At 62.4% G+C, this 51,138-nt stretch carries 49 protein-coding genes and 2 pseudogenes; 27 read left to right on the top strand and 24 right to left on the bottom strand.

Features of this window, described 5'->3' with window-relative positions; translation table 11 throughout:
- The 9 genes from KBY77_RS11820 to KBY77_RS11780 all read left to right on the top strand — a co-directional run.
- On the top strand, positions 1 to 1,354 hold a 1,354-nt coding region (locus tag KBY77_RS11820), incomplete at its 5' end, for a hypothetical protein (protein ID WP_255104638.1).
- A gap of 2 nt (positions 1,355 to 1,356) precedes the next feature.
- Positions 1,357 to 1,959: a hypothetical protein gene (locus KBY77_RS11815; RefSeq protein WP_255104636.1), complete on the top strand. Its 603-nt coding sequence runs from the start codon at positions 1,357 to 1,359 to the stop codon at positions 1,957 to 1,959.
- Between the two features lies 1 nt (position 1,960).
- The gene (locus KBY77_RS11810) at positions 1,961 to 2,629 is read left to right on the top strand and encodes a hypothetical protein (RefSeq protein WP_255104634.1); all 669 of its coding nucleotides are present in this window, start codon (positions 1,961 to 1,963) and stop codon (positions 2,627 to 2,629) included.
- A gap of 245 nt (positions 2,630 to 2,874) precedes the next feature.
- Complete coding sequence (locus KBY77_RS11805) at positions 2,875 to 3,420, top strand: hypothetical protein (protein WP_255104632.1); 546 nt, start codon at positions 2,875 to 2,877, stop codon at positions 3,418 to 3,420.
- A gap of 155 nt (positions 3,421 to 3,575) precedes the next feature.
- Positions 3,576 to 4,043, top strand: a complete 468-nt coding sequence (locus KBY77_RS11800; RefSeq protein WP_255104629.1) for a thermonuclease family protein — start codon at positions 3,576 to 3,578, stop codon at positions 4,041 to 4,043.
- A 76-nt stretch (positions 4,044 to 4,119) separates the two neighbouring features.
- Positions 4,120 to 4,491 (top strand): AbrB family transcriptional regulator, encoded by a 372-nt coding sequence (locus tag KBY77_RS11795; protein WP_255104627.1) that lies wholly within the window; start codon positions 4,120 to 4,122, stop codon positions 4,489 to 4,491.
- A 217-nt stretch (positions 4,492 to 4,708) separates the two neighbouring features.
- A complete protein-coding gene (locus KBY77_RS11790) occupies positions 4,709 to 5,338 on the top strand; it encodes a flavin reductase family protein (RefSeq protein ID WP_255104626.1) in 630 nt (209 codons plus the stop codon).
- Between the two features lie 370 nt (positions 5,339 to 5,708).
- Positions 5,709 to 6,053, top strand: coding sequence for a hypothetical protein (locus KBY77_RS11785; protein WP_255104624.1), 345 nt, complete (start codon positions 5,709 to 5,711; stop codon positions 6,051 to 6,053).
- Positions 6,054 to 6,073: 20 nt separating this feature from the next.
- Positions 6,074 to 6,757, top strand: coding sequence for an HD domain-containing protein (locus KBY77_RS11780; RefSeq protein WP_255104615.1), 684 nt, complete (start codon positions 6,074 to 6,076; stop codon positions 6,755 to 6,757).
- 33 nt (positions 6,758 to 6,790) lie between these two features.
- On the opposite strand, the gene KBY77_RS11775 is transcribed toward KBY77_RS11780, so the two are convergent.
- Both KBY77_RS11775 and KBY77_RS11770 read right to left on the bottom strand, forming a co-directional pair.
- Positions 6,791 to 7,069 (bottom strand): hypothetical protein, encoded by a 279-nt coding sequence (locus KBY77_RS11775; protein ID WP_255104613.1) that lies wholly within the window; start codon positions 7,067 to 7,069, stop codon positions 6,791 to 6,793.
- A 186-nt stretch (positions 7,070 to 7,255) separates the two neighbouring features.
- Positions 7,256 to 7,825 (bottom strand): DUF4236 domain-containing protein, encoded by a 570-nt coding sequence (locus KBY77_RS11770; protein ID WP_255104611.1) that lies wholly within the window; start codon positions 7,823 to 7,825, stop codon positions 7,256 to 7,258.
- Between the two features lie 315 nt (positions 7,826 to 8,140).
- Between KBY77_RS11770 and KBY77_RS11765 the strand changes: the two genes are divergently transcribed.
- The 4 genes from KBY77_RS11765 (at position 8,141) to KBY77_RS11750 (ending at position 18,153) form a co-directional block, all read left to right on the top strand.
- Complete coding sequence (locus tag KBY77_RS11765; protein ID WP_255104609.1) at positions 8,141 to 11,068, top strand: DEAD/DEAH box helicase; 2,928 nt, start codon at positions 8,141 to 8,143, stop codon at positions 11,066 to 11,068.
- A 3-nt stretch (positions 11,069 to 11,071) separates the two neighbouring features.
- Positions 11,072 to 15,973, top strand: coding sequence for an Eco57I restriction-modification methylase domain-containing protein (locus tag KBY77_RS11760; RefSeq protein WP_255104607.1), 4,902 nt, complete (start codon positions 11,072 to 11,074; stop codon positions 15,971 to 15,973).
- On the top strand, positions 15,970 to 17,658 hold the full coding sequence (locus KBY77_RS11755; RefSeq protein ID WP_255104605.1) for a DUF262 domain-containing protein: 1,689 nt from the start codon (positions 15,970 to 15,972) through the stop codon (positions 17,656 to 17,658). The genes KBY77_RS11760 and KBY77_RS11755 overlap by 4 nt, the downstream gene beginning before the upstream one ends.
- Before the next feature lie 150 nt (positions 17,659 to 17,808).
- Positions 17,809 to 18,153 carry a hypothetical protein gene (locus KBY77_RS11750; RefSeq protein ID WP_255104602.1) on the top strand — a complete coding sequence of 115 codons (345 nt, stop codon included), beginning with the start codon at positions 17,809 to 17,811 and terminating at the stop codon, positions 18,151 to 18,153.
- On the opposite strand, the gene KBY77_RS11745 is transcribed toward KBY77_RS11750, so the two are convergent.
- The 3 genes from KBY77_RS11745 to KBY77_RS16645 form a co-directional block, all read right to left on the bottom strand.
- Entirely contained in the window at positions 18,117 to 18,587 is a 471-nt protein-coding gene (locus KBY77_RS11745; protein WP_255104600.1) for a hypothetical protein, read from the bottom strand. The genes KBY77_RS11750 and KBY77_RS11745 overlap by 37 nt on opposite strands.
- Positions 18,588 to 18,801: 214 nt before the next feature.
- A complete protein-coding gene (locus KBY77_RS11740; protein ID WP_255104598.1) occupies positions 18,802 to 19,677 on the bottom strand; it encodes a hypothetical protein in 876 nt (291 codons plus the stop codon).
- A complete protein-coding gene (locus tag KBY77_RS16645; RefSeq protein WP_255104597.1) occupies positions 19,674 to 21,146 on the bottom strand; it encodes a TerB family tellurite resistance protein in 1,473 nt (490 codons plus the stop codon). The genes KBY77_RS11740 and KBY77_RS16645 overlap by 4 nt, the downstream gene beginning before the upstream one ends.
- Positions 21,147 to 21,262: 116 nt before the next feature.
- Here KBY77_RS16645 and KBY77_RS11730 point away from each other — a divergent pair, with 116 nt between their 5' ends.
- From KBY77_RS11730 to KBY77_RS11715, 4 genes are all read left to right on the top strand, one after another.
- Positions 21,263 to 21,490: a type II toxin-antitoxin system Phd/YefM family antitoxin gene (locus KBY77_RS11730; RefSeq protein WP_255104595.1), complete on the top strand. Its 228-nt coding sequence runs from the start codon at positions 21,263 to 21,265 to the stop codon at positions 21,488 to 21,490.
- A 10-nt stretch (positions 21,491 to 21,500) separates the two neighbouring features.
- Positions 21,501 to 21,908, top strand: a complete 408-nt coding sequence (locus KBY77_RS11725) for a type II toxin-antitoxin system VapC family toxin (RefSeq protein ID WP_255104593.1) — start codon at positions 21,501 to 21,503, stop codon at positions 21,906 to 21,908.
- A 93-nt stretch (positions 21,909 to 22,001) separates the two neighbouring features.
- Positions 22,002 to 28,556 (top strand): DEAD/DEAH box helicase, encoded by a 6,555-nt coding sequence (locus tag KBY77_RS11720; RefSeq protein WP_255104591.1) that lies wholly within the window; start codon positions 22,002 to 22,004, stop codon positions 28,554 to 28,556.
- Complete coding sequence (locus KBY77_RS11715) at positions 28,553 to 30,748, top strand: UvrD-helicase domain-containing protein (RefSeq protein WP_255104589.1); 2,196 nt, start codon at positions 28,553 to 28,555, stop codon at positions 30,746 to 30,748. The genes KBY77_RS11720 and KBY77_RS11715 overlap by 4 nt, the downstream gene beginning before the upstream one ends.
- A gap of 24 nt (positions 30,749 to 30,772) precedes the next feature.
- On the opposite strand, the pseudogene KBY77_RS11710 reads toward KBY77_RS11715, so the two are convergent.
- The 4 genes and pseudogenes from KBY77_RS11710 to KBY77_RS11695 form a co-directional block, all read right to left on the bottom strand.
- Positions 30,773 to 31,342, bottom strand: a pseudogene (locus tag KBY77_RS11710) (zincin-like metallopeptidase domain-containing protein).
- Between the two features lie 123 nt (positions 31,343 to 31,465).
- A complete protein-coding gene (locus KBY77_RS11705; protein WP_255104587.1) occupies positions 31,466 to 31,849 on the bottom strand; it encodes a hypothetical protein in 384 nt (127 codons plus the stop codon).
- A gap of 1,075 nt (positions 31,850 to 32,924) precedes the next feature.
- Positions 32,925 to 34,085 carry an HNH endonuclease gene (locus KBY77_RS11700; protein ID WP_255104584.1) on the bottom strand — a complete coding sequence of 387 codons (1,161 nt, stop codon included), beginning with the start codon at positions 34,083 to 34,085 and terminating at the stop codon, positions 32,925 to 32,927.
- 185 nt (positions 34,086 to 34,270) lie between these two features.
- A pseudogene (locus KBY77_RS11695) lies at positions 34,271 to 34,448 on the bottom strand (tyrosine-type recombinase/integrase); the annotation flags it as partial.
- 79 nt (positions 34,449 to 34,527) lie between these two features.
- Here KBY77_RS11695 and KBY77_RS11690 point away from each other — a divergent pair.
- The gene (locus KBY77_RS11690; protein WP_255104646.1) at positions 34,528 to 35,715 is read left to right on the top strand and encodes a hypothetical protein; all 1,188 of its coding nucleotides are present in this window, start codon (positions 34,528 to 34,530) and stop codon (positions 35,713 to 35,715) included.
- Positions 35,716 to 35,776: 61 nt separating this feature from the next.
- Here KBY77_RS11690 and KBY77_RS11685 read toward each other — a convergent pair whose 3' ends face one another.
- The 5 genes from KBY77_RS11685 to KBY77_RS11665 form a co-directional block, all read right to left on the bottom strand.
- On the bottom strand, positions 35,777 to 36,088 hold the full coding sequence (locus KBY77_RS11685; protein WP_255104582.1) for a hypothetical protein: 312 nt from the start codon (positions 36,086 to 36,088) through the stop codon (positions 35,777 to 35,779).
- Positions 36,089 to 36,219: 131 nt separating this feature from the next.
- On the bottom strand, positions 36,220 to 36,492 hold the full coding sequence (locus KBY77_RS11680; RefSeq protein WP_255104580.1) for a hypothetical protein: 273 nt from the start codon (positions 36,490 to 36,492) through the stop codon (positions 36,220 to 36,222).
- A 65-nt stretch (positions 36,493 to 36,557) separates the two neighbouring features.
- Positions 36,558 to 36,683, bottom strand: coding sequence for a DUF4326 domain-containing protein (locus KBY77_RS11675; protein WP_255104577.1), 126 nt, complete (start codon positions 36,681 to 36,683; stop codon positions 36,558 to 36,560).
- 18 nt (positions 36,684 to 36,701) lie between these two features.
- Positions 36,702 to 36,887, bottom strand: a complete 186-nt coding sequence (locus tag KBY77_RS11670) for a DUF4326 domain-containing protein (protein WP_255104575.1) — start codon at positions 36,885 to 36,887, stop codon at positions 36,702 to 36,704.
- A 313-nt stretch (positions 36,888 to 37,200) separates the two neighbouring features.
- Entirely contained in the window at positions 37,201 to 37,761 is a 561-nt protein-coding gene (locus tag KBY77_RS11665) for a sigma-70 family RNA polymerase sigma factor (RefSeq protein ID WP_255104573.1), read from the bottom strand.
- A 311-nt stretch (positions 37,762 to 38,072) separates the two neighbouring features.
- Here KBY77_RS11665 and KBY77_RS11660 point away from each other — a divergent pair, with 311 nt between their 5' ends.
- Both KBY77_RS11660 and KBY77_RS11655 read left to right on the top strand, forming a co-directional pair.
- Positions 38,073 to 38,456 (top strand): hypothetical protein, encoded by a 384-nt coding sequence (locus KBY77_RS11660; RefSeq protein ID WP_255104570.1) that lies wholly within the window; start codon positions 38,073 to 38,075, stop codon positions 38,454 to 38,456.
- On the top strand, positions 38,456 to 38,794 hold the full coding sequence (locus KBY77_RS11655; RefSeq protein ID WP_255104568.1) for a hypothetical protein: 339 nt from the start codon (positions 38,456 to 38,458) through the stop codon (positions 38,792 to 38,794). Before KBY77_RS11660 ends, KBY77_RS11655 begins: the two co-directional genes overlap by 1 nt.
- Before the next feature lie 10 nt (positions 38,795 to 38,804).
- On the opposite strand, the gene KBY77_RS11650 is transcribed toward KBY77_RS11655, so the two are convergent.
- The 8 genes from KBY77_RS11650 to KBY77_RS11615 form a co-directional block, all read right to left on the bottom strand.
- Positions 38,805 to 39,188 carry a hypothetical protein gene (locus tag KBY77_RS11650; RefSeq protein WP_255104566.1) on the bottom strand — a complete coding sequence of 128 codons (384 nt, stop codon included), beginning with the start codon at positions 39,186 to 39,188 and terminating at the stop codon, positions 38,805 to 38,807.
- 3 nt (positions 39,189 to 39,191) lie between these two features.
- Entirely contained in the window at positions 39,192 to 39,770 is a 579-nt protein-coding gene (locus KBY77_RS11645) for a phage tail tip lysozyme (RefSeq protein ID WP_255104564.1), read from the bottom strand.
- On the bottom strand, positions 39,770 to 40,510 hold the full coding sequence (locus tag KBY77_RS11640; protein WP_255104562.1) for a L,D-transpeptidase: 741 nt from the start codon (positions 40,508 to 40,510) through the stop codon (positions 39,770 to 39,772). Before KBY77_RS11640 ends, KBY77_RS11645 begins: the two co-directional genes overlap by 1 nt.
- Positions 40,511 to 40,612: 102 nt before the next feature.
- Complete coding sequence (locus KBY77_RS11635; RefSeq protein WP_255104560.1) at positions 40,613 to 40,816, bottom strand: hypothetical protein; 204 nt, start codon at positions 40,814 to 40,816, stop codon at positions 40,613 to 40,615.
- A gap of 201 nt (positions 40,817 to 41,017) precedes the next feature.
- Entirely contained in the window at positions 41,018 to 41,431 is a 414-nt protein-coding gene (locus KBY77_RS11630) for a type II toxin-antitoxin system VapC family toxin (protein ID WP_255104558.1), read from the bottom strand.
- On the bottom strand, positions 41,428 to 41,676 hold the full coding sequence (locus tag KBY77_RS11625; RefSeq protein WP_255104556.1) for a FitA-like ribbon-helix-helix domain-containing protein: 249 nt from the start codon (positions 41,674 to 41,676) through the stop codon (positions 41,428 to 41,430). The genes KBY77_RS11630 and KBY77_RS11625 overlap by 4 nt, the downstream gene beginning before the upstream one ends.
- A gap of 97 nt (positions 41,677 to 41,773) precedes the next feature.
- On the bottom strand, positions 41,774 to 42,301 hold the full coding sequence (locus tag KBY77_RS11620) for a hypothetical protein (RefSeq protein WP_255104554.1): 528 nt from the start codon (positions 42,299 to 42,301) through the stop codon (positions 41,774 to 41,776).
- A 176-nt stretch (positions 42,302 to 42,477) separates the two neighbouring features.
- Positions 42,478 to 43,572, bottom strand: a complete 1,095-nt coding sequence (locus tag KBY77_RS11615) for a Fic/DOC family N-terminal domain-containing protein (RefSeq protein WP_255104552.1) — start codon at positions 43,570 to 43,572, stop codon at positions 42,478 to 42,480.
- A 171-nt stretch (positions 43,573 to 43,743) separates the two neighbouring features.
- On the opposite strand from KBY77_RS11615, the gene KBY77_RS11610 reads away from it, so the two are divergent.
- The 7 genes from KBY77_RS11610 to KBY77_RS11580 are packed head-to-tail and all read left to right on the top strand — an operon-like array spanning position 43,744 to position 47,973.
- A complete protein-coding gene (locus tag KBY77_RS11610; protein WP_255104550.1) occupies positions 43,744 to 44,643 on the top strand; it encodes a major capsid protein in 900 nt (299 codons plus the stop codon).
- 60 nt (positions 44,644 to 44,703) lie between these two features.
- Positions 44,704 to 45,138 carry a hypothetical protein gene (locus KBY77_RS11605; RefSeq protein ID WP_255104548.1) on the top strand — a complete coding sequence of 145 codons (435 nt, stop codon included), beginning with the start codon at positions 44,704 to 44,706 and terminating at the stop codon, positions 45,136 to 45,138.
- A gap of 8 nt (positions 45,139 to 45,146) precedes the next feature.
- A complete protein-coding gene (locus KBY77_RS11600; RefSeq protein ID WP_255104546.1) occupies positions 45,147 to 45,851 on the top strand; it encodes a hypothetical protein in 705 nt (234 codons plus the stop codon).
- 15 nt (positions 45,852 to 45,866) lie between these two features.
- Positions 45,867 to 46,655 (top strand): hypothetical protein, encoded by a 789-nt coding sequence (locus tag KBY77_RS11595; protein ID WP_255104544.1) that lies wholly within the window; start codon positions 45,867 to 45,869, stop codon positions 46,653 to 46,655.
- Positions 46,656 to 46,702: 47 nt separating this feature from the next.
- Entirely contained in the window at positions 46,703 to 46,903 is a 201-nt protein-coding gene (locus KBY77_RS11590) for a hypothetical protein (protein ID WP_255104542.1), read from the top strand.
- A 2-nt stretch (positions 46,904 to 46,905) separates the two neighbouring features.
- A complete protein-coding gene (locus KBY77_RS11585) occupies positions 46,906 to 47,718 on the top strand; it encodes a hypothetical protein (RefSeq protein ID WP_255104540.1) in 813 nt (270 codons plus the stop codon).
- A gap of 3 nt (positions 47,719 to 47,721) precedes the next feature.
- Positions 47,722 to 47,973, top strand: a complete 252-nt coding sequence (locus tag KBY77_RS11580; protein ID WP_255104538.1) for a hypothetical protein — start codon at positions 47,722 to 47,724, stop codon at positions 47,971 to 47,973.
- Between the two features lie 24 nt (positions 47,974 to 47,997).
- Here the strand turns inward: KBY77_RS11580 and KBY77_RS11575 are convergent, their stop codons facing one another.
- Together KBY77_RS11575 and KBY77_RS11570 are read right to left on the bottom strand one after the other, a co-directional pair.
- Positions 47,998 to 48,330 (bottom strand): hypothetical protein, encoded by a 333-nt coding sequence (locus KBY77_RS11575; protein WP_255104536.1) that lies wholly within the window; start codon positions 48,328 to 48,330, stop codon positions 47,998 to 48,000.
- Between the two features lie 188 nt (positions 48,331 to 48,518).
- Positions 48,519 to 50,402 carry a hypothetical protein gene (locus KBY77_RS11570; RefSeq protein WP_255104534.1) on the bottom strand — a complete coding sequence of 628 codons (1,884 nt, stop codon included), beginning with the start codon at positions 50,400 to 50,402 and terminating at the stop codon, positions 48,519 to 48,521.
- Between the last annotated feature and the right edge of the window lie 736 nt (positions 50,403 to 51,138).

The raw sequence follows: 51,138 nt of genomic DNA, 5'->3' as shown, positions 1-51,138 counted from the left end.
AAGACGAGGCGATACGACTGATTTCGGGAGTTCTGAATCGCTGAATCAGCGAAATACAGCACGAACAGAGCGGGATCAGCTCTCGGGAGGGAAAACACGACTGTTCAGCCGGTTTTTCCGCAAACTCCTAGGGAAGAATGCAAGTACGGAAGAAACTATGACAGCCCTCTCGGGCATTGTGGCTCCAATGGGAGCCGCGTTTGAGACGAGCCTGCTGGGTCTATTTCTGAGTTTGTTGGTGCTGATCTGGACGCAGATCTTCGGTACTAGGAATTGCCTGGAGCGCTGCGAAGCCTTGTTGAGCAGCTGGCTGGAAACCGTGCTTCCCCAGCAGCTCGGCAGCAAGGTAATGGCTCCCTTGCGCCAATCGATTCAGGATCTGAACGCGTCCACCCGTGAACTCCCTGTGGCCGTCTATGCGGCGGTCGAATCGGCTATGAAGGAGGCCTTTTCTGCCAAGCTGAAGGACATCTTCGATGTGAATACCACCCTTACATCACAGGCCCAGATTGCCGTTCGTCAGCTGGGAAGCGTGGCCAATGCATTCAACGAAAGCGGGCAGGATTTCGTGCAGGCCGCCCAAGCCTTTCGCGACACCGACTTCGCCTCGACCCTGCAGCAATCAGTGCAGAGCCTGCAGGAGTCCCAGGAACAGATCACAGCCAGCTCCGATGGCCTCAGTGCCCGTCTTGTAGATGTGCGTGATGCGCTGATGGCGACTCAGTCGGACTGGAAGCTGCTCGCCAAGACGGCGGAGACGGAACTGCAGACCTGTCGACTTGCCAGCCAACAGATCCAGCAGGAGATTCAGTCGCTGCAGCAGGCGACCATGTCCCTGGACCAGAGCAACCAATCGGCTACTGAATCCAGCAAGCAGCTCCGAGAAGCCCGCCTGGAGGTCATGCGCGATCGCAAGCTGGCGCTGGAGGTTGCCGAATCGGTTCGCGCTCGCCTGGCCACCGATGCCTCCGTGGCCGAAAGCTGCCAGGTGTTTGCGGCTGCCCTCGAGGCTGCGCTCAGCAACTGGAACCGCAATGTGGTGCGTCTCGATGACCTCACCAGCGCCTACGTGTCCACTGTGCAGAACGCCAAACTCGAGGATGACGCTGTGCTGGCCGAGCGCAGTAAGCAAGCCCGCGAGACCATCGAGCAACTGCGAAACCAGTTACAGCGTGATCTTGGTACCGCCATCGACACCCAGCGAACCGCGTTGGCTCAACTTGATCAGCCGACCCGTAACGCCCGGGACCTTAGCCATGGTCTTATCCAGTTACTGAATGATCTGGAGTCTCGCCTACTTAATCTCCGTTCCCTGAAAGAATCCGATGGCCGAGATGTTGTCGGAGGCCTCTGAAGATGGCTCGCTCCAGCCGGCGCTCCCAGGACAGCGACACTAATTACTGGATCGGCTACACCGATCTGCTCAGCAACAGCCTTCTGATCCTGCTGCTCACCGTGGCCATCGCAGCCCTGGCCAGAGCCAGCAACGAAAAACCACCACTGGTCCCTCTGACGGAGCGGGAGTCCTTTCGCTTCACCACAGGCAGCTATGTGCTCGGTCCCGACTTCAGAAAAGCCCTGGATCGCCGCTTGCCGGAAATCCGGGCGATCATCAAGAGGTACCGCATCGACAGTGTAGAAGTCATTGGCCACACAGATGGCCAGCCCTCGCCAGGGATGAGCAACCTCGATCTGCTGATGCCGAAGGCCAGTCGCTCCTCCGCTATGAGCGGTTTTCTGGCCGGCTCGAACACGGATCTGGGGCTGCTCCGCGCTTTGGCAGTGGCTCAGGAGCTCAGGGCCAGGCTTGATCCCGATGGCAAGCAGGGCTTGATCATCCGCCCCTATTCCGCCGGTAGCCTGATTGCGGCGGATGGTCGTTATGCCCCCGCCGACACGAAGGATCGAGCCGAGCGGCGTCGCATCGAGTTGCGCTTCACTCGTCAGGAGGACCGTTGAGATGGAGGCCACACCCTCACCGCTTGACCGTTTGCTGCAACTTGAGCGAGACATCGAGCAGCTTCAGGCCCAGACGGCGAGACCCTCTTCACCGCCAGAGCCTCCCGGCCAATCTCCGGCCCGCAGGCCATGGCCCGTTGATGAACTCCTTCTCACCCGCCTGTTACGCCGTTCTCCCGAGGCCGTGGCGGCTTACCAGGCTCCGGCAGAGCTCACCCTCACGGCCCAGCACGGTCTTCGCCTCACCGAGGCCAAGACCGACTCAGTCTTTCAACTCTGCGAGCTCATCGGTGGTGACGCCGTCGTTTGGGTTCAGGCTGATCCACCCTCCTGGGTGTGGCAAAGCGAGACCTTCCAGCAGATCTTTCCCAGGCCCGAAGGCCTGGAAGGTTCCCAGGATCTGGTGTTGCAGTCACTTCCAGTCTTCAAGCCAGTGGTGCGCGGCCAACGGTGGACCCTATTCAGCCCAGGCCAGATGGTGCCCCGTCATCGCCCCTTCCCTGAGCAGAAGAAGCAGATGATGCTCTTGCGCCGGCTGGAAAATCTGGAGCGTCGGGTGAGCCAGCAGATGACCCGGCATGAGAGCGAGCTCAACGAGCTTCGCTCGCAACTGCAGGTTCAGCAGGATCTGCTCAGCCGCCTGTTGAGGATTTCGGAGACTCAGCCATGAGCCAGAACGAGCGCCAGGGAGATCCCGAGGACATTGCCTCCCGCGCCGATGAGCTGCTTCAGGCGCTGGATCAGCCCACGCCTGTGCCCCCATCTCCATCAATGGAGACATCTCAATCAGGAGTGTCAGCCGGCCGAAGCAACAGGCGGCCAAACACTCCTCCAGGCCGTGAATCATCGGTGAGCTATTTTCCAGCAACCGCATCGTCGAGGTCGGAAATCCCCCGGTCGATTCTCTTGGGCTCCTTGACGGTGTTCGTGGTGATGGTGATTGGACTGGCCTCCATAAATCTGACAGAAACAAGAATTAGAGGATCCTCCCCTCAAGGTATGAAACCGGCGCCCAAGGCAGAGCAACACCTTGATTCCAGTGAGCCTGAAGTGCCAGTAGTCGTTGACCCCCGAATCAGCGAAATGTCTCCCCCAAAACAGCAACTTCAACCAAAAGACAACTCTGGTTCAATGTCTTCGGATAGTTCGTTGAGTGAATCAGGCTGGGAACCCTGCACGTTCCGTAGCTACCGCGACTCGTCAACTAAAACACTGTCTTGTCAGGCCAGTGTCTCCACAAACACGAATGGTCATACTGTCTATAATGTTCGCTGGTCTGACGGGTATACCAGTAGTTATGTGTTCTGGAGCAGCGGCGGTGTTGAGATCTTCAGCAAGGATGGGCAAGGCAAGCCCGATCGCGAAGTTGGTAAATTTACTAGCAACTCAGAGGGAGTTGAGATGGTAAGCAGCCTTGGCAGTGTCACCTTCCTGGCGGGACTGGATCCAGACGTGAACTGAACTTACTGGCGCCAATGCCCTTCAGGCTCACGCAATGCCAAGGCTCTACCTGCCGCTCCCAGCTCTGCTGCTTGTAAATTTGTCCTGGCGCTCGCCTGCACAGACCACAATAACGTGCTGCCTTTCTCTCGATCGGTGACGGCGACACCATCCGAGTGCTGGAAGACGGCAAGCGGATCACGGTGCGGCTGGCCTGCATTGACGCTCCGGAGATCGCCCAAGCCCCCCATGGCGAGCAGGCACGCCGGTATCTGCAGAGCAGGTTGCGAATCGGCAGTAATGTGCGGCTGATCCCGCAGACCATCGATCGCTATGGCCGCACCGTTGCCGAAGTGATCGGGACGGTGAACCGGAATCTGGCGATGGTGGAAGACGGCCAGGCATTTGCTTACCGGAAGTACCTGGGACAGTTCAACACCCAGCAGTACCTCGATGCCGAAGCACGGGCCAGTCGGCGCCGAATTGGGGTGTGGCAGGTATCAGGCGGAATCACCAGGCCCTGGGAATTTCGCCGCGTGATCGAATCGACTCGATCCGGTGGTGCTTCCGGATCCATTCCGGGTGGCCACCGGTATCTCGATCGCATCAGCGATCGAGAGGCGTGTGAAAGTCTACGCCGCTGAGATGATGAACAACGCACCATCGGTGTTAGCAGACTCTCCCATTCCGCTAGGGTGTGTTGATTGTTGCCCCACATTGATGGCACTCACCGGCCCTGATCTGCTCGCCAAAGTCAAGGAGCTTGGAAATGCCTCCAAGTCCGATCTGGTGCGCGCCTGCGGCTACGTGAGCAGCAAGAAGGACGGAAGTGAGCGACTCAACTTCACCGCTTTCTATGAGGCGCTGCTGGAAGCCAAGGGCGTCAGCCTCGGAGATGGCGGTGGCAATGGCAAAGGCCAAGGTGGCCGCTCTCTGAGCTACATCGCCAAGGTGCAGGGCAACGGCAACCTGTTGGTCGGCATGGCCTACACCGGTCTGCTTGGCCTCAAACCAGGCGATGAGTTCGAGATCAAGCTGGGCAAGAAGCAGATCCGGCTGATCCCTGTTGGCGCCAGCGACGAGGAGGATTGATCGACGCGCCTGAATCCAGGCAGCAGATTCTTCGATGGCCGACAGCTTCACGAGCCATCCGGAGTGCGGCATCGTTCGGTTTCTGTGCACCAACTGCTCTCGGCACAGCCAGATCTCAAGCGACTCTCGGCGATCCGCTTCCATGTGGAGCTGATGCAAAACTCCGAGCCTGTGGGCGGTTGCTGCAGCATGGTGTGCCCCTGACCACGGCCCGTCGATGCTCGAACCCGAGCCGATTTGCTCCATCGACCCGGACACCTTGGATGGTGGGGCTCTCTACAAGCTCTGCACCAGCCTGGTGGTGCCTCGGCCGATTGCCTGGGTGAGCACGATCAGCAGCGAGGGGCAAGCCAACCTGGCACCGTTCAGCTTCTTCAATGCCGTGAGTGATCAGCCGGTGGTGCTGATGGTCTCGATCGGTGCACGGCGCGATCGGGAGAAGGACACCCTGCGGAACATCCGACAGACCCGCTGCTTTGCGGTGCATGTGGTGAATGACCGGCTCGTTGAGCAGATGAACATCACAGCCACCGACTACCCACCTGGCACCAATGAATTCGAAGCCGCAGGCCTGACGGCTGTGCCAGGCAGCCGCATCGAGGCCCCACGCGTGCGGGATGCCGCCGCTTGCCTGGAATGTGAACTGCTTGAGCTGATCCCCGTACCTGGCACGACATTCACCATGGCTCTGGGCCAAGTGGTGATGGTGCATGTGCAGGAGCGTTGCCTAGGTCCTTCGGGGGCCGCCTCTGCGGAAGCACTCCGCCCCGTAGGCAAATTGGCCTTGAACGACTACACGCGCCTGGGGGAAGTGTTCGAGCTGTTGCGCCCCAGGCTGCTGGGTTGAAGGCAGTACGGAAGGCTGGCCAACAGCTGAGCGACGCGATTGTCGGCAAACACCAGATGGCTGCGGGGCCGCCGCTCCCAGTTCAATGAAATGGCTCGCAGGACACCAGGAAGCCGCTGACGTGATCAGACCACTGGGCCAGCGCCAGCAGTGGGCTTTGACCAGCCCCAGCGCCTGGACTGCAATCCTGAAGCGGAGCATGCACCATCCCAGCTCCGATTAGAGCCATCTTAGATCTCCTGGTTAGGTCCTTTCTGATCCTGTGGTCGCAGCCTCCGCCGTCATGACGATGAACGGGAGGGAGACCCACTCGGGAGAGAATGAACCTCCAGGCGCTGCCCGGGGGGTTTTCCCAACCCCGGAGGCACCGATGACATTGAGGTATTACGCCAAGGAAGATCCCTGGCAAGACGATGACGACGGCAACCACGGAAGGCCCGTCACCCTGGCCCGCATGGGCGATGGCCCTGACACCGAAGCGATCTGGAATGCCATTCGCAGGGCGTGGGAGCCATTCCCTGATCTCTGGGCCCGCCTGATTGGTGGCGACTGGTGGGACCGGATCCACGAGGAACGGGCCCGCTGCTACTTCGGCGCCGAAGCCTTTGATGGCGGCAAGATCCAGGACCCCCTCCCGGAAGCCGAAATGGACCTGCTCTATGAGGCCTATGAGGCCCGCAAAGCGCGAGAAACGGAGGCCAAAGCCACACCATGAACCCCCAGCAGATGAAGCCGATGAAAAACAAACTCCCCACCCACAGCCAGCGCTACGACGAGGCCCTGCTCTGGGCCGCCCAGCTGCACCGCAATCAGACCCGCAAGGGCAAGAAGGTGCCTTACATCTCCCACCTGATCGCCGTGAGCGGCCTGGTCTGGGAAGACGGCGGAACGGAAGATCAGGCGATTGCCGGTCTGCTGCACGATGCCATCGAGGACGCCGATCAGGACGAGTCCTCGATCGCCGGGCGCTATGGAGAGCGGGTGGGGCGAATCGTGAGCGACTGCACCGACACCTCAGGGCCGGTGGCTGCAGGCGGCGTCAAGGAACCCTGGATTGTGCGCAAGACGCGCTATGTGGCCTCGCTGGAGCACAAGCCGCTCGATTCGCTGCTGGTGACGGCGGCCGACAAGGCCCACAACGCCCGTGACATGGTGCTCGATGCCCGGCGTAACCCCGGCAGCTGGGAGCGTTTCAACGCCGGCCTCGATGGCACCGCCTGGTACCTGCTGCGCATTCACCAGACCCTCAGCCACCGGCTGCCGGGAAGCCGCTCCAATGAACTGCTGGGAGAAGCCGTGAACGAGATCCTGCGCAGCCAGGCCTACGAACGGATCATCCCCCGCGGCATCACCCCGGTGGTGTGGGCCACGGGCTACCTCGAGCGGCGGGAGCAGGGTTCACAGCCGATGCCGGTGTGAGCGCCCTGGCGCCACACCCTCTGGTGCCGCCTCTCAGCCACCGCCTGAAGAGGGCCCGGCCTCCTCAGGCGGGACGGCCGCATAGTGCTCCCACTGCTGCTGCTCCTGGGCGGCGCGGATCAGCTGGAGGCGGCCGAGGAACTGATCGATCACCGGCAGCACCACCAGCTGCAGGAATCGGCGCTCGCTGGGGCAGAAGGGAGCTCCATGGGCGCGCCTGGCCTCCGGGGCCTCAAGCACGGCATGGATCGCTTCACGGCAGCGGCGCAGCAGCAGGGCGGGATCGCTGGAGTGGGGGAGAGGACTGGGCATGGCAGCAGGCGCCAGCTGGCGCGCAGACGGGACGCCCCCAACGCCGCAGCGCATGGCAAGGGTCGGCCGCCAGGCCGACTTGCACCGCCCTTGCCGCGGGGCGGACGATGGGAAGGCCCGGCGCGTGCCCCTGCGCCAGCAGGAGTTTTCTGCGCTAGGCGACGGATCAGGAACGACGGGTGACCGTCATGGCCGCAGCCATCCCCGGATCTGGGCCAGGCGAGCCGCTTCCTTGGCCGCCTCGACGCAGCGATGGGCTCGACGTTTCACGTCGTCCTGGCTCTGGGCGCGGAGCAAGTAGGCCTCCATCGCTTCCGGCGTTTCGATCACGGCCAGCAGGCCCTGGGTTCGGCTGCCGATGGAGGGATCCGTCAGCAGCCGGGTGATCAGGTTGAGGTCCCACATCAACCGGCCTTGGGAGCCGGCCGCGAACAGCTTCTTTTGCAACACGCCCAGGCACCCCTGCTTGAAGGAATCCAGCTGGCCAGGCCGGAAGCGGCGGCTGTTGGGCAGGCCCTCCGCCGGGCCAGCGGGGAGTCGCGCCGGGGCCGTTTGATCAGCTTCTGGCCTGTGTTCAACGCTCCAGCTCAGCCCCGTGCCGGGCAGCCCCACGGTGGTGCGGGGACCGCCTGAGCGGGCCACTGGGATGTTGAAGGAAGCTCCCCTACCCCCAAGCGAAATCGAGCTGAGACCGCTCTTGCTGAAGTTGAAGCGCAGGGGGCCGAGGCGGGCGCTGCGGCGGAAGCGGAAGGGCATGGGACCGCACCGGCTCAGGAGCCAAGGGGTAAGCAGATCCTGCCGCCTGCTGCTCGTGCTGCGGTGACTCTTCTCCGAGATAACCTCAATTCGGCCATGGCCCGTTCAAACTGCCCGTTTGTGGTCTCATTAGCGCGCGCTTTGCCAGTGGCTGCCTGGTCCTTCGCATGAACGGAACCCTCTTGCAGGTGAAGGGGCTCGACACTGCCAGTCAGGAGCTGAGCCCCCTTTGAGCCGTCTCGAACAGATTCAATCGTCGGACGTTGTACCCAGGCGGACCGAACAAGGCCAATTCGTGGTGAGGAGGTCTGACCCATGAGCGCCGCCGTCCTCGCCCCCGGAGCCCGCATCGAGTGCCGCAGCGCTGAGTGGATGGTGCGCAGCCTGGGCCGCAGCTCCGACGGCCAGCAGGTGGTGGATGTGGTGGGCGTGTCGGCTTTCCTGCGGGAGAAGGAGGCCCGTTTCATCGTGGAGGTGGAACAGGCGGCTGGCAGTTTCAAGGTGCTGCAGCCGGAAGACACCGAGCTGGTGGCTGATCCCTCACCCCAGTACCGCGACAGCCTGCTGTTCATCGAGGCTCATCTGCGCCGCACGGTGCCCACGGATGCATCCCTGGTGGTGGGCCATCTGGCGGCGATGGACGTGATGGACTTCCAGCTGCAGCCCGCCGCCAAGGCTCTGGCGATGCCGCGCCAGCGGCTGCTGATCGCCGATGCGGTGGGGCTGGGAAAGACACTGGAGTGCGGCATCCTTTGCAGCGAGCTGATCCGCCGGGGCCGGGGCAAGCGAATCCTGGTGGTCACAACCAAGAGCATGCTGGTGCAGTTCCAGAAGGAGTTCTGGACACGCTTCTCGATCCCCCTGGTGCGCCTCGATTCAGTGGGGATCCAGCGGATCCGCGAGCAGATCCCTACCAACCAGAACCCCTTCCACTACTACGACAAGGCGATCGTGTCGGTGGACACGCTGAAGAACGACCGCGAATACCGCTACTACCTCGATAGCGCCAGCTGGGACATCATCGTGATCGATGAATGCCAGAACGTGGCCGAGCGCGGCAAGAGTTCTGCGCAGAACTCGCAACGGGCCCGCCTGGCGAAGCGACTGGCGACCCGCTCTGACACTTTGATCCTGCTCTCGGCGACACCCCACGACGGCAGTTCAAAGAGCTTCGCCAGCTTGATGAACATGCTCGATGCCACGGCGATTGCCAACCCGATCCAGTACACCAAGGAGGACATCAAGGACCTCTATGTGCGGCGCTTCCGCAAGGACGTGATCGCTGACCTACGCAAGACCGTCAAGGAGCGGGAGAGCAGAGATGTGGAGTGCCAGGCGAGCGAGAGGGAAGAGCGGGTGTTCGCCCTACTGGCCGATCTGAAACTGCCCGACACCGATGCCAAAGCCAAGGCGGGCCAGCTGTTCCGCACCACCCTGGCCAAGAGCATGCTCTCGAGCCCGATGGCGGCACTGGAAACCGTACGCAACCGCCTCCAAAAGCTGCGAGCTGGGACCACACCAGCCCCGGCCGACATCGCGGCCCTGGTGCCACTGGAACCCCTGCTGGTGGCGATTGGCGCCGAAGACTTCTCCAAGTACCAGAGGTTGCTGCAGCTGATCCGCTCCGACTGGAGCTGGAGGGGCAAGGACCCGAAGGACCGGTTGGTGATCTTCACCGGGCGGCGCGAAAGCCAGCGATTCCTGGTGGAACACCTACCCCAGGATCTGGGCCTGCCGAAGGGCGCCGTGGTGCAGCTCGATGGCGCTATGGCCGATGTGGAGCAGACGAAGGTGGTGGAGCAGTTCGCCCAGGAGAAGGAGGCGGTGCGAATCCTGGTGGCCACCGAAGTGGCCTCAGAAGGCCTGAACCTGCACTACCTCAGCCATCGGCTGGTGCACTTCGACATCCCCTGGTCGCTGATGACCCTGCAGCAGCGCAATGGCCGCATCGATCGCTATGGCCAGCCGCAGCAACCCCAGATCCGTTACCTGCTCACGGCTTCCCGCAGCGAGGGCATGGGCGACACCGAGAAGATCCTGCGGGTGCTGATCAAGAAAGACGCGCAGGCCCAGCAGAACATCGGGGATCCCTCGGTGTTCCTGAGGGTGTTCGATCCGGCAGCGGAGGAAACAGAGATCGAGAAAGCGGTCGAAGCCGGCGACGCCTCAGGCTTAGAAGCGCGAATGGAGGCCAACGCAGAGCGCTATTTGAAGCAAGCCAGCGACGATGGCCTGTTCAACTTTGATGATCTGTTCGGCGTTGATGACGGCGATAGCACTGACGGCAATGTCATTCCCGATGAGCCAGGCCCTGCGGTGCAGCGCAGCCGAGCCTTCAGCCTGTTCCCGAGCCTCTGGAACTATGTGGAGCGCTCCCTTGAGGCGGTGAGCGAGCAGATGGAGCGCCGCGGCGAAAAGCTCGACCTCAAGCCCTACCCGGCCGAAGAGCGCCTCGAGCTCAGCCCACCGAATGATCTGCAGCGGCGCTACGACCGCTACCCCCGCGAGCTGCAGCCGCCCCGCGGCCAGCGCCTGGCGCTCAGCACCGACCCGGAGGCCCTGCAGCGCGCCCTGGAGCAGGCACGGCGGCAGGACAGCGCCCGACCGGAACTGGAATACCTCTGGGATCTGCACCCGCTGGTGGACTGGCTGGCTGACCGCGGCTTGATCGCCTTTGCCCGCCACCAGGCGCCGGTGCTGCAACTCAGCGAAGAGCTCGATCCGGGCGAGGTGGTGATGGTGCTGCAGGGCACGATCCCCAACCAGCGTGGAGTGCCGGTGGTGCAGGAGTGGGTGGCCGTGCACTTTGCGGGCAGCGGCCTGCGGGTGGCGGCCGTGGAGCCGTTCGAAGCGGTGGCTGGGCGGCTGCAGCTGGGTCGCCGCAGTTACGCGAACCCGGGCGCGGTCATCGCCGACTCCATCAAGCAGCAACGCAAGGTGGCTGTGGATGCGGCCCATCAATACCTGCTGGAGTGCCGCGAGCAATGGAAAGAGCGCATGCAGCCGGAGCTGGAGGCCCAGCGGCAGCGCCTGCGCCACTTGAGAGGTCGGCAGGTGGAGCAGCTTGAGCTGGCCTACGCCGCCGACCAGAGGCCCAAGCAGATCAAGGACAAGAAGCGCACAGCCGACCAGAAGACCATCGACGAGCGCTTCAAGGATCACGAGCGCTTCGTGGAGGAAGTGATGACCATTGAGCCCGCCCCCTACCTGAAGCTGGTGGCCGTTCTTCACGGGGAGGCCTGACCCATGGCCCTTCCCGGCATCAGCAACGCCAACGAGTTCTATTCCGCTCACTACCTCGAGAGCGTTCTCACGGGCGACATCAAGAAGGTGCGCGAGCGCTGGGTCGAAGCGGCCAAGGAGCAATTGAAGTCCGATCCCACTGCGGAGATCAGCACCCCAGAGCAACGCTTCAAGGCCCTTCGCAAGCCCTGGCAGAAACTGCGGGAAGCGGAGCAGGGAATCATCAAAGACCCCGCGGAGCGGCTCAGGCTGCAGCGGGAGCTGTTCTTCCAGCCGCTGCTTGAGGCGCTCGGCTATCCCTATGCCCCTAAGTCTGAGCCGGTGCTGGTTGGCGGGGAGGCCTACCAGGTCCCTTTGCTGGCGGAGATTTGCACCGCCAAAGGCGAACCGTGGCTGTGGGCTGTGGAGTGCTTCAACCCCAGTAACGAGCAATCCGATCCCCTGGAGCTCACGATCGCGGCCACCTGGGGATGCCAGATCGCCGACCCATCCCTGGGCAAGGTGCTGGAGGGCGAAACCTGGGAGGAGCTGATCTCCAAGCGTGTGTTCGGGCAGGACGTGCCGCCGCGCTGGGTGCTGGCGGTGAGCCGCGACCAGCTGCTGCTGATCGACCGGCAAAAGTGGGCGGCCTCACGGCTGCTGCGCTTCGAGCTCGACACGCTCCTAGGAGACAACAACCCCGATGCCCTGCTGGCTGTAGCTACCATACTGCACCGCGAACACACCTGCCCGAGCGGGGGCGGTACGCCGCTGCTGGATGAGCTTGATGAGAACAGCCACAAGCACGCCTATGAGGTTTCCACCGATCTGAAGTACGCCCTGCGGCGTTCGATCGAGCTGCTGGGTAATGAGGTAGTGGCCTGCATCAAGGGCCAAAAGAAGGGGGTATTCGAGGAGCGCCTGGATCCCAACCAGCTCACGCTCGAATGCCTACGGTACATGTACCGGCTGTTGTTTCTCTTCTACATCGAGAGCCGGCCAGATCTGGGCTATGCGCCGATGGGCAGCGATGTGTATCGACTGGGCTACAGCCTCGAAAGCCTGCGGGAGATGGACACGGCCGAGCTGGGCAGCGAGGAAGACAAGGAAGGCACCTACATCAGCGATTCGCTTGATCGGCTGTTCCAGATGATCTGGGAGGGCTACCCCAAGCGTGACGACGCCACGGCCCAGCTGCCTCTGGCTGATGCCGACGATCACTTTCACGACAGCTTCCGGCTGACGCCCCTGAAGGCCCACTTATTCGATCCCGAGCGCCTGCCGATCTTCAATGGCCTTCTAAGAGATACGAAAGGAGAGAAGCGCTGGTCACAGGTTCGCTTCCGCAACGTGGTGTTGCGCGAGGTGATCGAGCTGATGTCGCTCACCAAGGAAGGCAAGGGCAAGCGACGCGGCCGGGTGAGCTACTCGCAGCTGGGCATCAACCAGCTCGGCGCCGTGTATGAGGCCCTGCTCAGCTTTCGGGGGTTCTTCGCGGAAGAAGACCTCTATGAAGTGCAGCCCGCCCCCAAGAAGGGCAAAGCCACCTCCAGCGATGACGACGACGACTTCGACGAGGAAGACGACAATACCAAAGCCAGCGGCCAGGCGCACGACGAGCTGGAAGTGGGCCACTTCGTGACCGCCGAGCAGCTCAAGGCCTACAAGGCCCAAGAGATCGTGCCCGATCCGGGCAGCGGCAAACCGAAGTGCTACCCCAAGGGCAGCTTCATCTACCGCCTGGCTGGGCGCGACCGCGAGAAGAGCGCCAGCTACTACACGCCCGAATCGCTCACCCAGTGCCTGGTGAAGTACGCCCTTAAGGAGCTGCTACCCGGCAAAACGGCGGCCGACATCCTGCAGCTGAAGGTGTGCGAGCCGGCGATGGGCTCGGCGGCGTTCTTGAATGAGGTAGTGAACCAGCTGGCCCAGGCCTACCTGGAGCGGCGCCAGCAGGAAACGGGCATGAGCATTCCCCACGAACGCTACGCCACCGAAATGCAGAAGGTGAAGATGCGCCTCGCCGATCAGAACGTTTTCGGAGTGGACCTCAATCCGGTGGCCGTTGAGCTGGCGGAGGTAAGTCTCTGGCTCAACAGCATCTTCATGCCGGAGAATGGTCGGGCTTTCATCCCCTGGTTCAGCCAACAGCTGGTTTGCGGCAACTCGCTGATCGGAGCCCGACGCCAAATCTATCGGGTGAGCCAGCTACCCACCGGCTCGGGCCGCAAATCCAAACCCATCAAGCTCTGGCATGAACACGCACCCGAGGAGTTGGCCTGGGATGCGCCACTGCCGGGCGATGCGATCTTCCACTTTCTGCTGCCCGATCCGGGCATGACGGCATACATCGACAAAGTGATCAAGGAACTGGAGCCCGAGGCGATCGAACACTGCAAACGCTGGAACAAGGCATTTGTGGACGAGGCATTTACCGAAGTGCAGATCGCTCACCTGCTCCGGCTCAGCAAGCTGGTGAATGAACTTTGGCTGGACTGGGCCAAGCAGCAGGTGCAGTTGCGAGCGCGTACCACCGACCCGCTGCCGGTCTGGCCAGACAGCGAATCAGATCATGTGGATTGCTCAGCTTGGACGCCCCTGAAACTGAAGGACCGCATCCAAGAGCAAGAGGTATTAGGCCACAATGTGGTAAACACCAACGCTCGGCTGAGACTGAAGTGGGCGATGGACTACTGGACAGCGTTGTGGTTCTGGCCAATCCGCCAGGCGGAATCACTACCTAACCGGAACACTTGGATGCTGGAGCTCAGCATGATCCTTGGTGATCTGGAGCAGGGCGTGGCGCCCGAGCTGGGCCAGACGAATCTGTTTGCCGACACCAAACTCAAACAGCTGGCGGTGGACTTTTCCGATCGCTACGGGTTTGTGGATCTGGAAAGGCTCAAAAGTGAGTTTGAGCGGCTGCGCCTGGTGGAAGCGGTGGCCCGCCGGATCCGGCCATTGCACTGGGATCTGGAATTCGCAGACTTGATGAGGCACGGTGGCTTCGATCTGACCGTAGGAAATCCGCCCTGGGTAAGTCCTGACTGGAATAAAGCAGACACACTCTCAGAGACATATCCCGAGGTGATAGTTCAAAAATGGAGCGCCAGCAAAGTCAACAAGAAGTGGAGCGAATTGGCTCGCTTGGAGCCGAGAGGCACTGCCTGCGAAGAGGCAAGAGTTGGCGGATGTGAAAACCTGGGAATATGCAACTTCCTGAAAGCAGACTCTAACTATCTGGGAATGCAGTCCGTCAAGCCTGATTTGTATAAGAATTTCATCCTACTATGCCGCCGACTCTGTTCATCAATAGACGGAGCAGTGGGACTGTTGCATCCCCCAGGGATTATGAGGGAAACAGGAGGACAGACCATTCGGAAATTATCACTAGGCAACACGCGCTATATTTTCCAGTTTGAAAACCAGCTAAAACTCTTTGCCGACATCGGAAACACGCGAAAATACTGTATCTCGATAAGCTGCAATACGCCTGAGGAGGGCGCGCATGCCAAGGCGGATACACTTGTGATATCCAACTTATTTCATCCGAAGACTATAGATAGTTGCTTTGCCCTCCCTGCTAATGCCCTGGGCTGTCCAGGAGTAAAGGAAAATGGCTCATGGGCACTTCGCGGCCACCCAGACCGAATTGTGCCACTGTCGATCCTTCTGCAAGATACGCAAGGTGGAAAAGGTCAGTCAAATGCCTACCATGGCCAAAAATTAATTTTCGCGCATAACAAAGCTGTTGCAGAGGCAGGGAAAAGGGCATCGACCCACAAGCACAGGGCTATAGATGTCGCTCATATGAATTCAATCTATTTGCGATCCTACAACCAGGCGGCAATGGAAGAAGCTGGGTATATAGTAAAAGAAACATTTTTCCCGGCCAGTTTTGAAGAGTTAATAATATCACCTCGCCATGCAACTCTAGGAGCTCCATTCTTTAAGGCGCCTAAAAGAATTTGTAATACCCATCGAGCATTTGAAGTTGTCAACCATGGTTATGTTCTTAATGGCGGAATACCTAGGTCAACTTTCCTGATTACGAAGGAAGGAAGGGCATGCAGGGCGAGCTGGGACTCTTCAATAGAAGACCCGCGACTTGGCAGATGCGAATTCAAGCTGGTCTTTAACGAGATGGTTGACCCTGCTGGTCAAAGGTCTCTGTCCGCATGCATTATGCCATCTTGCATAGGACATACAAACCTTCTTTCAAGCTTGACATTCGTAAATATTGAGGATCTCCTGTCAATAACTACAGGCTTCTTAAATATTCTGTCTGACATGAATCTTCGGATGTCTGGATCAGGTCATATTACCGACAAAGAGTTCGGCCTTTTTCCATATATACCAAGCGGTTCCATTCGCTTTGGCGCTGCATGTGCGCGCTTATTGCATCTGCACAGTTATCTACCTGGTCTTAATGAATTAGCTCAAAGAAAGCAACTGTCATCTCCAGGAACTGGCTGGTCTTCTAGCAACATTCGACTTAAAGATCTGCATGATCAACCAAATCCATTCTCACGCAGACAGGCATTGCTTGAGCTTGATGTCCTCGTTTCAATGGAGATAGGGCTGGGAGTTGATGACCTGTGCTCAGCGGTTAGAACTTGCTTTCCGGTTCTAGAGCAGATCGAGAAAAGCCAGTATTATGATAAGATCGGCAATATAGTGTTTACAACTGACAAGTCGTTGGGCGGTGTTGGCTTGCCGAGGGTTGGGCGCGAAAATGCTAATGGCTGGGATCAGATCTTAGCAGCGGGAGAGTCTATTGCCAGAATGATAGCTATTGACGACACAACCCCCGAAGGACCGGTTGAGCGAGCAATTGTATACGAGGCACCATTTGATCGCTTCTTTCGCTCGGAAGAATATATTGCAGCGTGGCAATATTTTGATGAAAAGGGTTTGAGCAAGTGACAATCTACGAAGACACCAACTCCAAGCCTCTACTGGATCTGCTGGATCGGATCGATAGCGGCGACATGTTGTTACCCGACTTTCAGCGCAATTTCGTGTGGGAGCCCAGCGCCACTCAGGCCCTGATCGTCTCGATCGCCAACAACTATCCCGCCGGCAGCATTCTGCGGGTACGTGACCGGCAACGTGCCTTCTCTAGCCGAGAATTTGAAGGCGCTCCCGCCGCCCGTACCGATCACACGTTCTTGGTGCTTGATGGCCAGCAGCGCCTCACCTCCCTCTACCAGGCCTTCTATGGCGTCGGCGATCACCGCTACTACCTCGATATGCGGGGTCTGATCGACGGCAACGACTTCGAAGATTCCATCCATTACCTTCGCCACAACAAAAGCGCGGTGGCCAGGCGCGCTGAGTTCACTTTTCAGGCCCAGGAGTTGATCGTGCCTCTCGCTGTCCTTCATAGGGGCAGCACCGGATTCTCTCGTTGGTCGGCGCAAGTGGCCCGCACCCGCCAGGGAGAGGAACGTGATCGACTGGAAGATCAACTCCACGAAATTGAGGAGAAGTGGATCAATCGCATCGATCAATATGTCTTCCCAGTCGTAACCCTTTCGGCAGAAACCGAACCCGCCGCCCTTTGCACGATTTTTGAAACGCTCAACCGCACTGGCGTGAAGCTCAGTGTGTTCGAGCTGCTCACCGCCCGCTTCTGGAGTCACGACCTGCGACTGCGTGACCTCTGGGAGCAGGCCCGAGCTGAGCACCCGCTGATCAGTCGGTTTGATGTGGATCCCTACTACCTGCTGATGGCCATCGCCCTCGCCGGCGGCCAGGCCCGCAGCTGCAAACGGGGCGACGTGCTCAACCTCACTGCCGACACCGTGATCCACTGGTGGCCGCGGGTTGTAAAAGCCATGGATCGTGCCCTCACGATCCTTGTTGACGACTGCTGGGTTCTCCAGCCGCGTTGGTTGCCCTACGCCACCATGCTGCCGCCGATGGCAGCGGCGCTTGCCTGTGTCGACGACACAAGAGGCGCGGCCGTTGGTGCCCAGCGTGAGCAGATCCGGCGCTGGTTCTGGTGCTCGGTGTTCAGCCAGGCCTACGAAAACGCGCCAAACACCCAGAGCACCCGCGACGTGAACGAACTGATCGCCTGGTTCCAGGATCCCCAGGCTCAGCCGCCGGAAACTGTCCGTAGCTTCCGGTTCAATCCCAATCATCTACGGGAAGTCACCCCTCGCCAACGCTCCCTCTACCGAGCCACGATCTGCCTGATGCTTGCTTCCGGCAACGCCCCGCTCGACTTCCATACCCGTGCCGTGCTCAACCACCAGCTGCTGGACAGCAGCGGCATCGACGACCACCACATCTTCCCAGACAAGTTCCTGGCCGATCGGGGTCTGGAATCCCGCCAACGCGACATCGTGCTCAACCGCTGCTTGATCGACCGCAGCACCAACCAGCACATCAGCTGCCTCGCACCCTCCACCTACATGGCTGAGCTGCGCGACCAGCCAGACTTCCCCATGAAGCTGGTGCTGCAGAGCCATCTGATCCCCTGCGAGCCTGAATCGGGTTTGTGGGCGGACAACTTCGACACTTTTCAGGCTCAGCGGCAAGAGCTGATTGCCAGCGCTATCTCCAAAGCCACAACTGGAGTTGTTGCGGAGCTCGCCAACTAAAAGATCTCCTCCGTTGCCGCCAATGAGCTGGAGCAGGTAGCCCAAGATGCCATCCGTACCACCTTCAACCCCACCACCCCGGGCTTTGCTGGCCAGATCGATCGCTTTGTCGCCGATCGCGAACGACTGCTCAAGGGGCCCTATGTGTCGATGGCTCTGCCGTTTCACCAGGGCTCAGGGCGCGACTGGTTCCCGGTGATGCAGCAACTCGAACGCGATATCTGGTACGACAAGAACGGCCGCATCGTGTTCACCGCCACCAAGGGCCTCTCCGGCATCGGCTTCCCCCACAAGGGCAAAGGGCGTGGAGCGAATAAGGAGATCGGCTTGGAAGTCATCTGCGACATGACCTCCGGCACCGTGGCGCGCACGATCATCGATGACACGCTGCCTGGAGGGCCGGTGGAGCGGACTATCACCTATGAGGCGCTGTTTGATCGGTGTGATCGGGTGGAGGATTATCGTGGAGTTTGGGGATTCTTTGAAAACAAATAGCGATCGGGATAAGCCAATTCCCAACTAAGGTCTCCCTGATCGACAAGTTCTTTCAATCGAAGAGAATTTTTGAGGTGATTTACCAAGATTTCTGATTCGCCCTCTACATCGCTGGCATCGTAAGCCATCTCGGCCAAATTCATGACTTGCTCATAAGCATTGGCTAGCTCTGCCAGGGCTTTAAGCGAGTCCTCTATCTCCTCAATCCGTGGCCATTCAAGAATTGCTTGATCCTCGTTCTGGATCGTTTGCGTATCTAGGTGAGCGACAACCTTTCGCCTTCTGTTTTTGAGACGCTTTGAGCATTTATGGGCATAGTCAAGCTTTTGCTTTAGGTGAATGACTCGATCTGGCTCCAGGACTTCGGCTGACATTTCGACAAGCTTTGGGAAGGTCAGATTCTTGTTGCTGCCTTGCCTCGGCGGATCAAGCAATCACACGATAGAAAGCTCAAGTTCTTGCAACATGGCGAATTGTATCATATGGAGAAAACTGCTCGCGCATCTATTTAACAGATCAATGCGCTCTCTTGAGTGGCCAAAGAGTGCCTTGTAATTATTCCAGGAGAAGTGGATTGTAACGAGCTGAATGAGAAGGAAGCGGTGAGTATTCTCTAGTACCTCTTCGGGTGAAGGTACTTCCTTCTTTTTAGCCATCAGATTTGCCCGTTCCCACAAAAGCCTGTTTCGCCAACGCACTCAGTACCTCGGCGAACTTGGCCACTTCTCCCTTGTTGAGCCTCAAGCGATAACGCCCCCAGCGCTTGTCGTAGTCCATCACATCCAATCCCGAGGCTTCGATCGCATCTTCTGTCTCCTGGGCTTGCGGCAAGCGAACATCCACTCTCAGGGCATTCTTCTGTGGCCTGAACACCACGAAGTTGTTGGGCTGACCGTTGGTGGCAAGACCGATGTAGAACTTGTTGTACTTCAGCTCCAGGCCAGGAGCGAACTCGGCCACCAGTTTGAGCACCTCATCCGCCATCGCCACGGTGGCCTTGGATCCCCGCGCCTCCCAGTAGGCACGATCGGTGACCTCATGAACCTCTTCCTCCTCATCCACCAGGCCGAAGCGGGCTTCATCCAGCACGGTGGTGAAGAGCAGCGAAACCGTGCCTGAGAGCTGCACCGCGCTCATCTGGATCGCGACCAAGGGGATTGTGCCGTTGAACAGGGAAATCACATTCAGGAATCTGGCCGTGATCTCCTCCGCCACGATCACGGCCGTGTGTTCGTACTGGGGATAGCGCTTGCGCTCAATGTCCCAGTATTCGATCGTGCGGATGATGTGGGATTCATCGGTCTTGCCGAGCTGCACCTCCACCTCATAGCGATGGCTGGACTCCGCGTCCTGAAGCAAGAGATCCAGCCGGCCGGCTCTGGGATGGATGCGCTCCTTGTCCTTGAGCACCACGTCCCCCAGCCCAAGAATCTGAGGGTGTTCGGCTATGCGGTCCTGCACCCAACGCTCCGTGAGCTCCGGATGGCTCTTGAGCGAAAGCTTGGTAATGGGTTCGTACTTCATTTCTTCAGCTGCTCCACCAGCACCGCGAACTGCACCTTGTACTCCTCCTGGCTCAGTTCCCCAGCAGCAAATCGCTGTGTCAGCTGCTCCATTCCTGTCAGGATCACCGCATTGGTCTTCTCCTCTACCGACGCTTCGAACTCCACTGCATGGGGATCACCTGCTTCCGCTGGCTTCTCCTTGTTGAACAGCTTGCCGGCCCAACCAACGGCTTCCCCCACCTTGGCCCCGGCCCGATTGGCCACATCGCCAACGGCGAACAGGGCTTGATCGATCGCACCATCTTCACGGCGGAAGCGCTGGGCCAGGGCAGGAAGTTCCTCCAGCAGTAGCTGTTGCCCGAGTGCTTCGAGCAGCCGCGCTAACACCTCCTGCTCGGCAGCCACCAGCTCGCCATCAGCTGCGGCGATCAGGCAAAAACATCGAGCTACGGATTCACGGTTTGCTGGCTCTCGGATCGAGCTCAAGGCAGCACAGACGGCATTGAGGTCGACATCCACCTGCTCGACCAGGCGCTGCAACTCTTCCTCCGGCAGGGACAGTTGTTTCAGGAAGGTGTTGTAAACCTCTCGTTCCTTGTCGTCAAAGCTTTTGTCGGCATTTGCCAGTGCTGATAAGCCTCCCAGAACTGCTACCTCCGCTTTTTCATTTCTACCGATCTGACCCTGCAGGCGACGGGTCTCTTCTCGCAGCGCTGCTGTCACCCGCACACCATGGCGCACACGGACACCTAGCATTCGGGTGGTGGCGTAGTTCCAGCCTGCTGAGATCCCGACACCCACGACAGGCACCGCTGTTTTGATAATGGCCTTCTGGGTGATCTGCTTGGCGATTCTCGGCCCGAGCACTGCTCTTGCCGCAGCCTGGATCGCGGGAGTGTTGCCATGGATCAGGCGAAACAGCTGGGCACGGGCCACCTCCGGTCCATAGGCCTTAACTCCCAGGCCTCCCACTTCAGCAGCCTTCACACCATAGACAAGTGCAAAGAGTCTGATCAGTTCTTCTGGGTCATTGGCATCCAGAGGAACTTCATACGCTAGATGCAAGTCATAGGCTAGCCGCATCTGCAGCCGCACGGTGTAGAGCACCTCCACCAGGACCCCAGTGATGGCGGCAGGTAATCCCACCCCAGCTGTGAGCACAGCCGCACTGGCTGTGGCGCCCGACAGACCGCCGGCAATCGCCGCATACTTTTCGGACAGCTCGCAGAGCTTGCCAGCAATCGCATCGGTGGGCAGGCCGGGATACTTTGCCCGCAGGTATTCAGTGCCGCCCTGATCCATGATTGTGCGGTCATAGCTACTCAGGCAGCTCTTTATGAACTTGGCGAACCAAGAGCCGTCCTTGATCGACTGCACCCCGAATGACTGAGCGGTTTCCTTCAAATCCGCAAATTCAGCCAGAATTGCGGACTTGATCGCTTTTGGGTCAAAACCGCCACCATCTGCAGCTGGGTTCGCGTTGGCCACGGCGGGGGGGCAAGTTTCACAATTATCTTCTTCCTTTCCGGCTCACTCGGCTTCATTCCCGATTGACCTGGCTTAGCCGCAAACGGACTAAGCTGATCCCATTGCGGGTCCTGTCCATGCAGGTGAACCTCCACGACGCCAAGACCCACCTCTCTCGCTACGTGGCCCAGGCCCTCGAGGGGGAGGAGGTGGTGATCGCCAAGGCCGGCCGGCCGCTGGTGCGGCTGGTGCCGGTGCAAGACCCCTCAGAGGTTCGCCGCGGCGGGTTCCTCCAGGGTGCTGCCGTGGCCAGTGCCGATCTCAAGGCCGACTTCGCCAGCGAGATCGACGCCCTGTTCGGCTGATCCCGCAAGAGTGACCCCCACCGAACCCCAGCCCCTGCTCTTCGACACCCAGCTGCTGCTCTGGTGGGCGATCGAACCGAAGCGGTTGCCTGCTGCCGTGGCGAGCCTTCTGGCAGATCCGGCCCAGCCGGTGGTGCTCAGCGTGGTGAGCCTGTGGGAAGTGGCCATCAAGTCGTCGCTCGGCCGAGCCGATTTCCAGGTGGAGGCTTCCGCCTTGCGCCTGGGTTTGCTTGGCCAGGGATTCCGCGAGCTGCCTGTGCGCGCCGAACACGCGCTGGCCGTGCAGCACCTCCCCTGGATCCACCGCGACCCGTTCGACCGCCTGCTGGTGGTGCAGGCCCAGGTGGAAGGCCTTCGCTTGCTCAGCGCCGATCGCACCCTGGTGGCCTACGGAGAGCATGTGGAGGCCGTGGGGTGATCCTCAGACCTTCGCCACGGCTTCACCCGCCCTGCGCGAATGGTCTCGTCCCCCCTACCTTGGGCCCAACGCCTGGTACGAGGCTCAGGCTCGATGCTCCCCTCTGTTGTCGCCTCAGAGCTGGAGCAGGTCGCCAAGGACGCGATACGTACTGCCTTCCACCCCACCACGCCGGGCTTCGCGGGTCTGATCGATCGCTTTCTCGCTGATCGCGAGCGAATACTCAAAGGCCCCTATGTGTCGGTGGCGCTGCCGTTCCACCAGGGCTCTGGGCGCGACTGGTTCCCCCAGATCCCGCTGCCGTTCCCTCCCTACCGGCACCAGGAGAAGGCCTTCGACCGGCTGTTGCCCGGCACGCCCCGCAACACCCTGGTGGCCACCGGCACTGGTTCGGGCAAAACCGAGTGCTTCCTGCTGCCGCTGCTGGAGCACTGCCGCCTGCAGCACGCCCAGGGCCAGCGAGGTATCAAGGCGATTCTCATCTACCCGATGAATGCCCTGGCCACCGATCAGGCCCGCCGCATCGCACAGCTGATTGCTGAGACCCCTTCCTTGGCAGGCCTGCGTGCTGGCCTCTACATCGGCTCCTCCGACGACGCGCCAACGGCGGCGATGAGCGCCACCAGCGTGATCACCGACAAGGACGCTCTGCACAAGGCTCCGCCCGACATCCTGCTCACCAACTACAAGCAGCTCGACTACCTGCTGCTACAGCCCCATGTGCAGAGCCTGTGGGAGCACAACGGCCAGCTGCCGGATGGAACCAGCGTTTTGCGCTACCTGGTGGTGGACGAGTTCCATACCTTCGACGGCGCCCAGGGCACCGACCTGGCCTGCCTGATTCGCCGCCTGCGCGATCGTCTCCACTGCCCGGGCGACGAACTGGTGTGCGTCGGCACCTCCGCCACCCTGGGTGGCCCCGAATCGCGGGGCGCGATGCGGGACTACGCCGGGCAGATCTTCGCCAGCCGCTTCGAGCCGGATTCGTTGATCGAGGAAGAACGGCTCAGCCCAGAGGAGTTCTTCACCGTCCATACCGCCTTCGGCGAGGAGGGCCTGTTCGCCCTACCGCTGCCAGGACTCGAGGCGCTGGAGGCCTTGGATCCTGAACACGCCAGCAGCGCCGACGCCTACATCCAGAAGCAGGCGGAGCTCTGGTTAGGCGACACCCTGCCGCCAGCGCCAGGCGATGACGTGGCTGATGAGGGTTGGCGCCTTGAACTGGGTCTGCGGCTCGGCACCCTGCCGGCCGTGCACAACCTGGTGCGCCAGGCCGCCACGAGCTGTTCCATCGAGGAGCTGCTGGTGCGCTTCTCCCGGCAGCTCGGCCTCGGGGATCGCTTTCCTATGCCCTACAGGGTGCTGCTGCTGGAAAGCCTGCTGGCCCTGCTCGCCCATGCCCGTCGTACCACCGCCAAACTCGACGGCACGCCCGTCGTGGTGCCCTGGCTCAACCTGCGCGTGCAGCTGTGGCTCCGGGAGCTCAAGCGCATGGTGGCTTCGGTGGAGGCCGAGCCCCAGCTGCTCCACTCTGACGACCTTGCCGGCAAGGAAAGCGGCGCCCATCTGCCCGTGGTGCACTGCCGGGACTGCGGCGCCACTGCCTGGAGCTCCACCCTGCTTAACCAGGGCAGCCATCGCCTCGATCGTGCCGGCAACCTGCGCGCGTTCTACAAGGCCTACTTCTCCGGTCAACCGGAGGTTCGCTACCTCTTCCCTCAGCGACCCTTCCAACCTGGCGCCCTTCAGCCAGACGCCTCACCAGAAGCGGCCAGCCTCAAGGTGCTCTGTGCCGACTGCCTCTCGATCCACGCGCCGAAAGACCTCAAGGAGGTGTGCCTCAACTGCCAGAGCCGCGAGTTGCTGCTGGTCGACATGCCCGATTGCGGTTATCTCGATGAGAACAACCATCCCCGCATCAGCCGTGACTGCCCCTACTGCAACGCCCAGCAGGGCCTGCTGCTGGTGGGTACGTCGGCCGCCAACCTCACCAGCACCTGGAGCGCCGCGCTGTTCGCCTCCGCCTTCAACGGCGACAAGAAGCTGCTGGCCTTCTCCGATTCGGTGCAGGACGCCGCCCATCGCGCCGGCTTCATCGCTGCTCGCGCCTATCGCACCTCCTTCCGCACGGCTCTCACCGGCACCCTGCAGGAAACCGGACCTCTGTTCCTCGATCAGCTTCAAGACCAGTTGATCAGCCGCTGGCAGCAGGAACTGCCGAACCCGGTGGATTTCGCCGCCACCTTCCTGCCGGCCGACCTGGAGTGGCTGAGGGATTGGGATGCCCTGCAGCACCAGGACATACCGGCCCTCGACACCGACAGCTTCCTTGTGCGCACCATCTGCGAGCGCCTTCGCTGGGAGGTGGCCGCTGAATTTGGCTACCGCTCACGCCTCGGCTCCTCGGTGGAGCAGGCCGGATCGGCGGCCGCTTGTGTGGATCCAGCCCGCATCCAGGCCCTGCTGGCACCTCTGCTCAGCCGCCTGCAGAACGAGGTGGAACCGCTGCGCAACGCACGCATCCCCCAGGTGCAGCAGCTGGTGGTGGGGCTGCTGCATCAACTGCGCCAGCGCGGCGCCATCGCTGTTCACGAGCTGGTGGGACTGGATGACAAAGGGTCTGAGTACCTCAGTAGCGGAGCGGAGAACACCTTCAAGTTCAACCAGATCTTGCACACCCCCAAGTTCGGTCGCTCTTCTACCCGGCCGATCTTTCTCACCAGCCACCGCGGCAAAGGCAACTTCCAGCAGCTGGTGCGCGAGAAGGGGCGCCCCACCTGGAGCCAGCACTGGTTGACGCGCACGCTGGAGGCCAGCACGCCCCTCGACGCCGAACAACAGAAGGAAGCCTTGAATGCCGTTGTGGCCGCCCTCACGGGAGCCGGCCTGCTGCAGGAGTTTTCTGGCGGTCGCGGGGAACGCATCTGGGCGATTCCGCGCCAGGTGCTGCTGGTCACAGCCCAGCCCCAGCTGGTGCGCTGTGGCTGCTGCGGCGATGGGCAGAGCGTGCTCACCGAACAGCTGCCCGTGTGGGATGGCATGGCCTGCCTGGTGCGCCACTGTCTGGGCCACTACCGCCTCGATCCACGCTCTGGCCTGCCCCTCTACCGCCGGCTCTACGAGCGCGGTGAGGTGCACCGCATCGTGGCCCGCGAGCACACCGGTCTGCTGGCACGCCCGGACCGCGAGCGGCTGGAAACCCAGTTCATCCGCGGCAAGTACCGCAGCGATCCCAACCTGCTCTCGGCCACCTCCACCCTGGAGATGGGCATCAACATCGGTGATCTCTCCACCGTGCTGCTGGCCTCTGTGCCACCTGAGCCTGCCAACTACCTGCAGCGCATCGGCCGCGCCGGCCGCCGCGATGGCAATGCCCTGGTCGGCACCATCGTCACCGGCACCGCCCACGACCTTTACTTCTTCTCCGACCCCAACGAGATGCTGCAGGGCCTGGTGAGCCCGCCAGGTTGCTATCTCGACGCCGCCGCGATCCTCAAACGCCAGCTGCTGGCTTACACGATCGATCGCTGGGTTCAGAGCGGCATCGCCGCGGAAGCATTACCCCGCAAGCTCAAGCCCGTGCTCGATGCCGTGGAGCAGGCCGGCAAGGAGGCCGTCATCCCCGAAGCCTTCCCTTACACCTGGCTGCGCTGGTGCAGCACCGAACAGACCGCCTTGCTCGATCGCTTCCTGGGGCTTTTCGATGAGCAGCTGCAGGAACACAGCCGCCAGGAGTTGCGCGCCTACTTCCTCAGCTCCCCTGATGCCGGCCAGGCCGGTGCCTTCGCTGCGCCCTACGCCAGGGGCCTGATCGGGCGGCTCGAGGAGCTGATTGCCGAGCGCAAGCGCCTGCGGAGCGAGGCCACCAAACTGCGCGAGCGATTCAATAAGCTCGCCGCCATTCCGGAGCAATCCCTGCTGGACCAGCAGCGGGAAGACAAGGACTCGATCCGGCGAGAACAGATCGCCTACAACCAGCTGCGCAAGGACCTCGATGGCCGACCCCTGCTGGCCATGCTCACCGACGAGGGCTTCCTGCCCAATTACGCCTTCCCGGAAGCCGGCGTGACGCTCAAGTCAGTGCTCTGGCGCCGCTTGCCCGCTCGCGGCGGTGGCCCGAGGCGCACTGAGGAGCTGCCGACCCTCAGCTACGAGAGGCCGGCCAACGTGGCCATCCGTGAACTGGTGCCCGACGGCCAGTTCTATGCCCAGGGCCGGCGGGTGAAGGTGGATCAGATCGATCCCAACCTCAACAAAACGGAGCGCTGGCGGTTCTGCCCCTCCTGCTCCTTCGCCTGCCGCGAAACCGACGACGACTACAACCGCAAGGAATGCCCCCGCTGCGGCCATAGCGGCTACGCCGACCACGGCCAGATCAAGGAGATGGCCCGCCTGCGCCAGGTACAGGCCACCACAGAAGACGCCCGCAGTCGCTTCGGGGATGACACCGACGAGCGCAATCCGCTTTTCTTCCACCGCGAACTGTTGATCCTTCCCGATCTGGCCCGCCGCGAGATCTCCCTGGCGGTGGACGACGAGGAGTTTCCCTTCGGTGCCGAATACCTGGCCAGCACCACCTTCCGCGAGATCAACTTTGGCGAGCTCACCCCCATCGGTGCGACGCACAACATCGCCGGCAAGGGGCTACGGGTGAGGGGCTTCGAGCTCTGCCGCAGCTGCGGCAAGGTGCAGCGCGGCCCTGCCAGGGCCTCCAACCACACCTGGGCCTGTACCTACCGCGACAAGCCCGACAACGCCCAGCTCCGCAATCTCCTGTTCATGTATCGGGAGTTCAACTCCGAAGCGCTGCGCTTTCTTTTGCCAGGTGCCAGCTTCTGGGATGAAGAGGGCCAGCCCTCCTTCGTGGGTGCGTTGCATCTGGGCCTGCGCCATCGTTTCGGCGGCAAGGTGGACCACCTGCGTTCTGCCCTCGGAGAAGAACCCCAGCCCGGCAGCCAGCAGCGCAAAACCTTTCTCTATCTCTTTGATTCCGTGCCCGGCGGGACGGGCTATGTGCGCCAGTTGATGGAGCAGGGCGGCAAGGACCTGCGCGAGGTGTTCCAGGGCTCGCTCGCAGCCCTGCAGGCCTGCCCCTGCAGCAACGGCTGCTACCGCTGCATCTTCATGTACCGCCAGCGCTTCGATCGCGAGCGCACCAGCAAGCGCCGCGCCATCGAGCAGCTGCAGGCGATCCTGCGCCGTTGGGGCGACCTGCAGGCCACCGACCGCAGCCTCTCTGAGATCACGATCAACAGCCGGGCCGAAAGCGAACTGGAGCTGCGCTTCCTCGAGGCCCTCCGCACTGGCAAGGGTGCCCCTGATGGCCTGCCGGTGGTGCTCAAGCAGGACGTGATCCATGGCCGCATCGGCTATCTGCTCAAGATCGGCAGTGGTCAGGTGGCCAACACCTGGAAGGTGGAGCAGCAGGTGCCCCTGGGTGAGGGCGAGGGCGTAGCGGAGTTCTCCCGCGCCGACTTCCTGCTCACCCCAACCGCCGGCGGCAAGCCGATCGCCATCTACACCGACGGCTGGGAGTTCCACCGTGGCCGCCTCGCCGATGACGCCCGCCAGCGCATGGCCCTTCAGCGCAGCGGCCGTTATCTGGTGTGGTCGCTCAGCTGGACCGACGTGGTCGAGAAGCTGCCCAGCGCCCAGACCCCTCTCGAACCCAATGGCTTGGCGGTGGGTGTGGTGCCGGCCTTCGCCACCAGCCCGGAGAAGTTCACCGATCGCTGGTGGCCCGAGGCGCTGCTCCAGAGCCTTCCTCAGCCACCACTGCTGATGCCCCGTGAGGTGCAGGGAGCCAACAGTCTGCAGCTGCTGATGGCCTACCTGGCCAACCCATCGGAGAGCCTGTGGCAGGGGCTGGCGCAGCTGTTCTGCCTGGCCCAGGGCAGTGCCACCGCGCTCGATGGAACCGAGATCAAGGCGGCCATCGCCGATCAGGCGTTAGCCGATCACGTTGACGAGTGGCAAGGCACCGAGCCTGGTCGTCGGTTGGGCCAGTTCTTGGCCATCGCTCCTGGGCTGAGTGCACTGAACCTGCTGGATCAGGCGCGTCATGGCAGCCGGCACCCTGCTGCCAGCCTCCGCATCATCCACTTCGATCCCGAACCCGCAAGCTCGGACCAGCAGCAGCAGACCGCCTGGCAGGAGTGGCTACGTCAGGGCAACCTCTTCCAGTTCCTGCCCCATTTCCTCCTGTCCACACCTGGCTGGTCCGGAGCGGAACAAACCGCCGCTGTGGACCCCCCCACCGTGTGGGTGGCTGGACTGGCGGGAGCCAGCGGCGGGGGAGCAGCCACAGCCAGCAACCCCGAGCTGCAGCGCCAATGGGATCAGGCTCTCGATCTGGCGGAACCTGCATCAAGGTCCGTTCTCGAGAAACTGCGGGATCTGCTCCTGCAAGAGAAGATCCCCTTCCCGGATCTCGGCTACGAGCTGGAGGGAGCCAGAGGAGACGTTGCTGGGCCGATGGCCGATCTGGCCTGGCCTCAACAGCGCCTGGCCTTGGTGCTGGAGTCAGGCGACCAACCAGCTTTTGAGGCCGCTGGCTGGCAATGCTGGCTGGCTGAGGACCCACCCGATGAGACGGCCAGCGCCTTGATCGAACGCCTTCAGTCCTGCCCCGTCCCCCTCCCCCGATGAGCGAATCCCGCATCACCGTTGCCCTGTCCACTGGATTCCTCAAGGCCCTCAACCAGCTGCCGGAGAAGGCTCGCGGCAAGGTGGCGGCGTTCGTCTCCAAGTTCCGCGACAATCCGCGCAGCCCTGGCCTCAATTACGAGCGCATCGAAGGCGGTAAGGATCCGCTGATCCGCTCGATCCGGGTCGATCAGGACATCCGCTGCATCCTGCGGGCGCCCGAGCAGGGAGACACCTACGTGCTGCTCTGGATCGACAAGCACGACGAGGCCTATGCCTGGGCACGGCGCAAGACCTGCCATGTGAACCGCGTGTCTGGTGCTTTGCAGATCGTCGATGTCGAGGCGGCTGAGAGCGCCGTGGGGGATGCGAGCGCAACGGCCGGCACCGACGCGATTGCTGCAGCCGCCAGCGCCACCACGCTCCCGGAGAGTCAATCCGCCGCAGACCCGGCTTCCCTGTTCGCCCACTGCGACGATGACCAGCTCATGCTGCTCGGTGTTCCCGAGGCCCTTCTCCCCGCGGTGCGAGCAATCCAAACCGAGGAAGCCCTGGCGCGGCTGATCGAATGGGTTCCGCAGGATTGCGTCGATGGTCTGATCCTGCTCGCAGAGGGAAGGCCAATCGAGGCCGTGATCGAGGAGCTGGAGCGCCAGCGGCCCGCCCACATCGATCCCGAGGATGTGGCCACGGCGTTGGCCACACCCGAGAGCCAGGCGGAGTTTCTCGTCATCACCGACGATGACGAGCTGGAGGCGATGCTCTCGGCCCCGCTCGAGCAGTGGCGGGTGTTCCTGCATCCCAGCCAGCGACGACTGGTGAATCGCGACTGGAACGGCCCGGTGAGGGTTCTGGGCGGCGCCGGCACAGGCAAGACGGTGGTGGCCATGCATCGCGCCCGCTGGTTGGCCAATCGCTTACTCGCCTCTGGTGCCCCGGGCCAGGTGCTGTTCACCACGTTCACCCGCAACCTCGCCACCGACATCCGCAGCAACCTCGCCAAGATCTGCAGCCCGGATGAGCTCCGGCGCATCGAGGTCATCCACCTCGATGGCTGGGTGATGACCTTCCTCAAGAACCAGGGTCTTCAGGTGCGGGTCTTCAACGACGAAGCCCGTGATGCCTGCTGGAGCCTCGCCATGGATGTGGCGGACCCCGCCCTGGGCCTGGAGGAGCGCTTCTACCGGGAGGAGTGGAAAGACGTGGTGCTGGCCAATGGCTGCCGCACTCGTGACGAGTACCTGGCGGCCCGGAGAATCGGCCGCGGCACCCGGCTGAGCAAGCAGCAACGGGCTCAGATCTGGCCGGTGTTCGATGCCCTGCGCGCTGAGTTCCGCCAGCGCGGGCTCTGGGAACCAGAAGAGGCCAAAACCGCAGCGACCGATCTGCTGCGCAATGCCGACCAGGGTAGGCGCTACGTGGCGGTGGTGGTGGATGAGGCCCAGGACCTCGATGTCGCCTCGTTCTCGCTGATCCGGGTCCTGGCAGGCGAGCCCCATGCCAACGACCTCTTCATCGTGGGCGACCCGCACCAACGCATCTACGGCAAACCAATTGTCCTGAGCCGCTGCGGAATCGACGTGCGCGGTCGTTCCCGCAAGCTGCGGATCAACTACCGCACCACCGAGGAGACCCGCGCCTGGGCTACTGCTGTCTTGGAGGGGATCGACTTCGATGACCTTGATGGCGGCAACGACCCCAGCAGCGATTACCGCTCGCTGCTCCACGGCGAGAAGCCCGTGCTCCGGGGTTTCGAGGACCCGGCTGACGAACAGCGTTTCCTACAGGACTCCCTCACCCAGCTCCACCAGGTCGGAGGCAACCTTGCCTCCACCTGCGTCACCCTGCGCACCAAGAAGGCCCGCGACCGGGTCGCCCAGGCCCTGGAAAAGGCGGGGTTCTCCGTTCGGCTGATTGAGGCCAATGAAGCCGATGATCCCAGCGATCCTGCCCTGCGGGTGGCCACGATGCATCGCGTCAAAGGGCTGGAATTTGACCAGGTCTTCATCCCCGGGCTCACGGCCGACCAGATGCCCTACCGCGTGGAGCTGAACCGGCGGCCGGATCAGGTCTCGCGTGAGCTGTTCGAGCAGCAGGAGCGATCCCTGCTTCATGTGGCGGCCACCCGAGCGAAGAAAAGGGTGGTCGTGACCTACAGCGGCAAGCCATCGTCATTTCTGACGCCGGGAGGCTGAGCTACGGGGCAGAGCACGCAGCATTCAGGCGGGATGTGCCTCGCCTTCTGGCTCTAGCTGCCCAGGCACCTCCAGGCAGATCAGATCCGCCGCCTGCCGCGCCTCGCTGAGCACCTGGAACAGCACCCTGGGCGATTCCCTGAGCAGCTCGACCCAGTGGCCGAGATAGGCGGCATGGCTCTCGATCTCGCTGCCGATCTCCAGCCGATCCACCAGCAGCACCGCCCCCACCTCAGCGACCAGCTCCTGTCCCGTGTCAATCAGGTTGACGGGCGCTCAAACAGATTGTCGCCGGACAAGCTCCTCACGGGCATAGTGCGCCTTCCCGAAGACACCTCCAAGATCACGTTTCAGGCGGGACTCAAGGCCGGTGGAATGGATCTGCTCATGGGCCCAGGTGGCACAGAACGCGGCTGCTGAGTGGAAGCTGGCGCGATCGGGCATCTGGATCCGATCGATGCCGGGCAGATAGCAGGCGCGATCCCCTCCGAAGCTGACCGGCACCGGCCAGGCATCCAGCACGGCCTCTGCTGCTCCTAGGCGCTGTGGCTCCGGCTTGGGCTCAACTCCTTCCGCTGTTTTGCGGGCTTCCACCAGGCCAGGGAGCGCCGGGCCCTCCAGATCGGCGGCATTGCAGACGGCCACCGGGCGGTAGCTGGCCCAGCTGCGCAGGGTCACTTCACCGCCTTCGCCTGGCTCCTCGCTGTCCAGCGTCAATCAGGTTGATTGGCGCCTCATCACGTCGGCGGGGCACACGACAACATGCATCCCCGGGTACTGCTCGAACAGGGGACGGAGTACCTCATCGTCCTGGCCAACGAGCGCCACCGACTCCACCGACCGTGGCGCGAATCGTTGCATGAGCTGCGCTGAGAAGAACGCCTGTCCCATTACGTACATTCCCAATCGGCCCGCCTTGGTCTGGATGACGACGATGTCTTGGCCTTTGAGCTTCACCTCCGTCTGTCGGGCGATCCGAAGCTCGCCTCCCTTGATGAGAACGCCGTCGAGGAGACGGGTACCACAGGATGGTGAACCGGACACAGCGCAAAACTCCTCAATGAGCGTCCCCCCGACTTGCTGCCAGTACCAGCGGGTCATGGGCGTCTCCAACTTGCTCATCATCGATATCCTGTGCGGCCTAGGCTCAAGATCAGAAGCGGGCAAATCACCTGGACATGGAAGATAGCTTCGCTCCAACCTTCTGCATCTTGATGTTAGACGCCTTGTGGGGTAACGCTGACAGCCAGCCCAAGTGCCACGGGCGTCTTCAGGATTGTCAAAAAGCTAAGACGCCCCCTCGCTCAAAGATCCATGACATTCAAGCTCTCCTTGGCTCAAGCCGCCATCCTTCGCGTCCTGTGTAATTCCTTCATCACTAGAAACATACCCCTCGCGCGCGCAATCCCAGAATCATCTGCTTGTCCTACTCTCGTGTCTTTACGCTGCTTAAAGACTCCTGATACTTGGCTATCAACAAACCTCTTTGCTATTCGCATAGCGGGCTGCGGATCAAAAAGAATTCGTGCGGACCACCGCTCATGCCTCTGTAATGAAGTGCGTTCAAATATCGATACCGCTTCGATCCTTCTACCAGCAAAAGCCGAGTGCACGGAAAATCTCCTGTAGTGCATCGAAACCCGTTGCGTGTATCTAGGACGACTGGGGGGAAAGACCATGTTCCATTAACCCAGTCTTTAGCGGTCTGTAATGGCATGCCATCCCCGTTACTCACCCCGTGAAAGACCTTGTAATCCCATCCAGGCTCTGCAGGACCTCCAAAAAAGAAATGCACGTTTGCAAGAAAGTCCTCAGAAGAATACGTTCGGGTCTCCCATGTTAGGGTGTCAAGAGGGAGAAAGCCGAATGGGCTATTATCCCAGTGCCGGTAGATCCATTGCTCTGCAATGGGCATGCATATATTTGACAATGTACCTTGGTGCTGGGTCCACCAGCTCTCAAAAGACTCCTTTTCAGACGTGTCATGTCTATTGGGCCGAAGTGTCTGAGGCCAGATGCATCTTGACTCAACAGAGAGGGGAAGTTCAAGCATTTCTTTGATTGTGTGCCTAACGCCGGAGTTGACCGTCACGCGCCTGCAAAAGCGCCTCGGGACGCATGATAATTCACGCGGCTCGCGGCGCCTTGCGGGTGCGTGTCCGCATCGAACGAACTGTTAGGCGTCATGGCGCCACGCAACTCCTGGCGATACAGGAGAAGAAATCGTCTCCAACATTCCAGTCGAGGATGTTCTCGTGATGATTCGGACAGAACCGCATCCCAAGGTGCCTTCAGTTGCAAAGCAATACTCGAACAGCAGAATGTCTTCGAGACCGTCTCCGTTGAAGTCTGCACGCGCTACCTCTACAAGTTGCTGCCCCATGCCGCCAGGCCTAACGATCTGGAGTAGGTTATGCGAGACGCGCCTGATGACCAGCGAACCTTCGTCTACTTTGTCTTGGTAGGACCCACTGAGATCCTCGTCAGGGTCGAGTTCGCCTATCTGTGGGAAGAACGAATACGGGACGAGACTTAAATCGAGAATGCTTGCTCGAGGTTTGGATATGTAGCTCGCACTCGGCGTGGAGGCATGTTGCAACGCATTGAGCAAACCACACTGGTGCTCAAGCGAGCTCGACATCTTCATAGCGAAGGTGGTCAGCGCGTAGAACCCCGCAGCCACTGCTTCGTCGTATTCTCTGCAAGTCCGGACGAGGCGCTCTTCGTTCGCGTCGTTTGTGAGCGTGACCCCCTCGATCTTCGTGTTCTCACCAAACCGAATCGGCCGATCACGCAAGGACTCGAGGTCTGCGCGCGCCACCAAGCGTATTTCTTCAGCATCTGCAAAGCGCATTCCCTCGAGCAGCTCGAATATCGCCTCCGGTGCCTCTTCGTACTGCTGCAAGATATCGGAGACCTCGCCCGCCGATAGCTCTCCACGCTCTAAGCATTGCTGAAGAAGGAGAATCGCTCGCCCACGATTCCTCCTGCGTTCGATCAACTGTAGATTTGCGCCAACGTCCGGTTTCTTTGCTGCTGCTACACCCAAGAAATAGTGGATATGTGCAGGATCGAAAACGACTGCTGACTTCTGAAGATTGGCTCCCGGGCGGCAGGGGAGGAGGTTCTCCCAGCCACGAAGATCAAAGTCGTTCCCGAGCCCAAGCTTGCTCAGGGTGGCCTCCAACTCGGCCGGATCGTCGGCCAAGGATTCGGGCAAGACGTGGTCGATATGGAAGTTGCTCATGTCGAGAAGCTCCCGGGTGTATGCACACCGCCCCCTATGCGCTCGGGCTATCGCTTCTCTCTCGACAGCGGTGAATGACTGCTCAGCCATGGATTTTGACGTCTAACGCTGAATGGGCGGATCCAGTGAATACCGGCATCTTGCTTCTCTTGGCAGCATAAGAGCGGCTCGGCCTGAGTGCAGCAGCGCGAAAACCTTGTCCTCGCGCAAAAGCAGCCTAGAACCTTCACATGTCACGGCTTCATAGGCGGATCCGCATAAGGCCGTTCCTGCTGTTACAAAAGGTCGGCAGGGCTGCTCAGATCCAGTGGCCCTCGATTCAGCAAATACGTGTAGATCATCGTTGTCTTTACATCGCTGTGCCCCATCAATTCCTGGATCGTGTGGATGTCCTGCCCCCCGCTCCAGCAGGTGGGTGGCAAACGAATGGCGAAAGGTGTGAGGTGTCGCCGGCCATCGCGATCCGCAGCCCCAGGATCTACCGCTCCTGCGTGAGCGTTTCCGGGCGCTGATCCGTGAACTTCTTGAGGCATTGCCCCATACGCCGCTGTTGCTGATCAATGGTCTGGCAGCGGGAGTGGACAGCGAAGCTGCGGAGGTGTTTCTGAAGCTGATCACTTCTGAACGCGAGCAGCGACCCGAGGCTCCTCATCATCAGCTGGTAGGTGCCCTGCCCAAACCCCGCCAGATCTACCTAGAAGAAGACTTTCCGCTCAACGGCGATCCGCAGAACGTCCTTGATCGTGAGCGGTTGGAGCGCCTGCTCAGCGCCTCCGATGCCGTGCTCGATGGCGGCAACTGCACGGAACTCGCGCTGCCCCAGCCCCGCCGTGGTGAAACCCGAGACCCCTTCGATCCACGCTGCTACGGCCGCCAGGGGGTGTTCCTGGTGCGCCATTGCTATCTGCTGGTTGCCTTTTCCAACGGGCTTGATTCCGGCAAGATGGGCGGCACGAGCCAGACCGTGGCGATGCAGCGGGGCGAGATGTACCCGCTGTTCCAGCAGGTGGATGAGGTGATCGCCGCACGTGACCCCGGCGTGGTGGTGGAGATCACCACGCCGCGGCTGTCGGATCCCTTGCCGCCCTGCCCGGTGGGTCAGGTGCGCTACTGGAGCGAGAACAGCGATTGCGGCCGCATCGACTCCAACGCCGTGACGGAGTTCAAGGTGCACGATCTGGCCGCCCTGCTGGCCTGGCCCCGCATCCCGGCCCGGCCGGAGATGCCCACGAATCGCCCCAGACCCAGACCCTGGCGGCTGTCGTGCTGCGTGGCCGGCCGCACCGTGATGACCCCGCCGTCGCCAGGACGGCCGATCACCTCGTCAGTGCGAGCAGGCGACGCCTGCGCCATCAGCCCCAGTCCAAAGACCAGGGCGAGTGCACGGCGATCAGTCAGCACACCCACCTCCGCAATCGCTCCAATCTGTTCCAGATCAGGCGCAGACGGCCTTTTTGGTGTTGGCGAATCACCCAGCCAGCTCCGCCTGGTGATCCGTTCTGGCAAGAGGTGTGGAGAAGCAAGATGTTCGATGGCTGGAGTACGAGACGCGCTCGCAGCCGTACTGGGCGAAGCCCCGGCGGGGCCTGCTGAACCCGGCCCCTGGCGGGTCACCGCCTCCTTCACCGGTGGCCTGGTGCAGATCAGCAACAACCGCGAGTCCCTAGTGATCCGCAAGGCGGAACTGGAGGCCTACCTGCGCAAGGGCAAACCCTGGTGACAGGCGGGGCCTGAGGGGGCAGAGCCCCGAGAGGGCTGGCGGCTGCCAGCCCCTGAAGGCCTCAGGCTGCGGCGAGCGGCTCTGCGGCGAGTGCGCCATCACGAATGGCCTCCGCCTGGCACCTTTCCATGAGCTCCTGCTGCGCCAGGAGGATCTCATCGATCTCCTTAAGGCGGGCAAGGAACTGCTCCATGGCGGGCAGCAGCTCCTCCTCCAGCAGGGTGATTTCCTCCTCGCCATAGGGATGATCGATCCAGAAGCGGGGGATCGGCTTGCCCTGGTGCCTGCGGAGGATCCAGGTGAGAGCGCTGTGGCAGGACTCGACCAGGGCGACGGGATCTTCCCGGGTGATTGCAGCGAGGCTGGTTGACATGGGACCAGGCGCCAGGGGCGCGGTGACGGGACGCCCGCAACGCCGCCGGGAAGGCAAGGGCGGCGGAACGCAGTGGAGCCGCTTGCGCAGCCCTTGCCCCGGCGGAGACTGCGGCATCCCGGCACGGCTTGTCAGCGGACCTTGCGCTGGATCGCCTGCAAGGCCCGGACCTCCTGATCGGCCAGCCGTGAGGCCTGCTTGAGCCGCTGGGGTTGCTGACGGATTTCTTCGGCGCGGCGGAGGGTGCGCAGATCCTCTTCTGCCTGCCACCTGGCCTGCTCAGCCCGCAGCTTCCTTTCCATGGCGGCATTGCTGGGCACGGCCAGATCGGAGCTGCTGGCCTTTGCCTTGGTCTTGGCTTTGGCCGCTGATCTGGCCTTGCTTCTGGGCTTGCGGATCGCCATGGCGACTCCTGCTGCTGTCGCTTGCTCTTGCCACGGCGCTTTGCCTTCGCCATCGGCCGCGGTGATCAGCCGCCGCCCTGCTTCTGTGCGGCGAGCCAGTGCAGAGCGGAGCGAATCACCTCGGCGTGACAGGCCAGCGGGGCGCACCAGCAGAGCAGCTCCAAGCGGCCGATGACGGCGTGCTGCAGCAACGCCTCCAGCGCCCTGCGCTACGGGGAGCCTGGCTGCTGCAGGTTCTGCCACAACCAGGCGCGATAAAGCTGGATCACCTCTGCGCGGCTGCCATCGCGGCCGATGGCGAACGGATTACCGAGCGCCGTGGGCCGGCCCACATAGGCCTGACCGGGCAGAGGATCTGAGAGCCCGCGCTGTGCTTTGCCGATCGTGATTTCCATGGGTAAGCCCCGGTGAACGACCCCTCACCGCGAAGCGAAAATGGGGGGAGGCAACGGGGCAGCCATGGACGCTCGAAGCGCGGGCTATCTGCCCTGAGCTCCCCGAAAATCGGGGGAAAATCGGGGAGCTGCTGCCCGGTGGCCGAATTTGGCCTGGGCCGACTTGTTTAAGGCTGTGCTGTCCGTTGCTGTTTGCCTGACCTGTCGCTGCCTCGTGTAAGCAGGTGGGCCAAGGCTTTAACAGGTTCCGCCGTTGTTTAAGGCTTTCTGGGCCGCCGGGTGGCGGCCCTGCTGGCCTCGGCCCTCTGGGCCCTCAGGCCAGTTCCTGGCGGAGCCGCGCCAGGCCGGCTTTCTCCCGGCGCTGCACGCTCATGGTGCTCATCCCCAGCTCCTGGCCGATGGCCCGCAGGGACCGGCCTTCCAGCAGGTGGAGGCGAATGATGGCCGCTTCTGCGGCGGGCAGGCGATCGAGGAGGGCTTCCAGCGCTCTTTGATCCACAGCGGCATCTTCTGCCTCCGGAGCGGGGATGGAATCGAGCCAGGGAGTGCCGCAGGGGCTGAGCAGATCAAGGCTGCTGTGGGAGAAGGGGCAGGTGCCTTTCTCGTGCTCACGGCGAGGGACACGCACCAGGCGGCCGTGATCGCGGAGGTGATGACGGAGGGCACCTTCGATCCGCACCTTGAGGAAGGGAACGGGCGGAAGATCGGGCTTGAGACAACGGGCCGCGCGGACCAGCTCAAGGCGAGCCACCTGCTTGGCATCTTCCCGATCGATCAGATCAGGGAAGCGGCGCTGAAAGCGGCAGGCGAGGACATCAGCGAGGGAGAGGAACTGGTGGATGACGGCATCGCTGGGGGATGAGGTGCGGGCCATGGCCTGCTGGCGAAGGACGCGCGACCCCAGGCCCCGACGCAGGAGGAGGCCAAGCTGAGCAAGGACGAGACGAGGGACAGCCCGCCCCGACCCGCCGATGAGCGTTCCACTGGGTCCGACCCGCTGAGTGGCCTGCTGCGGCGCCGATCCCTGGCTGAGGGTTGATGCAGCTGTTGGTGGCTGGTGGCTATGGGCGCTGGTTGCCCTGTCTGTTGATCTCGACCGTCTGCCACTCGGCGCGGATCGTTGGCCCCCCAGCCTTTGGGCGCCGATCGTGGCAACAGGAGGTAGGCACTGCTGACGCCCCACTGATGGGTTCGACACCTTCCGGCACCACCGGCCCGATCCTTGCGCTGGTCGGCGCCGAAATCCTGGCGCTGATGACCTACGTGGGGGTGTGTGAGCTGCGAGCGGTGGATCAGACCTACTGCGAGAACCGCTGGGCACTGGCCCTGCCTGCCATTGCCCTGGTCGGCCAGTCGGCTGCGACGTACTTCATGGACAACGGCCGCAGCGGTAGTGCCAGTTCTTCTCTCCCTTCCGCTTCCATCTCGCCGCCACAGGCACCGCAGGCGAGGGTTCGCACGGCGAGGTCGCCCAGTCCTGCTTCTGATCCGCCGCCTACCCCAGGGCGGCGCACCCCAGCGAAGAAAGCCACAGGAACAACCCGTACGAGCAAGTGGGGTGAAGGCTGATGCGCTGGCTGCTTGATCTGGCGATCACCTTTCTGGTGCTGGGTCTGATCGAGGCCCTGCTGAAACCGATCGCCAAGCGGTTTGTGCAGCGCCGCATCCTGAAGGTGGCGCCGCTGGTGTTCGCGCAGCTCGATCCCTACCTGCCGGCGCTGCTGCAGGAGTGCAACGGCGCCCAGCTGGAGCAGATCGTGCGCACCAAGCTTGAGGTCGTCACAGGTGAAAGCTGGGCAGGGGAGGACCTGAGCCTGTTCTTTCGCCTGTTCGATCCGCGTGCTGCTGCTGATCGTGCGAACCCCCCTGCTGCGTCGATCAACGCTGCCGGCACGTCCCTGCTCTGAGCCGCCGCTGTCAGGGACGACTGCCACGCTCCAGGGCAGCACCACCGAGCAGAGCCACCAGCAGTTTCATGGTGGCGTCAAAGCTCGCTGTCACCTGATCGAGAACGCGAGGGCAGACATCGGCGACCTGCTGGCGCCGGCTGTAGGCCACATTTCCGCAGACTCCGGTCGCCACGGTGTAGAGCAAGAGCTGGGTGAGGATCACGACGGCCAGCAGCTTGAAGATGAAGCGCTCACGGTCAAACGGTGATCTCGAGCGGCGTTTCCCCGCAGAGGCTGAGCGCCGACCTCCGGCAGTCTTCCCTTGATCGCTCTTGGCTCGATCGCTTGCAACCGCTGCCGCATCGGAGCTGGGCTTCCGGCTCTGGGCTGCGCTCGGGTCGTTGCCTGCCATGGCTCATGAGACGTGCAAGGCCAAGCGCGGGGCGGGGTGTCCCTGGGGAACGCAAAGGGTGCCGTCCTCGATGAGCGCCCAGATGCGGGCGGCCTCGTCCTGACGGCGTTCGCTGTGGGGTCTGCCGGGGCGGAAATAGCCCTGGGCGGCCTCGGCGCTGCCGGTCCAGTAGACCGCCGCCTGCTCGGGCGTGAGCTCCACCGGACAGAGGGCGAACACATCGGTCCAGCCGATCAGCGAACCCTCAGGGGGATCGTGCAGGCCGGCGTACTCCTCAGCGAAGTAGCGCTGCTGCCAGGCGGGGGAGTTGGGATCGAGGCCGCGGGCGATGGCCTCGCTGCGGGCCTTGTCGTAGGGCCCACGGCGCACGCCGGTGTACTGCATGGCGCCGCGCCCGGCGCCGCAGCCTGCTTCCACTACATCGAGATCCGAGAGATCAGGGGAGCCGGTTTCGACGACCATGGCGCCGATGAAGCCGGCGGCCTGCTCGGGCGTGAGCGGTGCGATCACGCCGCAGCTGGCCTCGGTGACGGCAGGGGAGCAGAGAAAGCTGAGCCAGCTCTGGAGGTTGCGGGTGTCCATCAGGCCTCCTGGAAGACGCCGACATAGACGGTGCCCTTCCTGGTGAGGGGGAGCACCTTGTCGCGCAGATCGATGTTGTGGAGCCGCAGGCAGCCGAGGGTGGGCAGCAGGGTCTGGTTGGCGGCCCAGGCACCGGGCCAGCCGCAGCCGGAGCCGCCGCCGTGGAGCATGATCCCGGCCCGGCCGACTTTGATCTCCTGGTTCTCGAGTTCGATGAGATCGAAGCTGTACCAGCCGTAGCTCATGGCGGTATCGGAGCAGGGGGGATTGGGGTTCTGCTCGTAGTCGGGATAGATCTGGCCGAGCTTGTAGAGGCCGGGCGGGGTGTCGGTGCTGTTGGACGTCCAGTTGTTGTCGGCACCCTGCCCCCGCGCCAGACACGGCACCTTCCAGAGGAAGGCCCCGGTGTGGTCGTAGGCCTCCATGTCCTCGTCGCGGTCGTTGACGAGCAGGTATGAATCGCCCGGCTTGACCGGTGCGGCGATCTTGGGACCCACAAGCCCTGCTTCTTCTGAACCGCGGGGATCGAGGCCACCGCTGGGCGCTGGTGGCCCTGGGGGAGCGGGAGGTTTCTCGCTGAACTGCAGCGCCCATGGGGCGTCCTCGCGCAGGATCAGCCCCTTGCCATCCAGGGCCTTGATCGCGTCGTAGAGCTGCTCGACGCCAAAGACCTGCTGCTCCTGGCCTTTGAACGCCTCCCAGCGGTCCTGGAAGCGATCGGGGCTCATCAGCTTGGCCATGGCAGCAGGACGCAGGGCGCCGGCGGGGTGGATGCTTCCCTTTGCCAGGCCCGGCGGAGCCAGAAAAAAAGCGGGGCCAGTGCCCCGCAAGAAACGCCCGGTTCAGAAGGGCAGCTCCTCGGGCCGAACCCAGACCGGACAGCTTGCGGGAGTGGCCAATTGCCGCTCGAAGAGCAGATCAGCCACCAGCCCTGCGACACGGCGGCAGGGAGCTGATTCGCCTTCTGCGATCCAGAGCAGATCCTCCAGGGCCTCGGAGCTGCAAGCGGAGAAGCGGGCGCGTGTGGAGCGGTGCGTGGTGGCCATCGGAGGCGCAGCGCAGGACACGGAAGCAGGCGGGGGGTGGGTCAAGGGGACGGCACCACGCCTGAGCGGCGCGACAGCGGCGCCACACAGCCGCACAGCGGCGCAGAAAAGCCGGACTAGCGCAGCCCTTGAGGCGCCCCCCGACCATGCAGTGGCCTGTGCGTAGCCGTCAGTGCAGGTCGTTCTGCATGAAGCTGGGTGCTACGGCTGGGCCGTGGGGGGAGGTTGATTCAGGGGCCGTGAGATCTCTGGAAAGGCGTTCAGCACGGCGCGATCAGCGGTAATGAGCGGTGCTGTGGCCTCGAGTGCGGCCGCGACGAATTCGCAGTCGTAGGCACTGCAGGTGCTGCGCTGCACCAGTTCGAACACCCGCTCTGAGGTCACCGGGATCTCCATGGCGCCCAGCAGCTCCTCGGCCTGGTCCTGCAAGGCGATCACCTGCTCCAACGGCAGGGTGCCGCGGCGCAGGTAACCGGTGAGCACGTTGCGCAGCTCGCTGCGCCACAGCGGCGGTGCTGCCCAATCAGGATCCGCCTCGAACCAGGCTTCTGCGGCGCCTGTGAGCGGACCAGGCAGCAGTAGGTAGGCCACCACATTGGTGTCGACCACGATCATGGCCGGCCCTGAAGCTTGAACGTCTCGATGTCCTCCGGCGCGAATGTGGTCCCCATGGGCAAAGTGGAGCGCAGGGCGCGCAGCTGGGCCAACCGCTCGGCCGCTGGCGGGCGCCCAGGTGCCAATGCCGCTTCCAGGCAGACGATCGCCTCGTTGTTCAAGCTGCGGCGGTGCTGCTGCGCGGAGGCCTTGAGTCGCGCATAGAGAGCGTCTGGAATGTTCTTGAGGGTGAGGGAGGTGGGCATAGGGCCATACCAACCGAGTGCAACCATTTTGCAACCGAAATGGTTGCAGTGCTGGCGGAGCAGACAAATGGGGCCGCCCTGAGCGGCCCCGCTTGCCTCAGGCCGCCAGGCCCATGGCCACCCTCAATTCACGGCGCTCCCTGGCCACCTTGCGGCGAAACTCGAGCTTGCCGGCCTCATCCGCCGCTCGATAGACCTCCAGCTGGTGATGGCTGAGGGTGACCGTGAAGCTGTGATCGACGGGTGCATAGGACTGCGTGAGCCCTCCCATGAACCGCCAGAGCACCATCAGCGCCCGATCAGCCTCACCTTCTGTGAGAGCACGCCAGCCACCGGTGTGCTGATCAGGGATCACTCCGATGGCCTTGCCGTGGATGACGGTGCCGCCCAGATGAGGCCAGCGGAAGCTCTCCAGCTCCTGGCGCTCAGCCCACTCACCGCCATGGGCGAGCCAGATCGGGCCGACGCGCCAGGCGGTGATGGCATCGAGCGGGCAGTGGCAGAACCAGGCCAGCAGCGCCGCCGGCAGCGCCTCATCGTGAATGAGATGGGACTTGATCGAGCAATAGGCGTGATCACTGCAGGGCAGCGTGGTGCGCTGGATCATCAGGATGTGCGGTGCCATGGGGCGCCAGCGAAGGACGCCTGAGTGACCGCAGCGAGGGCAAGGGCCGGCCACCACCGCAGTGGCGCAGCCCAGCGCAACAGCAGGCCGGCATGTCTTGACCCTTGCCCCGCTGCGGACCATGAAGAAGGCCGAGCCATGCCTGAACAATTGATCAAAGCCGAACCGATGGCGCTTCAGGGGCCTTCTGAGACCCGCAGGAACAAGGTCACCAAGGCCGTGTTGATGTAATAGTTGCTCCGACCAGACTTGTGTTTCTCCAGGAAACCTTTCTCCACCAACTGCTCCAAGTAGTCGGCGGCTGTCTGCCGGGTCACGCTCAGGTCATCTCGGACGAATTGAATCCTGGTGTAGGGGTGGCGGAAGAGATTGTTCAGCAGATCCTGGGAGTAGAGCTTCGGGAGATGAGTGCGCATGCGCTGCTTCACATCTGCCATCTGCTCCCGGATCCCTTCCACCAGCGCAAGGGTCGTTCTGGAGGTCTTCTCGACGGCCTCAAGCATGTAGAGCACCCAGGCCTCCCAGCCGCCCTCTTCTCGCACAGATTGGAGCAGCCGGTAGTACTCAGCTTTGTGCTGGTTAATATGGCGGCTGAGATAGAGAATCGGGATGTCCAGCAACCCTGTTCTGGTCAGGTAGAGAACGTTCAGGATGCGCCCGATTCGGCCGTTTCCGTCGGCAAAGGGATGGATGCTCTCGAACTGATGATGGATGAGTGCCATCTTGATCAGCGGATCGAGCCGGCAGATCTCATCGTCGTTGATGAACGCCTCCAGTGCTGACATCGCGGCGATGATCTCGTTGCGGTCCTGTGGAGGGACGTAGATCACCTCCCCGGTCCTGTCGTTCATCAGGGCGGTGCCTGGCGTTGAGCGAAAACCATCGCTGCGTGCCTTCAGGAAGCGGTACATGTCGATGAGCGTGGCGTTGCGAATCAACCCGCCCGTGTCCTGCAGCTGCGTCAGCCCGAGCTTGAGGGCGTCCCGGTAGCGGGCGACCTCCTTGGCCGCACCCGATTCCAGACCGTCCGGGAACAGGCCCAACTGGAACAACTCATCCTGGGTGGTGACGATGTTCTCGATTTCGGAACTGGCCTTGGCCTCCTGCAGGGCGAGGGTGTCGATCAGGATGCCTTGGTTGGGGATCGTGGCCGCCCGTCCCTTGAGCTCCGCCAAGGCGCGGTTGGCGGCGGCCAGAGCCCGCAGGACCGCCACTGTTTCCAGCTCGACGGCAGGAGGCAGCGGTTGCAGGAAGCCGCGGGAAGCTGACACGTCGCTGGGCACCAGTTAAGAAAACGCCATTTTGCTGACGTGTTTTGACGATAGGTGGCCCCAGAGCCCTCCCTGCTGACAAGACGGCCGCCACAGGCCGCTTCCCGGCACGCCGGAATCATCAGTGGCAATAGGTGGTGACGTTGCTGGGGTTCGGCCCCGGGAGTGACCATGGGCCTCACCCTTATCGAGGCGGCCAAGTACGAGAAGCGAGTCGAGCGGCTTGCGGTGATCAAGACCTTCTCAGAAGGTCAACTGCTCTCCCGCCTGCCCTTCCGTGATCTCGTCGGCGGTTCGCTCGCCTTCCCTGTGGAAGTGAAGCTTCCCCGTGTGGGCTTCCGTGCTGTGAACGAGGGCTACAAGCGGGACTTCGGGGTGGTGGAGAACGCCAACGAGTACGTGCACCTCTTCGGTGGCGACCTCGATGTGGACCGCTCGATCGTGGACCTGCAGGGCCCGGCGGCACGCGCCAGCCAGACCGAGCAGAAAGTGCGCTCCATGCGCCTCACCCTGGAAGCAGCGATCGTCAACGGTGACGCCACCTTTGACCCGCGGGCCTTCAACGGCCTCAGCAAGCGCCGCAGCCCCGGCAGCGCGGGCACGATCGACAACGGCGGCACCTCCCTGGTGCTCACCAGGCTGGAAGCACTGCTGGATTCGATCAACTCCTATGGCGGCGACAAGGTGCTGATCACCAGCAAGGCCGGCCGCAGGCAGATCAGCACCCTCAGCCGTGAGGCCGGTGGTGATCTCTATCAGGTGATCGACGGCCGCCATTACTTCCAGGAGGCCGAGATCCTGATCGTGGACAAGGACGCGGCCGGCCAGGAGGTGCTGGGCTTTGGCGAGGCCGGCGGCACCACCTCGATCTATGCGGCCGTCCTCGGGGACCAGGCTGTGACGGGTCTGCAGGGACCGTTCGAGGGTCGCTACGGCATCAACGTGCGGGACTTCGGCGAGGTGCCGGATGCACCCGTGTTCCGCACCCGGGTCGATTGGTACGTGGGTTTTGCCGTGGTGGATCAGAGCGCCCTCGGGCGGCTCTACAACGTCGCCCCCATGGCCGCCTGACGGCAACCGGCCACCGTCAGTTCCCTTGCTGCTGTTCACCTTTCCACTGAGGACACGACCATGGCCCACTCGGGCACTCGATTGATCGATGCAGCCACCACCCTGGTGGGCTGGATCAACTACAACGCCACCGACCCGTTCGAGCGCACCCGCGTCAGCGGCGAAACGGTGCGGCTCACCACCCTGCTCGATGCCGCCAACAGCTTTGTGCTGGTGGCCAGCCACCCTGGCGCCGCTGCTGCGGTGACGGTGCAGCTGGAGGTGGCGCCGCTGCTCAAGGACGGCACGGTAGGCACCTTCGTGAATGCGGGCAGCGTGGCGATTCCCGCCGCTGGCGGGCGGGTGGAGACGCTGATCTCAGGCGCGGGCCTGGCGGTGGCACCTGCTGATGCGGCCAACGTGACGCCTCCTGCCTTTGCTTTCGCCAGGGCCACGCTGACGCCCTCCACGCCTGATGGGGCCTATGTGGGCCTCACCTCCACCGAGCAGCTGTGAGGTGAGAGATGCCCAAGCCTGAATCCGGCCTGCCGGTGCTCAATCCGACCAAACCTGGTAGGCCATGGGCACCGCCTCAACCCGATGGCGGCGGCACTGATCCGACGGTGCCGACGGCACCCGCGCCGGAGACGCCACCTGAGCTGCCCACCGATCCAACCAGCCCCACTGATCCGACGATTCCCGTGGAACTGACGACTGACCAGCCCGTGCTCGAACTGCCGCCCGAGGGGATGCTGCGCATCTCCAAGAGCGGCGAGAGCGACCGCTTTGTGTGGCCCGTCCACGCCGCGGGCTGGGCTGGTGATGGCTGGGAGGTGCATGCGCCGGTGTCGATCGACGATGGCAGTGGCGGTGACCCTGGGCCTGACGATGACTCGGCCCCTTCTGAGGGCGCGGATGAAACCGGACGCATGCTCGAGGACGCTCTGGAGCCCGCAGCGGTGCTTCCGTCTGATCCGGTCGCGCTGGTAGAGCCGGTAGTGCCGGTTGCGCCGCTTCGGCCTGATGCGACCGCCACCGACTTCTCCGCGATGACCAAGGCGGAGATCAGGGAGATCTGCGTGGTGGAGTTCGGCGTCACGCTGGACGCCTCCATGACCAAGGCTGAGATGGTGGCTGAGGCCACCCGCCTTGAGGCCGAGGCTGTCGCTGCTGCTGCGGCCCCTGCGGGTGATGAGGCCCTGCCCACCGTTCCGATGGATCTGATCTGAGCGGAGGGCCTCGCCTTGCCCTACCCCCTGCCGAACGCTCCCGATGGTGTGGAAGCCCGTGTGCGGATTCTTCCGCCCATCGGCTGCCCTGGCGGTGAGGAGTGGTCGTTGCATCACGAGGTGCCGCGCTGGCTGGAGCTGGGCTACCGGCTCGGACCGGTGCCCGCTGGTGTGCTGGAGCTGTTCTGGATGCCGGCGCCGACGCGCTGGAACGATCCGCTCGGCAGCACAGCGATCGAGCTGCTCGTGAACCCCTCAGGGGTGCCGCCGCAATCGTTTGATGTGAGCTGGGGGGACGGGAGCACTGAAACCGTGCCCTGGACTCCGTACCGGCCTGATGTGCCCGCTGTTCGCCACATCTACCTGCAGCGTCAGGACCTGACCGTGACGGTGACGATGGGCTTAACCGTCACGGCCTTGAGCGTGGCGCTGATCGGCTGCCCGCTGCTGCCGGGTGTGGTGCAGGCCGGCCTGTCTGGATCAAGCAGCCCCGTTGGCGGTGGCCTTGCTGGCATCGAGCCCCTGGTGCCGGGTGATGGCATCGACGGCCTGGCCTACAACGGCAGCCGCACGGAAGTGTGGCGGCTGCGGTTGCATCCGGAGGGCGGGCTGGCTTTGTTGCCGAGCCCGGTGGACGGCAAGCCTGCGCTGGTGGCGATGTACGGCTCGGGCGCGGCCAGCCGCGGCACCCGCTGGTACTCGGGCGATGGGCCGCCGCCGAGCATCGGTCTGATGCCGCCTCCGGCTCCAGGCGACCTGTATCTCGATCGGGTGGCCGGCAGGGTCTACGAGCTGATGACTTGAGCGCAGGGGCTGGTCAATGGCAATAGCTGGCGTAACCCCAGGTGGGCATGGGCTGGGACGCCACCGGTAACTCGATCCAGGGACCACCTGGCCCTGCTGCTGCGTGGGGTGCGATCACAGGCGCCATCGGCGATCAGAGCGACCTGCAGCAGGCCCTGGCGCAGAAGCTCGATGTCGCTCGGTTGACGGTGGGGCCGACCCCACCGCCTAATCCCTCCAGCGGTGACCTCTGGATCGACACGAACTGACCATGGCAATCACCTCCCGCGATCAGCTGATCGCCGCGCTGGCGAACTCCCGCCACGCGCTGTTCGACAAGGCTTCTCTGGCGAACGCCGTTGCAGGGCGCTTCTACTCGCTCTGGCGGGCCACCGGCCAGCCCGGGCAGGGTGCGATCCCTACGGCGGCGGCGGTCTGCACCAAGGCCTTGCTGGGCGCTCTCCCCTTCGAGAACCAGGTGTTGCCGCTGGCGAACTACATGGCCTGGGTGGATGTGGCCACCAGCCTGGCGACGGCCACGCTGGAGATCCACGATCGCCTCTGCCATCAGGGTGGCCTGGTGGGCAATGTGGCGACCCTGCAGACCACCAACCTGCCGCTGACTCTTGCCGGGGTTCCTGCAGAGCGAATCGGCCCGGCGGATCACAGCCAGATGCAGTGGTGGCTTGAGTGGTACTCAGACACGGGCACAACGGCGGTGAACGCGACGGTGGCCGTGACCTACAGCGATGAGTCCAGCGGCAACGTGGTGGTGCCGATGGTGGCCACCAGCCGCGCCAGCGGCCTTTATCAGATCCTCCCCGAGGCCGGGAAATCTGGCATCAAGGCGGTGAACAGCGTGCAGTTGAGCGCCACGAGCGGCACCGCCGGGAACTTCGGCGTGACCTGCAGCCGCTACCGCGCCGGGTTCTTCACGGTGGTGGCGAGCAAGGCGGAGGTCTTCGACTGGGCGAGCCTCGGGCTGCCGCAGATTGCCAATGACGCCTGCCTGGCCTTGATCCAGCTCTGCACGACCACGACCACCGGAGTGGCCAAGGGTGTCGTGCGCTTCGCGGCTGGCTGAGCTGTGACCCGTGACGTCCGCGATCCTCGCCTGCCCTTCACGGGTGGTTCCGATCGCTGGGACCGGGGGCCGGCCGGGGAGATCGTCACTGATGAGTTCTTCGGGATCGAGGCTGAGCCACCGGGGGGTGGCGGCCTGCTTTCCGTGTGGATCGCCGGTGCCTGGGCGCTCAAGCCGGTACGCGTTCGCATCGGTGGCGCCTGGATCGTGAAACCCGCCCGGCGCTGGAGCGGCAGCGCCTGGGTGCTGACCTGAGCCTCAATAGCCCCCAGCAGCCCATCACCCCGTGGCCCGGCCTCCCGTCAGCGCAAACGCGCCTGCAACAAGTGGCGGCCGCCACTTGTTGCAGGAAATGCATTTGGCCTCCCGCGATGCCGTCTCGGCTGACTTGCAGCCCTGGTCGACCCGCATGATCGCCTCCAGCACGCCACCCTCGCCCTGATCAAGGCCGGCCCCGTCGATTCCGCCCAGACATTGGCTCCAGCCTTCGTGACTATGCGCTCCTACGCCAATGGGGAGATCAGCCACTTCCTGAGGGACCACGGCTTCCTGCTCAAGCTGCCGCCGTCTTGGCGGGAGCTTCATGCGCGGGGCCAGAAACTGCTGCTGCATGGAATCTCAGCTCATGAGGTGCCGGCTCGGCTGGGGATCACCACGCATCACTGGGAGCAGATCGTTCAGGCTTGCACTGTGCGGGTTGTGGCGTTCACTTCTGATGATGTTTACTGATGCTGGAACGTTCCGGTTGCAGCGGACGGCATTCCGCCGCCGCTGCAACCGGTTGCTGGGCGAATGTTGAGTTACGTCTGGACTTGACCATTGGCGATACGCACGATGTGCCCATCGAACGCACGGAAGGTGAATGAGACAGGACGCTCTGCATATTCGAGTGTGCGCTTACGCAGGATTTCGATAGCAATCGCCTCCCCCAACCGCAGGCTGCGCGTGTTGTCAGAGCGCCAGTGCACACCGCCCATCGAACGACCCATCGCCACGTTGCTGGCGATCTTGTTGAGCTCGCCTCCGATAGTCATTCGGCTGGCATCGCCACCTGAGTACTCCATGGGTTCGCAGAAGGCATCGAGATCTGAACCGACTCTGCGATAGCCAGGCTGGAGCAGTTTCAGTTCGCCACCAGGAGGATCCTTGGGCGCGGTCATGCTAACGGAGGCGGCTGCATTCGCAGCGGCAAAAACATCGGCAAGTTTCGCATCCTCATCGAACCAGGCCTTCAGCGTGGTAACGCACGCACCCGCGACTGTGGCATGCCCAGCGCCATAGGCGGGGTGAGCTGGAGAGCCTGCGGAGAACGCCATCGGCAGGAAGAAGGTCTCCGTACCTCCGTTCATCGCTTGGTTGTGCATGCCGACAGCGGCAAGCGTTGCGTCGATGGCGTCGTCGAAATTCGGGCAAGCTGCAGCTGTCGTCGGCAGCCCATAATGGCGTGGGACGCCGTTGTAACCCTTGCGCTGCATTTGCACAAGACCGCCGTAGACCTCGGGCCGCGCACGCCTGTGTACCAGCCATTTTTGCCTCCAGACGACCTTGAGCGAACGGCTGGCGACCTCAGACACCAGCGTGAGCAAATCCGGGCCGCCGAGCGAGGCGAAAGGATCTTCGCGGCTGAAACGGTTTCCACGGTATGGGTTGCCCGCGTCAAGCGGCGCGCGGATTCCGTCGAGAAAGAGCGCGGCGTTGAAGTAGGCCTGATGCAACGCATCGCGGTTCACGAAGCGAGCGAGATCGCGCATGGTCGAGATGTAGCGCTTGACCGGCTGACCACTCCCATCAACCGGGTAATAAGAAGCGCCACGATTTAACTGATCAGAATAGTTATTGCAATTTGCGTAGTCGCGACCGTAGACATCTTTGCCGGTATTCTGAGCCAGAAGCCAGTCACCATGCGTGATGAGAAAATCGCGCTTTGCGATATAGGGGAACTGCTTTTGATCGATCGTCTGCGTGCCGTAGCCAATCGGGCGAATGAAGAACTGGCTCACCAAAGGACCGAATTCTTCATCCACCAATCCGCTGCGGAACAGCGTCTGAAGCCGAATGTCAGCACCGCCTGAGCCAGCGTCAACATCTAGCGGTGCGCGCAGCTTGCCGGGGTCGGTGTCGCGCCTTACAGCGCAATCGAACAGAATGTTGACCCACTTGCGCGCATCCTCGACTCGATTGGTGACATTGAAACCTAGTTCAACGTCGTGCGCGGAAATGTCTGCACAGCCCGCAGCTGGCGGCGTTCGGTTGACCTGGAAAGCGAGCAGTGGGGCATCGCGCAGGAGTGCCATCCAATAAACCTCCGACATTTCGGCGGCCGTGCTGATGGAAAGGCAGCCCGGTGCGGGCAGCATCTCCATCGCCTTTGGATCAGGGCCGTGTGCCTCCGTCGCGGCGCCGGCCAGCGGGCTGGTGAAGCGTGCCACGGTGCCGGTGAGTGCCGCTGCCGCCTGCGAATTAAATGATGATTGCGCCGTGAGTACCAACTGTCCCTCGGGAACCTCCTCAAAGTTGATCGGCATTCCCGCCTCGATCGCGAGGCAGGTACGTTCGAACTTGCGATACGCCTCGGGAATGACTTCGCCATAATCGTCATGCGGCAGCGTCTTGTGGAAATTGCCGATGAAGGGATGAGCAGTGGTGACGAGATTCTCGTCAGAGTTTGGGAAGGGTTGTGGCATCTCGAATCTCCTTGGGTTGTTAGTGTTTGATCAATCTTCATCTATCTGACATCAAGCGGATGCCCACATGCAATAGGATGGTTGTGAGAGTTGCTCGCCACTAACCTATCCACTCCATGAACTATCTGGTGATAAGAGGCAGCCATGATCTGAAACCCTCATGCCACATAGGCGCTGGGCAGACGCTTTAGTAATCTTGCTGTTATTGGCGCGCTCGATATGCATAGATTCATAAATCATTACAGCGCTCCCACTCAGCCGCGGGAGGGAGTAATGGGCTGATCTTCTTTCTTGAATACAGGAGTAATGATATCCCGCCGGCTGGAGTGGGTTGTTGGGCTGTCGTTCAGCACAGGAAGGCTGCATGAAGCTATTCAAAGACTAGATCAGCCCCCATTTTCTTTCCAAAGTCACAAGATCTCTCAGTATCGCATCAGCGTATGGATTCGCAACCGCACTGCTGCCGCATAGCACAATTTCAATAGCCTCCGTGCCGTCGGGCAATAGAGTGTTGGTCATCTTTGCTCTTGTTGTAGCAAGAAGATGAGGCGAAAGTTGAAAATATAGTGACGTCTCCCTGAAGTCTTTCTTAGGGGGTGGTTCAGCCAAAACACTTCTCGCTTGTTCTATGAGTCTCCTCCTGGCTTCTCGGCGATCTCGGCGGCTTTCAAAGCCCCACTTCGACCAGTCTGCAACAAAAGCACCGAGAATCCCTGACAAGAGTCCAGTAACTGCT

Origin of the sequence: Synechococcus sp. Cruz-7E5 (assembly GCF_024345995.1) — a bacterium.
Taxonomy (GTDB): Bacteria; Cyanobacteriota; Cyanobacteriia; order PCC-6307; family Cyanobiaceae; genus Regnicoccus_A.
The sequence above is the reverse complement of the archived record's forward strand: the minus strand, read 5'-3'. Positions and strand labels throughout refer to the sequence as shown.

Bases quoted from the DNA above. Each gene is read 5' to 3' on its own strand.
- KBY77_RS11815 (WP_255104636.1), top strand. From the start codon at position 1,357: ATGGCTCGCTCCAGCCGGCGCTCCCAGGACAGCGACACTAATTACTGG.
- KBY77_RS11810 (WP_255104634.1), top strand. From the start codon at position 1,961: ATGGAGGCCACACCCTCACCGCTTGACCGTTTGCTGCAACTTGAGCGA.
- KBY77_RS11795 (WP_255104627.1), top strand. From the start codon at position 4,120: ATGGCACTCACCGGCCCTGATCTGCTCGCCAAAGTCAAGGAGCTTGGA.
- KBY77_RS11790 (WP_255104626.1), top strand. From the start codon at position 4,709: ATGCTCGAACCCGAGCCGATTTGCTCCATCGACCCGGACACCTTGGAT.
- KBY77_RS11785 (WP_255104624.1), top strand. From the start codon at position 5,709: ATGACATTGAGGTATTACGCCAAGGAAGATCCCTGGCAAGACGATGAC.
- KBY77_RS11780 (WP_255104615.1), top strand. From the start codon at position 6,074: ATGAAAAACAAACTCCCCACCCACAGCCAGCGCTACGACGAGGCCCTG.
- KBY77_RS11775 (WP_255104613.1), bottom strand. From the start codon at position 7,069: ATGCCCAGTCCTCTCCCCCACTCCAGCGATCCCGCCCTGCTGCTGCGC.
- KBY77_RS11770 (WP_255104611.1), bottom strand. From the start codon at position 7,825: ATGCCCTTCCGCTTCCGCCGCAGCGCCCGCCTCGGCCCCCTGCGCTTC.
- KBY77_RS11765 (WP_255104609.1), top strand. From the start codon at position 8,141: ATGAGCGCCGCCGTCCTCGCCCCCGGAGCCCGCATCGAGTGCCGCAGC.
- KBY77_RS11760 (WP_255104607.1), top strand. From the start codon at position 11,072: ATGGCCCTTCCCGGCATCAGCAACGCCAACGAGTTCTATTCCGCTCAC.
- KBY77_RS11750 (WP_255104602.1), top strand. From the start codon at position 17,809: ATGGCTCTGCCGTTTCACCAGGGCTCAGGGCGCGACTGGTTCCCGGTG.
- KBY77_RS11740 (WP_255104598.1), bottom strand. From the start codon at position 19,677: ATGAAGTACGAACCCATTACCAAGCTTTCGCTCAAGAGCCATCCGGAG.
- KBY77_RS11730 (WP_255104595.1), top strand. From the start codon at position 21,263: ATGCAGGTGAACCTCCACGACGCCAAGACCCACCTCTCTCGCTACGTG.
- KBY77_RS11720 (WP_255104591.1), top strand. From the start codon at position 22,002: ATGCTCCCCTCTGTTGTCGCCTCAGAGCTGGAGCAGGTCGCCAAGGAC.
- KBY77_RS11715 (WP_255104589.1), top strand. From the start codon at position 28,553: ATGAGCGAATCCCGCATCACCGTTGCCCTGTCCACTGGATTCCTCAAG.
- KBY77_RS11705 (WP_255104587.1), bottom strand. From the start codon at position 31,849: ATGACCCGCTGGTACTGGCAGCAAGTCGGGGGGACGCTCATTGAGGAG.
- KBY77_RS11700 (WP_255104584.1), bottom strand. From the start codon at position 34,085: ATGGCTGAGCAGTCATTCACCGCTGTCGAGAGAGAAGCGATAGCCCGA.
- KBY77_RS11685 (WP_255104582.1), bottom strand. From the start codon at position 36,088: ATGTCAACCAGCCTCGCTGCAATCACCCGGGAAGATCCCGTCGCCCTG.
- KBY77_RS11680 (WP_255104580.1), bottom strand. From the start codon at position 36,492: ATGGCGATCCGCAAGCCCAGAAGCAAGGCCAGATCAGCGGCCAAAGCC.
- KBY77_RS11670 (WP_255104575.1), bottom strand. From the start codon at position 36,887: ATGGAAATCACGATCGGCAAAGCACAGCGCGGGCTCTCAGATCCTCTG.
- KBY77_RS11665 (WP_255104573.1), bottom strand. From the start codon at position 37,761: ATGGCCCGCACCTCATCCCCCAGCGATGCCGTCATCCACCAGTTCCTC.
- KBY77_RS11660 (WP_255104570.1), top strand. From the start codon at position 38,073: ATGGGTTCGACACCTTCCGGCACCACCGGCCCGATCCTTGCGCTGGTC.
- KBY77_RS11655 (WP_255104568.1), top strand. From the start codon at position 38,456: ATGCGCTGGCTGCTTGATCTGGCGATCACCTTTCTGGTGCTGGGTCTG.
- KBY77_RS11650 (WP_255104566.1), bottom strand. From the start codon at position 39,188: ATGGCAGGCAACGACCCGAGCGCAGCCCAGAGCCGGAAGCCCAGCTCC.
- KBY77_RS11645 (WP_255104564.1), bottom strand. From the start codon at position 39,770: ATGGACACCCGCAACCTCCAGAGCTGGCTCAGCTTTCTCTGCTCCCCT.
- KBY77_RS11640 (WP_255104562.1), bottom strand. From the start codon at position 40,510: ATGGCCAAGCTGATGAGCCCCGATCGCTTCCAGGACCGCTGGGAGGCG.
- KBY77_RS11635 (WP_255104560.1), bottom strand. From the start codon at position 40,816: ATGGCCACCACGCACCGCTCCACACGCGCCCGCTTCTCCGCTTGCAGC.
- KBY77_RS11630 (WP_255104558.1), bottom strand. From the start codon at position 41,431: ATGATCGTGGTCGACACCAATGTGGTGGCCTACCTACTGCTGCCTGGT.
- KBY77_RS11625 (WP_255104556.1), bottom strand. From the start codon at position 41,676: ATGCCCACCTCCCTCACCCTCAAGAACATTCCAGACGCTCTCTATGCG.
- KBY77_RS11620 (WP_255104554.1), bottom strand. From the start codon at position 42,301: ATGGCACCGCACATCCTGATGATCCAGCGCACCACGCTGCCCTGCAGT.
- KBY77_RS11610 (WP_255104550.1), top strand. From the start codon at position 43,744: ATGGGCCTCACCCTTATCGAGGCGGCCAAGTACGAGAAGCGAGTCGAG.
- KBY77_RS11605 (WP_255104548.1), top strand. From the start codon at position 44,704: ATGGCCCACTCGGGCACTCGATTGATCGATGCAGCCACCACCCTGGTG.
- KBY77_RS11600 (WP_255104546.1), top strand. From the start codon at position 45,147: ATGCCCAAGCCTGAATCCGGCCTGCCGGTGCTCAATCCGACCAAACCT.
- KBY77_RS11590 (WP_255104542.1), top strand. From the start codon at position 46,703: ATGGGCTGGGACGCCACCGGTAACTCGATCCAGGGACCACCTGGCCCT.
- KBY77_RS11585 (WP_255104540.1), top strand. From the start codon at position 46,906: ATGGCAATCACCTCCCGCGATCAGCTGATCGCCGCGCTGGCGAACTCC.
- KBY77_RS11575 (WP_255104536.1), bottom strand. From the start codon at position 48,330: ATGCAGCAGCAGTTTCTGGCCCCGCGCATGAAGCTCCCGCCAAGACGG.
- KBY77_RS11570 (WP_255104534.1), bottom strand. From the start codon at position 50,402: ATGCCACAACCCTTCCCAAACTCTGACGAGAATCTCGTCACCACTGCT.